This is a genomic window from Hymenobacter mucosus (genome assembly GCF_900188255.1).
Lineage (GTDB): Bacteria > Bacteroidota > Bacteroidia > Cytophagales > Hymenobacteraceae > Hymenobacter > Hymenobacter mucosus.
In genome coordinates, this window is the sequence record NZ_FZNS01000009.1 from 57,672 (window position 1) to 115,342 (window position 57,671).

At 53.7% G+C, this 57,671-nt stretch carries 50 protein-coding genes (2 of these 50 cut by a window edge); 24 read left to right on the forward strand and 26 right to left on the reverse strand.

What is annotated here, in order from left to right:
• Nucleotides 1-202, reverse strand: the 5' portion of a protein-coding gene (locus CHB83_RS18025; protein WP_055562199.1) for a hypothetical protein. 251 nt of this gene lie to the left of the window's left edge; only the first 202 of its 453 coding nucleotides appear in the window; the start codon lies at nucleotides 200-202; its stop codon lies off the left edge, out of view.
• A 325-nt stretch (nucleotides 203-527) separates the two neighbouring features.
• On the opposite strand from CHB83_RS18025, the gene aspS reads away from it, so the two are divergent.
• Complete coding sequence (gene aspS, locus CHB83_RS18030) at nucleotides 528-2,291, forward strand: aspartate--tRNA ligase (RefSeq protein ID WP_089333676.1); 1,764 nt, start codon at nucleotides 528-530, stop codon at nucleotides 2,289-2,291.
• Between the two features lie 82 nt (nucleotides 2,292-2,373).
• On the opposite strand, the gene CHB83_RS18035 is transcribed toward aspS, so the two are convergent.
• Nucleotides 2,374-3,399, reverse strand: coding sequence for a LacI family DNA-binding transcriptional regulator (locus CHB83_RS18035; RefSeq protein ID WP_089333621.1), 1,026 nt, complete (start codon nucleotides 3,397-3,399; stop codon nucleotides 2,374-2,376).
• Between the two features lie 268 nt (nucleotides 3,400-3,667).
• On the opposite strand from CHB83_RS18035, the gene CHB83_RS18040 reads away from it, so the two are divergent.
• The 6 genes from CHB83_RS18040 (at nucleotide 3,668) to CHB83_RS18065 (ending at nucleotide 9,058) form a co-directional block, all read left to right on the forward strand.
• Nucleotides 3,668-4,600 carry an aldo/keto reductase gene (locus CHB83_RS18040; RefSeq protein WP_089333622.1) on the forward strand — a complete coding sequence of 311 codons (933 nt, stop codon included), beginning with the start codon at nucleotides 3,668-3,670 and terminating at the stop codon, nucleotides 4,598-4,600.
• Between the two features lie 146 nt (nucleotides 4,601-4,746).
• Nucleotides 4,747-5,997 (forward strand): L-fucose:H+ symporter permease, encoded by a 1,251-nt coding sequence (fucP, locus tag CHB83_RS18045; RefSeq protein WP_089333623.1) that lies wholly within the window; start codon nucleotides 4,747-4,749, stop codon nucleotides 5,995-5,997.
• A gap of 3 nt (nucleotides 5,998-6,000) precedes the next feature.
• A complete protein-coding gene (locus tag CHB83_RS18050) occupies nucleotides 6,001-6,852 on the forward strand; it encodes an amidohydrolase family protein (protein ID WP_245855383.1) in 852 nt (283 codons plus the stop codon).
• 13 nt (nucleotides 6,853-6,865) lie between these two features.
• Nucleotides 6,866-7,876 (forward strand): zinc-binding alcohol dehydrogenase family protein, encoded by a 1,011-nt coding sequence (locus CHB83_RS18055; protein WP_055562198.1) that lies wholly within the window; start codon nucleotides 6,866-6,868, stop codon nucleotides 7,874-7,876.
• Nucleotides 7,877-8,120: 244 nt separating this feature from the next.
• Nucleotides 8,121-8,393, forward strand: coding sequence for an autorepressor SdpR family transcription factor (locus tag CHB83_RS18060; RefSeq protein ID WP_045687926.1), 273 nt, complete (start codon nucleotides 8,121-8,123; stop codon nucleotides 8,391-8,393).
• Nucleotides 8,390-9,058, forward strand: a complete 669-nt coding sequence (locus CHB83_RS18065) for an SdpI family protein (protein ID WP_089333624.1) — start codon at nucleotides 8,390-8,392, stop codon at nucleotides 9,056-9,058. Before CHB83_RS18060 ends, CHB83_RS18065 begins: the two co-directional genes overlap by 4 nt.
• An 89-nt stretch (nucleotides 9,059-9,147) precedes the next feature.
• Here the strand turns inward: CHB83_RS18065 and CHB83_RS18070 are convergent, their stop codons facing one another.
• From CHB83_RS18070 to nuoK, 5 genes are all read right to left on the reverse strand, one after another.
• Nucleotides 9,148-10,557 (reverse strand): NADH-quinone oxidoreductase subunit N, encoded by a 1,410-nt coding sequence (locus tag CHB83_RS18070; RefSeq protein ID WP_089333625.1) that lies wholly within the window; start codon nucleotides 10,555-10,557, stop codon nucleotides 9,148-9,150.
• Nucleotides 10,558-10,606: 49 nt separating this feature from the next.
• Complete coding sequence (locus tag CHB83_RS18075; protein ID WP_089333626.1) at nucleotides 10,607-12,076, reverse strand: complex I subunit 4 family protein; 1,470 nt, start codon at nucleotides 12,074-12,076, stop codon at nucleotides 10,607-10,609.
• The gene (locus CHB83_RS18080) at nucleotides 12,076-12,342 is read right to left on the reverse strand and encodes a superinfection immunity protein (RefSeq protein WP_052695099.1); all 267 of its coding nucleotides are present in this window, start codon (nucleotides 12,340-12,342) and stop codon (nucleotides 12,076-12,078) included. Before CHB83_RS18080 ends, CHB83_RS18075 begins: the two co-directional genes overlap by 1 nt.
• Before the next feature lie 3 nt (nucleotides 12,343-12,345).
• Nucleotides 12,346-14,304 (reverse strand): NADH-quinone oxidoreductase subunit L, encoded by a 1,959-nt coding sequence (gene nuoL, locus CHB83_RS18085; RefSeq protein WP_089333627.1) that lies wholly within the window; start codon nucleotides 14,302-14,304, stop codon nucleotides 12,346-12,348.
• Between the two features lie 104 nt (nucleotides 14,305-14,408).
• Nucleotides 14,409-14,741: an NADH-quinone oxidoreductase subunit NuoK gene (gene nuoK, locus CHB83_RS18090; RefSeq protein WP_045687923.1), complete on the reverse strand. Its 333-nt coding sequence runs from the start codon at nucleotides 14,739-14,741 to the stop codon at nucleotides 14,409-14,411.
• 297 nt (nucleotides 14,742-15,038) lie between these two features.
• On the opposite strand from nuoK, the gene CHB83_RS18095 reads away from it, so the two are divergent.
• From CHB83_RS18095 to CHB83_RS18105, 3 genes are all read left to right on the forward strand, one after another.
• The gene (locus CHB83_RS18095) at nucleotides 15,039-15,500 is read left to right on the forward strand and encodes a MaoC family dehydratase (RefSeq protein ID WP_089333628.1); all 462 of its coding nucleotides are present in this window, start codon (nucleotides 15,039-15,041) and stop codon (nucleotides 15,498-15,500) included.
• A 192-nt stretch (nucleotides 15,501-15,692) separates the two neighbouring features.
• The gene (locus CHB83_RS18100) at nucleotides 15,693-16,301 is read left to right on the forward strand and encodes an RNA polymerase sigma factor (RefSeq protein ID WP_218823195.1); all 609 of its coding nucleotides are present in this window, start codon (nucleotides 15,693-15,695) and stop codon (nucleotides 16,299-16,301) included.
• Between the two features lie 64 nt (nucleotides 16,302-16,365).
• Nucleotides 16,366-16,743, forward strand: coding sequence for a hypothetical protein (locus tag CHB83_RS18105; protein WP_045687921.1), 378 nt, complete (start codon nucleotides 16,366-16,368; stop codon nucleotides 16,741-16,743).
• Nucleotides 16,744-16,799: 56 nt separating this feature from the next.
• On the opposite strand, the gene CHB83_RS18110 is transcribed toward CHB83_RS18105, so the two are convergent.
• The 12 genes from CHB83_RS18110 to pruA form a co-directional block, all read right to left on the reverse strand.
• Nucleotides 16,800-18,548: a serine hydrolase domain-containing protein gene (locus CHB83_RS18110; RefSeq protein ID WP_262490737.1), complete on the reverse strand. Its 1,749-nt coding sequence runs from the start codon at nucleotides 18,546-18,548 to the stop codon at nucleotides 16,800-16,802.
• Nucleotides 18,549-18,830: 282 nt separating this feature from the next.
• The gene (locus CHB83_RS18115) at nucleotides 18,831-19,343 is read right to left on the reverse strand and encodes an NADH-quinone oxidoreductase subunit J family protein (protein WP_045687920.1); all 513 of its coding nucleotides are present in this window, start codon (nucleotides 19,341-19,343) and stop codon (nucleotides 18,831-18,833) included.
• Nucleotides 19,344-19,396: 53 nt separating this feature from the next.
• Entirely contained in the window at nucleotides 19,397-19,972 is a 576-nt protein-coding gene (locus tag CHB83_RS18120; RefSeq protein ID WP_045687919.1) for a NuoI/complex I 23 kDa subunit family protein, read from the reverse strand.
• A 58-nt stretch (nucleotides 19,973-20,030) separates the two neighbouring features.
• The gene (gene nuoH, locus CHB83_RS18125) at nucleotides 20,031-21,110 is read right to left on the reverse strand and encodes an NADH-quinone oxidoreductase subunit NuoH (protein ID WP_045687945.1); all 1,080 of its coding nucleotides are present in this window, start codon (nucleotides 21,108-21,110) and stop codon (nucleotides 20,031-20,033) included.
• Nucleotides 21,111-21,237: 127 nt separating this feature from the next.
• Nucleotides 21,238-22,239: a 2Fe-2S iron-sulfur cluster-binding protein gene (locus tag CHB83_RS18130; RefSeq protein ID WP_089333630.1), complete on the reverse strand. Its 1,002-nt coding sequence runs from the start codon at nucleotides 22,237-22,239 to the stop codon at nucleotides 21,238-21,240.
• 46 nt (nucleotides 22,240-22,285) lie between these two features.
• Nucleotides 22,286-23,626, reverse strand: coding sequence for an NADH-quinone oxidoreductase subunit NuoF (nuoF, locus tag CHB83_RS18135; RefSeq protein ID WP_045687917.1), 1,341 nt, complete (start codon nucleotides 23,624-23,626; stop codon nucleotides 22,286-22,288).
• Nucleotides 23,627-23,653: 27 nt separating this feature from the next.
• Nucleotides 23,654-24,223: an NADH-quinone oxidoreductase subunit NuoE family protein gene (locus CHB83_RS18140; RefSeq protein ID WP_045687916.1), complete on the reverse strand. Its 570-nt coding sequence runs from the start codon at nucleotides 24,221-24,223 to the stop codon at nucleotides 23,654-23,656.
• 22 nt (nucleotides 24,224-24,245) lie between these two features.
• Entirely contained in the window at nucleotides 24,246-25,505 is a 1,260-nt protein-coding gene (locus CHB83_RS18145) for an NADH-quinone oxidoreductase subunit D (protein WP_089333631.1), read from the reverse strand.
• A 17-nt stretch (nucleotides 25,506-25,522) separates the two neighbouring features.
• Nucleotides 25,523-26,089 (reverse strand): NADH-quinone oxidoreductase subunit C, encoded by a 567-nt coding sequence (locus CHB83_RS18150; RefSeq protein ID WP_089333632.1) that lies wholly within the window; start codon nucleotides 26,087-26,089, stop codon nucleotides 25,523-25,525.
• An 89-nt stretch (nucleotides 26,090-26,178) separates the two neighbouring features.
• Entirely contained in the window at nucleotides 26,179-26,733 is a 555-nt protein-coding gene (locus tag CHB83_RS18155; protein ID WP_045687915.1) for an NADH-quinone oxidoreductase subunit B, read from the reverse strand.
• A 70-nt stretch (nucleotides 26,734-26,803) separates the two neighbouring features.
• A complete protein-coding gene (locus CHB83_RS18160) occupies nucleotides 26,804-27,196 on the reverse strand; it encodes an NADH-quinone oxidoreductase subunit A (protein WP_089333633.1) in 393 nt (130 codons plus the stop codon).
• 370 nt (nucleotides 27,197-27,566) lie between these two features.
• Complete coding sequence (pruA, locus tag CHB83_RS18165; RefSeq protein WP_089333634.1) at nucleotides 27,567-29,237, reverse strand: L-glutamate gamma-semialdehyde dehydrogenase; 1,671 nt, start codon at nucleotides 29,235-29,237, stop codon at nucleotides 27,567-27,569.
• Between the two features lie 277 nt (nucleotides 29,238-29,514).
• Here pruA and CHB83_RS18170 point away from each other — a divergent pair, with 277 nt between their 5' ends.
• Nucleotides 29,515-30,516 carry a glycoside hydrolase family 43 protein gene (locus CHB83_RS18170; RefSeq protein WP_045687914.1) on the forward strand — a complete coding sequence of 334 codons (1,002 nt, stop codon included), beginning with the start codon at nucleotides 29,515-29,517 and terminating at the stop codon, nucleotides 30,514-30,516.
• Nucleotides 30,517-30,551: 35 nt separating this feature from the next.
• Here CHB83_RS18170 and CHB83_RS18175 read toward each other — a convergent pair whose 3' ends face one another.
• From CHB83_RS18175 to CHB83_RS18190, 4 genes are all read right to left on the reverse strand, one after another.
• Nucleotides 30,552-31,160, reverse strand: coding sequence for a hypothetical protein (locus CHB83_RS18175; RefSeq protein ID WP_089333635.1), 609 nt, complete (start codon nucleotides 31,158-31,160; stop codon nucleotides 30,552-30,554).
• A 52-nt stretch (nucleotides 31,161-31,212) separates the two neighbouring features.
• Nucleotides 31,213-31,911 (reverse strand): YjjG family noncanonical pyrimidine nucleotidase, encoded by a 699-nt coding sequence (locus tag CHB83_RS18180; RefSeq protein ID WP_089333679.1) that lies wholly within the window; start codon nucleotides 31,909-31,911, stop codon nucleotides 31,213-31,215.
• A 98-nt stretch (nucleotides 31,912-32,009) separates the two neighbouring features.
• Nucleotides 32,010-32,336, reverse strand: coding sequence for a (2Fe-2S) ferredoxin domain-containing protein (locus tag CHB83_RS18185; protein WP_089333636.1), 327 nt, complete (start codon nucleotides 32,334-32,336; stop codon nucleotides 32,010-32,012).
• Between the two features lie 50 nt (nucleotides 32,337-32,386).
• Nucleotides 32,387-32,782 carry an ArsR/SmtB family transcription factor gene (locus tag CHB83_RS18190; protein WP_045687913.1) on the reverse strand — a complete coding sequence of 132 codons (396 nt, stop codon included), beginning with the start codon at nucleotides 32,780-32,782 and terminating at the stop codon, nucleotides 32,387-32,389.
• A gap of 112 nt (nucleotides 32,783-32,894) precedes the next feature.
• On the opposite strand from CHB83_RS18190, the gene CHB83_RS18195 reads away from it, so the two are divergent.
• The 13 genes from CHB83_RS18195 to CHB83_RS18255 all read left to right on the forward strand — a co-directional run bounded on the left by CHB83_RS18195 (nucleotide 32,895) and on the right by CHB83_RS18255 (nucleotide 53,637).
• Nucleotides 32,895-33,584: a carboxypeptidase-like regulatory domain-containing protein gene (locus tag CHB83_RS18195; protein WP_045687912.1), complete on the forward strand. Its 690-nt coding sequence runs from the start codon at nucleotides 32,895-32,897 to the stop codon at nucleotides 33,582-33,584.
• 399 nt (nucleotides 33,585-33,983) lie between these two features.
• Nucleotides 33,984-37,151 (forward strand): SusC/RagA family TonB-linked outer membrane protein, encoded by a 3,168-nt coding sequence (locus tag CHB83_RS18200; RefSeq protein ID WP_089333637.1) that lies wholly within the window; start codon nucleotides 33,984-33,986, stop codon nucleotides 37,149-37,151.
• 61 nt (nucleotides 37,152-37,212) lie between these two features.
• Complete coding sequence (locus tag CHB83_RS18205) at nucleotides 37,213-38,739, forward strand: RagB/SusD family nutrient uptake outer membrane protein (protein ID WP_089333638.1); 1,527 nt, start codon at nucleotides 37,213-37,215, stop codon at nucleotides 38,737-38,739.
• Between the two features lie 117 nt (nucleotides 38,740-38,856).
• Nucleotides 38,857-39,933, forward strand: a complete 1,077-nt coding sequence (locus CHB83_RS18210; RefSeq protein ID WP_089333639.1) for a glycoside hydrolase family 43 protein — start codon at nucleotides 38,857-38,859, stop codon at nucleotides 39,931-39,933.
• Between the two features lie 49 nt (nucleotides 39,934-39,982).
• A complete protein-coding gene (locus CHB83_RS18215; RefSeq protein WP_089333640.1) occupies nucleotides 39,983-41,671 on the forward strand; it encodes a family 43 glycosylhydrolase in 1,689 nt (562 codons plus the stop codon).
• A gap of 307 nt (nucleotides 41,672-41,978) precedes the next feature.
• Nucleotides 41,979-43,187, forward strand: a complete 1,209-nt coding sequence (locus tag CHB83_RS18220; RefSeq protein ID WP_089333641.1) for an aldose epimerase family protein — start codon at nucleotides 41,979-41,981, stop codon at nucleotides 43,185-43,187.
• 144 nt (nucleotides 43,188-43,331) lie between these two features.
• Complete coding sequence (locus tag CHB83_RS18225; protein ID WP_089333642.1) at nucleotides 43,332-45,065, forward strand: ribulokinase; 1,734 nt, start codon at nucleotides 43,332-43,334, stop codon at nucleotides 45,063-45,065.
• A complete protein-coding gene (locus CHB83_RS18230) occupies nucleotides 45,062-45,763 on the forward strand; it encodes an L-ribulose-5-phosphate 4-epimerase (RefSeq protein WP_089333643.1) in 702 nt (233 codons plus the stop codon). Before CHB83_RS18225 ends, CHB83_RS18230 begins: the two co-directional genes overlap by 4 nt.
• A 113-nt stretch (nucleotides 45,764-45,876) precedes the next feature.
• On the forward strand, nucleotides 45,877-47,367 hold the full coding sequence (araA, locus tag CHB83_RS18235; protein WP_089333644.1) for an L-arabinose isomerase: 1,491 nt from the start codon (nucleotides 45,877-45,879) through the stop codon (nucleotides 47,365-47,367).
• Between the two features lie 158 nt (nucleotides 47,368-47,525).
• Nucleotides 47,526-49,226, forward strand: a complete 1,701-nt coding sequence (locus tag CHB83_RS18240) for a sodium:solute symporter family transporter (RefSeq protein WP_045687905.1) — start codon at nucleotides 47,526-47,528, stop codon at nucleotides 49,224-49,226.
• Between the two features lie 178 nt (nucleotides 49,227-49,404).
• Nucleotides 49,405-51,177, forward strand: a complete 1,773-nt coding sequence (locus CHB83_RS18245) for a family 43 glycosylhydrolase (RefSeq protein WP_052695092.1) — start codon at nucleotides 49,405-49,407, stop codon at nucleotides 51,175-51,177.
• Nucleotides 51,178-51,243: 66 nt separating this feature from the next.
• A complete protein-coding gene (locus CHB83_RS18250) occupies nucleotides 51,244-53,094 on the forward strand; it encodes an NPCBM/NEW2 domain-containing protein (protein ID WP_082455350.1) in 1,851 nt (616 codons plus the stop codon).
• 54 nt (nucleotides 53,095-53,148) lie between these two features.
• Complete coding sequence (locus tag CHB83_RS18255) at nucleotides 53,149-53,637, forward strand: glycoside hydrolase family 127 protein (RefSeq protein WP_262489902.1); 489 nt, start codon at nucleotides 53,149-53,151, stop codon at nucleotides 53,635-53,637.
• Nucleotides 53,638-53,733: 96 nt separating this feature from the next.
• Here the strand turns inward: CHB83_RS18255 and CHB83_RS18260 are convergent, their stop codons facing one another.
• The 3 genes from CHB83_RS18260 to tkt form a co-directional block, all read right to left on the reverse strand.
• The gene (locus CHB83_RS18260; RefSeq protein WP_089333645.1) at nucleotides 53,734-54,897 is read right to left on the reverse strand and encodes an MFS transporter; all 1,164 of its coding nucleotides are present in this window, start codon (nucleotides 54,895-54,897) and stop codon (nucleotides 53,734-53,736) included.
• Between the two features lie 128 nt (nucleotides 54,898-55,025).
• Complete coding sequence (gene tal, locus CHB83_RS18265) at nucleotides 55,026-56,156, reverse strand: transaldolase (RefSeq protein ID WP_045687903.1); 1,131 nt, start codon at nucleotides 56,154-56,156, stop codon at nucleotides 55,026-55,028.
• Nucleotides 56,157-56,282: 126 nt separating this feature from the next.
• Nucleotides 56,283-57,671, reverse strand: the 3' portion of a protein-coding gene (gene tkt / locus CHB83_RS18270; protein WP_045687902.1) for a transketolase. The gene runs 663 nt beyond the window's last position; only the last 1,389 of its 2,052 coding nucleotides appear in the window; the start codon falls outside the window, past its right edge — the gene reads right to left on this strand; it ends in the stop codon at nucleotides 56,283-56,285.

The following is a 57,671-nucleotide window of genomic DNA, read 5'->3' on the forward strand; positions in this document are numbered from 1 at the left end:
CGGAAGTAGGAAATACATCAATGCCCGACAGGGTTTCGATGCGCTTGATAGGACCGTTCAGGGTTACTGGCTCTGCCTCCGATTTGGTTTTGACTTCGGTGCCGTCGCTAGTTTTAGTTTTGGTTTTAACCTTGGTCTGGGCCTGGGCGGCCGAAAACGTGAGGAACGAGGCGGCCAAGGCGAGCAGAACGGGGCGTTTCATATCTTGAAAAAAAGGAGTGTGGCGCGTAGAAAACGGTTTCGGGGAGGCAGTTTGCATACTCCGTACCAATTTTATGTGTGGCATACGGGAAAGGCCCATATTCTGCCGAAATAGAGATTTTCTCAACAAAGCATCTGGCATTAGGTGCGGCGAAAGGACAGTTTTTTTGCCAGCCCACTTATTTTTCCTGCCTACCTTCGCTCTGTATTTAGAAGGAAAAGGTGATAAGCAATGCACTTGCCTCCGCCGAACCAGGTAGGCTGGGTTGGAAGGCGCAGCGCCTTTGCTTGTCATGGCTTTTCCTCCTTTTCACTTGTTAACAGCCATGCTCCGGACTCATACTTGCGGCGAACTTCGCCCCGAACACGTTGGTCAAACCGTTACGCTCTGCGGCTGGGTACAGCGTACCCGCGATAAAGGCGGCATTTTGTGGGTAGACTTGCGCGACCGGTACGGCCTGACCCAGCTGGCTTTGGAGGAAGGCGTAGAAACGGCCGAAGTACGGGAGCAAGCCCGCCAACTGGGCCGCGAGTTTGTGCTCTGCGTAACGGGCCGCGTAGCCGAGCGCCACTCCAAAAACGATAAGATGCCCACCGGAGCCATCGAAATCCGCGTGGAGAAACTAGAGGTGCTCAACCCCGCCAAGCTGCCGCCCTTCCTCATTGAAGACGAAACTGACGGTGGCGACGACCTGCGGATGAAGTACCGCTACCTCGACCTACGTCGTAACACAGTGCGCCAAAACCTCATGCTGCGTCACCGCGTGGCTCAGGCTACCCGGCGCTACCTCGACGGACAGGAATTTATTGAAGTAGAAACTCCCGTTCTCATCAAGAGTACGCCCGAAGGTGCCCGCGACTTTGTGGTGCCCTCCCGCATGAATCCGGGCGAGTTTTACGCCCTGCCCCAGAGCCCCCAAACCTTCAAACAACTGCTGATGGTATCGGGCTTCGACCGGTACTTTCAGATTGTGAAGTGCTTCCGCGACGAGGACTTGCGCGCTGACCGCCAGCCAGAATTCACGCAAATTGACTGCGAAATGTCGTTTGTGGAGCAGGAAGACATTCTTAACACGTTCGAGGGCTTAGTGCAGTACTTGTTCCGGGAAGTGAAAAACCTGGAAATCGGTACGCTGCCCCGCATGACGTATGCCGATGCCATGCGTTACTACGGCAACGATAAGCCAGACACGCGTTTTGAAATGCGTTTCGTGGAGCTGAATGACATTGTGAAAGGCCACAACTTTCCCGTGTTCGACAATGCCGGCCTAGTAGTGGGTATTAATGCTAGCAATTCGGCCAGCTACACGCGCAAGCAGCTCGACGAACTGACGGAGTTTGTGAAGCGTCCGCAACTGGGTGCTACGGGCTTGGTGTACGCCCGCGTAGAAGCGGACGGCACGGTGAAATCGTCGGTTGATAAGTTTTACTCCCAGGAAGTACTGCAGCAGTGGAAAGCAGCTTTCAATGCCCAGCCCGGCGACTTGCTGCTAGTACTGGCCGGCGAGCCAAACAAAACTCGCAAGGCCCTCTCGGAGCTACGCCTGGAAATGGGACAGCGCCTGGGCCTGCGCGACAAGGATACCTTCTCGGCACTGTGGGTTGTTGACTTTCCCTTGCTCGAATACATTGAAGAGGAAGGCCGCTACTTTGCTATGCACCACCCCTTCACCTCCCCCAAGCCCGAGGACGTGCCGCTGCTGGATAACCCTGATACCATTGGGGAAGTACGCGCCAATGCCTATGATATGGTAATCAACGGGGTGGAAGTAGGTGGGGGCTCTATTCGCATCCACGACCGCGCCGTGCAGGCCCGGATGTTTGGGCTGCTTGGCTTTAGCCCCGAGGAGGCGCAGGCTCAGTTTGGCTTTCTGCTCGACGCCTTCGAGTACGGCGCGCCACCCCACGGCGGCATTGCTTTTGGTTTCGACCGTCTCTGCAGCCTCTTCGGCGGAGCCGACTCCATTCGGGACTTCATTGCCTTTCCAAAAAACAACTCCGGCCGCGACGTGATGATCGACTCACCCTCGCAGATTTCGGGTGCTCAGCTCAAAGAATTGAGCATTAAAACAGATGTGGTAGCGAAGTAAGATAGTACTAGATTATTTCTACTATGAGTAGCGGCGCCCGAGTATTCGGACGCCGCTACGCGTTTTACGCCCGCCTATCCGGTTAGGCAGGCTTAGGCGCCGAAGAGTCCCGAACGACTAGTTGGGTAGTGAGGATGGTTTGGCGCGGGGCTGGGTGAGTGGCTGCTCGGGCTTGCTCCAAGAAAAGCAGGGCGGCTTCTTGGCCGATTTCTACTGTGGGGTGCATTACCGAAGTAAGGGTAGGCTCGACTACGGTAGCATGAAACTCATCGGTAAACCCAACCAGGGCTACATCCTGCGGGATACGCAGGCCTTGGCGCTTAAGCTCCTTCATGGCGGCAAAGGCCGTGGTGTCATTCACACCAAATATGGCATCGGGACGGTTAGGCAGGGCCAGGAGGCGTTGGGTGGCGGCGGTGGCACTGGCAATACTAAGGTCGCAGTGCACCAGGAGGCTTTCCTCGAAGGGCAAGCCACACGCAGCCAAGGCCTGTTGGTAGCCTTCAATACGCTCCTGGGTGATGTTGAGAGAAGCTGGCCCGGCAATGTGCGCAATGCGCCGGTAACCGCCTTCAAAAAAATGACGTGTGATGCGCCGCGCCGCTTCTTGATTGTCGACCACTACCGTGGCTACCTCCGTAGCGCGGCACACCCGGTCGAAAAATACTAGGGGCACTTCCGCGTCTAGCAACGCGTCAAAATGCGCGTACTCTTGGGTTTCTTGTGCCAGGCACATAATGATGCCATCTACCCGCAGCTTGAGCAGATCGGCCAAGCATTCCTTTTCCTTCTGGTAGCTTTCATAGCTGCTCCGAATTACAATGTGGTAGCCGTGTTCATTGGCTACGCGCTCGATACCACTGATAATGGAGGCGAAGAAGTGCGTAACCAAGTCGGGCACGATGACGCCGATAGTATAGGTTTGACTACGCAGCAACCCCATAGCTAGCGGATTGGGGCTGTACTGTAGCTCCTGGGCCAGCAGCTGCACCTTGCGGGTAAGCTCAGGGCTGATATCGGGGTGGTTGCGCAAGGCCCGCGAAACCGTTGACATGGACACGCTCAGGGCTTGGGCTAGAGTTTTTAAGGAAACGGGCCGTTTGCGCATGCGCGGAGTGGAGGTAAGGTGCTACCAGAAGGCGGTAGACAAAGTGGAAATGCAAGGTCGTAACACTTCTTAACACTTCCGCACGGGTGCGGAATAGCTCGGGGGCAACAACGCAAAGCTTTGCGCAAAGCTTTGCGGAATTATATACCTGCCAAGCACTTGCGAAGCTCCGGGAAGCCCTTCATCTTGCTTGCAAGCCTACGCTGGAAACGGCCCCTATAGCCAGGCAAGCTACCCCGCACTTTCCTCCCACCCACTTTTTCTACCCATGGATTACCGACCCCTCGGCACTACTGGCCTGCACGTTTCCGCCCTAAGCTTGGGTGCTTCCTCCCTGGGTGGCGTCTTCCACAACATCGACGAGAATAAAGGTATTGATACGGTATGCACGGCCGTGGAACAGGGTATCAACTTCATTGATGTATCGCCCTACTATGGTTTTCTGAAAGCCGAACAAGTACTGGGACGAGCCCTGCGCCAAATTCCTCGGGAGCAGTATTACCTGTCTACTAAGGTGGGCCGCTACGGCCAAGACGGCGTAAAAAGCTGGGACTATAGCGGCTCCCGCGCCATCCGTAGCGTGGAAGAAAGCCTGGCCCGTCTGCACGTTGACTACATCGACCTGATTAACGTGCACGATATTGAGTTTAGTGACCTACAGCAGGTAATCAACGAAACCCTCCCGGCCCTCCATTCCTTAAAGGAGGCAGGAGTAGTAAAGCACGTGGGCATCACGGGGTTGCCACTGGCGTTATTTCAGCAGGTAATTGACCAGACGCCCGCCGGTACGGTAGAAACGGTGCTGTCTTTCTGCCACTACTGCCTTAATGATACTACCCTGGCCGACTACGTAGAGTACTTGAAGGCGCACAACGTAGGTATTATCAACGCGTCGCCCCTGGCTATGGGCATGCTTTCGGAGCGAGGAGCGCCGGAGTGGCACCCCGCATCGGTCGAACTGAAGCAGTACGCGCGGCAAGCGGCAGCTTTCTGCATGAGCCAAGGGTACCCCATCGAGAAACTGGCTATTCAGTTTGCTGTGAGTCACCCAAGTATTGCTACCACATTGGTGAGTACAGCGCGGCCCGAGGCTATTCGGCAAAATATTGCCTGGGCCACCGAACCCATAGATACCGAACTGCTGGAGCGGGTGCAACAAATTCTGCAACCTGTGATGAGCGAAACTTGGGAAAACTCCTGAGAACTGCCCCCAAGCTGTGGTGGCTTTGCAAAGAGTCCGCCAAGCTCTACGGCAAACCTGCTGCTCCTTACCTACCCTAGAACAAGGCCGGTAGCCAGCTTGGTACTGTTACTACGCACTTTCCGCTCCCCCTACACCTCCCGCCCATGAGTACCCGCAAAAGCGTCTTTGCCGTTGGCCTGATTACGTCCCTGTTCTTTCTTTGGGGCTTTGCGCTCAACCTGAACCCCATTCTTATTCCTCACCTCAAGAAAGCCTGTCAGCTGACGGATGCACAGTCGGCGTTTATTGACTCGGCTTCCTACGTCGCCTATTTTCTGCTGGCTCTTCCAGCCGGGCAGTTTATGAAGCGCTACGGCTACAAGGGTGGTATTTTGGTAGGGCTACTGTTATTCGCGTTGGGAGCTTTTCTGTTTTACCCCGCGGCAGCGGCTCGCTCCTACGTGTTCTTCCTGAGTGCCCTGTTCGTTATTGCCTGTGGCCTCACGTTCCTGGAAACGGCTGCTAATCCCTACATCACCGTGCTAGGCGACCCGAGCGGTGCCACCCAGCGCATCAACTTCGCGCAGTCTTTCAACGGGCTGGCCTCCACGCTGGCGCCGTTTCTGGGTGGGTTGTTCATCTTATCGGGCAAGACCCTGACGGCCCAGCAGGAAGCCAGCATGACGGCCCCCCAGCTGACCGCATATCTAGATGCGGAAGCCGCCACGGTGCAGGTGCCTTACCTACTCATTGGAGGGGTAGTGTTGCTGGTAGCCGTGCTGCTCTACTTCACCCGCCTGCCCGACATCATTGAAACCGACACAGCCGGGGAGGAGGGGCGCTCTATTCTCCAGGAGAAAAACCTGCTGCTAGGGGTGATGGCGCAGTTTTTCTACGTGGGCGCGCAAGTGTGCGTGAGTAGCTTCTTTATCCGGTTTGCGGGCCGCGTAGCCGGCATTGGGGAGAAACAGGCCGCCTTGTATCTGGCCGGCGCGCTGCTAGGCTTCATGGTAGGGCGCTTCATTGGCACTCTGCTGATGCGCTACGTGGCCGCGTCGCGGCTGCTGGCCTTGTATAGCTTGCTCAACTTTTTTCTGGTGCTGTTGGCCGTAGTTCTGCCTGGCAAGCTGTCGGTGTATGCGCTGCTGGCGGTAGAGTTTTTCATGTCCATCATGTTTCCTACCATCTTCTCACTGAGCATACGTGGGCTGGGCGCCAAAACTAAGGAAGGCTCATCCTTGGTGATTATGGCTATTGTAGGTGGGGCAGTATTCCCCGTCATTATGGGCCGCGTGTCTGATATGACCAGTATTCAGGTGGCCTACATCGTGCCGGCCCTCTGCTTTCTGGTCGTGTTCTACTTTGCCCTTAAAAACAGCAGCGTAAAGAAAATTACGCTGGTAGCCGCGCACTAAGCCATGACCCACGAACCATCAGCACTGCTGAAAATTGATGCCCACCAGCACTTCTGGCAGTATAACCCGGTACGCGACGCTTGGATTGACGAGCCCATGGCCGCTATTCAGCGCGACTTTCTCCCGCCCGACCTAGCACCCTTGCTCCGTCAGCATGGCTTTGCCGGAAGCGTGGTGGTGCAATCCGATCAGTCGGAAGCTGAAAATGACTTTCAGCTACGCCAAGCCGATCAGTATGAATTCATTAAAGGCGTAGTAGGTTGGGTAGATTTGCAGGCCGCTGCTGTGGCGGAGCGGTTGGCCTACTACCAGCAGTTTCCAAAGCTGAAAGGCTTCCGCCACGTGCTGCAAGGCGAGGCCGACCGCGCCCTTATGCTTACGCCAGCCTTTCGGCGGGGCATTGCTGCGCTGGAACGCCACGGCTACACCTACGATTTACTGGTTTTTCCCGACCAACTCCGGTACGCAACGGAGTTGGTAGCCGCTTTCCCCCAGCAACGCTTTGTGCTCGACCACATTGCCAAACCGCCTATTAAAGCGGGGGAGGTAGGCACCTGGGCCGCTGATCTGCGGGCCTTGGCCCAACACGATAACGTGAGCTGTAAAGTGTCAGGTATGGTGACGGAGGCCGACTGGCAGCAGTGGCAGCCCCAGGATTTTCGGCCCTACCTCGACGTCGTATTCGAAGCCTTTGGGCCTCGTCGTCTTCTGTTTGGCTCCGACTGGCCAGTGTGCCAGGTGGCAGGTGGCTACGGAGCCGTGGTGGAGCTAGCGCAGCACCACCTCACTACCTTTTCTGCGGCCGAGCAGGCGCTTTTTTGGGGCGGCAACGCTACGGCATTCTATCAGCTTTAAGAAGTCTTTTCCTATGAATACGTTGGTATGTGTTGAGCCCGGCCAGTTCCGCTACGAGCATCGCACGCCGCCCGTGCCGGCCCAAGGGCAAGCCTTGTTGCGCATTCGGCGTATTGGTATCTGCGGCACCGATTTGCACGCCTACGAAGGTACCCAGCCCTTTTTTGCGTACCCGCGCGTACTTGGCCACGAGTTGGCGGGAGAGCTTGTAACGCCGGTGTCCGGCTTTCCTGTGGGGGAGGCCGTTACTTTTATTCCCTATTTCAGCTGTGGCACTTGCGTAGCTTGCCGGGCCGGCCGCCCCAACTGCTGCACCCACATCAACGTGTGTGGCGTGCACAGCGACGGCGGCATGGGCGAGTATCTGGTAGTGCCGACCAGCGCCCTGGTAGCTGGCCAAGGCCTGAGCCCCGACGAACTGGCCTTAGTAGAACCATTGGCCATTGGCGCGCACGGCGTACGCCGCGCGGGTGTGCAACCCGGTGAGTTTGTGCTGGTAGTAGGGGCTGGGCCTATTGGGCTGGGCATTATGGAGTTTGCGCGCATTGCGGGGGGCCAGGTCATTGCCCTCGATATTAACGAACAGCGCCTCGCCTTCTGCCGGGAGCATCTGCACGTGGCGCATACCGTGCAAGCCACCGCCCCCGATGTAGCCGAGCAGCTGCGGGCCATAACTGGCGGCGACATGCCTACCGTGGTTATTGATGCTACTGGCAGCTTAAAGGCCATCAACCAAGGATTTCACTACCTGGCGCATGGTGGCCGCTACGTGCTAGTAGGCTTGCAAAAAGGCGAGCTGAATTTCTCGCATCCAGAATTTCATAAGCGCGAAGCTACACTGATGAGCAGTCGCAATGCCACGCGCGAAGATTTCGAGCACGTTATTACCTCCATGAAAGCCGGCTTGGTAAGACCCACCACATACATCACTCATCGCGTGCCGTTTGAACAGGTACAGTCGGAATTCAGCAGTTGGCTCAACCCTGCTACTGGCGTTATTAAAGCCATGATTGAGGTAAATTAAAGCCCCCGAACGTCTTGCTGAACTAAGCTGCGGCCCGCTGTCATTGGAGCGTAAGGCACTAGACACTGCCCTTGCCAAAATAGCAGTAAGGGTAGGTGAAGGAGAAAATAATTCACAACGGCCTGCGTAGTTTGACTGCGCAGGCCGTTGTGCTTTTCGAGCCGCAACAACCCAAAATATATTGGAAGCTGAATGTTGACAATGGGAAAGTTATTTAGATATTTGTCTAAATAACTAATCAGTCTTGAACGCTCTATTTAAAGCACTAAATGACCCCACGCGCCGAGCTATTCTAGAATTGCTGCGGGAACAGCCACGCACTGCCGGGGAAATAGCCGACTACTTCCAGTTTTCTAGGCCTACGATCAGCCACCACCTCGACCTGCTCCGGCAAGCTGAGCTGGTGACCAGCGACAAGCAGGGACAATTTGTAACCTATACACTGAATATGACGGTGGTGGACGAGCTACTAAGCTGGTTACTACAGTTTAAACCCACTAATGAATCCAAGCCATGAAACCGAAACTCACTATCTGGAATGTACTCACTTTGCTGGCCGTAGTACTACCAACTGTGTATTTAGCGTGTACGTGGTCGGCGTTGCCCGCTCAGATTCCTACTCATTTCGGCATCGATGGGGAGGCTGATGGTTTCACGGCAAAGAAGAACATGTGGGTGCTCTGCCTTGCATTACCGCTGGGTACCTACTTGCTGATGCGCTTCTTACCCCAACTGGACCCCAAGCAGCAACTGAATGATGGCACCGTCAACTACCAGAAGTTACAGCTGGCATTGGTTGCGCTAATGAGTTGCATAAGCCTATTTAGCCTATATACGGCTTTGCACCCCGGTGTGCAGTTTAGCCGGGCCTTGCTGGTGCTGGTGGGCCTGTTCATTGCCGCCCTGGGCAACTACCTGACCACTGTGCAACCTAACTACTTTGTGGGCTTCAAGACGCCATGGGCACTGGAGTTTCCGCGTATCTGGGCCCGTACGCACCGGCTAGGTGGGTGGCTATTTTTTACTATCGGCATGCTGAGCGCCTTGTTAGCACTGGTATGGTCTGCGCCTGTAGCTACAACTGTGCTGACTGTGGGTTTACTGGGTGCCACCGTAGTTATATATGGGTATTCATACCGATTGTATCGGCGGGAAGTGAAAGCCGCCGCGGCCGGGCACTAGGAGAGTACGAGTACAGTCAAATGCCAAAACAAACAGCGCGGCCCCTAAAAGGCCGCGCTGTTTGTTTTGGCGCTGATATATGGTGCGGGCTATAGAATACCGCTTACCAAGCCGGGTAGTACACCTAGCACTACCGTTAGCAGAGCCAACAGTAGAAGTGCGCCCGACTGGAAGCTTGATACAGGCACTAAGGCAGCAGTGGTTTCATCCGTGTCGTGCATATACATAGCAATGATGGGGCGGAGGTAGTAGTAGATGCTTACCATTGACATGACTACTGCAAACACTACTAAGCCAATGTAGCCATTCTCTACCGCTGCTGAGAACACAAAGAACTTACCAAAGAACCCACCCGTGAGGGGAATGCCGGCCAACGAGAGCATGGCTATCGTCAGCACAAAAGCCAGCAAGGGATTTGTTTTCGCTAAGCCATTCAGCCCATTGTAGTCTTCGCGCATGCGGGCGTTGGCTACCAACTGCAGCACCCCAAATGCGGCCACAGTAGCAATTGAATAAGCTAAGGAGTAGAAGAAAATGCCGTTAGCTGACGCGCCCTCCAACTGCCCATTGAACGCCACTAGGCCAATTAGCAAATAGCCCGCGTGCGATACGCTAGAGTATGCCAGCATCCGCTTGAGGCTGGTTTGGGCTACTGCTCCCACGTTGCCAATAAGTAAGGTAAGCACGCACATGGCCGTAAGTGTAGGTAGCCACAATCCCTGAGCCGAAGCCGCAGGAAATGCTTGTACCAACAGCTTGAGAAAGGCCGCAAAACCGGCGGTTTTTACCACCGTGCTCATAAACGCAGTAAAGAAGGTAGGGGTACCCTCGTACACGTCAGGAGTCCAGAAATGGAAAGGAGCAGCCGATACTTTAAACCCAATGCCAATCAGCATCATCAGCATGCCGATGTAGAGCATGGGCCTCAGAGAGTCGTTCACAGGATTCTGCACGGCAAAGCTGATGTCGCGCAGTACGAAGGTGCCGGTAGCACCGTACACTAGGGCCATGCCAAAGAGTAGGATGCCAGTGGCAAATGCGCCCATTAGGAAGTATTTGAGGGCCGCCTCGTTGGAGCGCAAGTTGCGCTTATCGGACCCCGCCAGCACATACATGGCAATGCTCAGCGTCTCGATACCCAAGAACAGCATCAGCAGGTGGTTATAGCTCACCAGCATAATGGCTCCAACCAAGGAAAACAGCAGCAGCGAATAGTATTCGGCTAGGCTTGCTTCGCCGTCGAGGACGTATTTTTCTGAGAAGGGAATGAGTAGCAAGGCCGTCAGTAGCACAATGCCAGTGAAGGCAATGGAGAAGTTATCGACGACCAGCATATCGTTGAAAAACGACTGTGGGCCCTGGTTCCAGTCAATAAAATTCACCGTGAGCACTAGGCCGAGGATGAGCATGGCCGCGGGCAGCAGGAGCCGGTTGGAGCGGCGGAATCCTAGAAATAGATTGCCGAGGCCCAGAACGGAAAGTAGAATGATTGAATTCATTAGCGTAGGATGTAGCTGCCGCGGCTCAAGGCCATGGACTACTATCAGTTTAGCGGATTACTACTTCGTTCAGAATGTTCAACACGCTGTCTTTCGACAAGTGCAAGAAGGTATTCGGAAACAGCCCAATCCAGAACACCAGCACAATAAGCGGTACCAGCAAGGCTAGTTCACTTCCCGTCAGGTCGGTGAAGGTAGCGGTGAATGACGAGTCGGGGCCCAGCATCACGCGCTGGAACATGCGCAATAAGTACACGGCGCTCAGAATGATGGTGATGCCAGCTACGGCACCCATCCAAGCATTGTACTTATACACACCGGCGAGCAAGAGGAACTCGCCCACGAAACCATTGGTAAGGGGCAGCGCAACAGTGCCCAGTAGCAGTACTAGAAAGCACACCGTCAGCACAGGGGCCTGGCGGGTAAGGCCTCCTAAGTCGTCAATCTGGCGGGTGCCCGTCCGGCGCTCAATGGCATCGGCAATGAAGAACATGCCTACTACGTTTACGCCGTGGGCCAACATCTGAATGCTGGCGCCCTGCATCCCCATCTCCGTGAAGGAAAAAATGCCGGCTATCATTAGTCCCACGTGAGACAAGGAGGAGTAGGCAATAAGCCGCTTCACGTCCTGCTGGCGAATGGCGATGATGGCACCATAGATAATCCCAATGATGGCCAGAATCAGCACTAGGTTTTGCCAGTATGCCGTGCCTTGGGGCACTACCGGCAGCAGCCAACGCAAGCAGCCGTAAATGCCCATTTTCAGCATGATGCCCGAGAGAAGCATAGTAGCCGGGGCCGGTGCTTCGGTGTAGGTATCCGGCTGCCAGGTATGGAAGGGGAAGATGGGCATCTTCACGGCGAAGGCTGCGAAAATCAGCCAAAACAGCCACACTTGCGTCGCAATCGGCAGATTTAGATTATAGAAGGAAAGCAGTTCGGAATTGTGTGCCGAAAGGCCATTCGCCGTGGGACCAGTTTGGAAGTAGAGGTACACAAAGCCGGCCAGCATAAATAGCGAACCAACGATAGTGTAGAGGAAGAATTTAAATGTGACTTTGGCGCGGTTGGCACCGCCCCATACGCCGGCCAGAAAGTAAATTGGAATCAGTGCTACCTCCCAGAAGAAGTAAAAGAGAAAAGCATCCTGAGCCGTGAATACGCCTACCAGTCCGGTCTCCATAAACAACACCAGTGCATAAAACACCGACTCGTTTTCGAAGTTGCGGCGAAAGGCGCTCAGCAAGATAATGGGCACCAGAAAAGCCGTCAACAACACCAGCGACAAACTTAGCCCGTCCATTCCCACGTGGAAGTTGATACCAGCAGAGCTAATCCACGGTAGGTTTAGCGAGAATTGCCCGGTAGCGTCAGCGCTGAATGAAATAGCCGCGTAGGCTGCTAGCGCAAATTCAACTAAAGCCGCGCCCAGCGCTGGAATCCGGGCCGCACGGCCTTTGAAGAAGTGCAGCAGCAGGGCGGCCGCCACGGGCCAGAGTAGGAGAAGGACAGTCAGCATTAGCTAATCAGGTTATTCCGATGACGCCGTAATTGATGCGAGGCAATAGCTTCTTTATCAGTAGGCGACAATTTGAGCGCAAAATGAAGGGCAATAAGCCATCCAATGATAGTCCAGCCCAAAAGCAGGTTTATGAAAAATATAGCCCGGGCATTTTGTTGGTCGCGGCCGAAGATAGCAGGCATCAGATAGCCAGTGAGGATAACCAAGACCCCAAAAAGGGAGAAACTTGTTTCAACATCGGCTAAAAATAAGACGCCAAGCATATGCTAAAACTTCACAAAGTTCAGCGCCATCACCAACACGATGCCCACAACCATTAAGATGAGGTAGGTTTCCACGGAACCAGTCTGTACATAGCGCAGAAGTTGGCCGCCACCCATGGTCAGGCGACCAAAGCCGTTCACAATGGGGTCAATGATGCCGTTCTCCACGAAGCGGTACAGTCCTTTCGAGAGGCCCATAATGGGACGCACAAATAAGGTGTTGTACAGCTCATCAATGTAGTACTTGTGGTAAAGCAGGTTTTCCAGGAAGCCGCGCGACTCACCGTCTTCTGCTGGGCGTACGCCGCGGCTTACATACTGCACGTAAGCTAGGATAATGCCTAGCACGCCAGCTCCTACCGAAAGACCAATGAGCATAAACTCGGTGGCGTGGTCAACCTCAGCCCCGAAAGCAGTCGGGTTAATCTTCTGGGAGTAAGTGAATAAAGGGGCGAGAAAGTCAGCGAGGTAGCCGCGCCCCAACACTAGCGGAGCATTTAGGAAGCCTCCTACAGCAGCCAGAATGGCCAGCACAATAAGTGGCAGTGTCATGGAAGCCGGCGACTCGTGCAGATGGTGTTTCTGCTCCTCCGTACCCCGGAACTCGCCGAAGAACGTCAGGAACAGCAGGCGGAACATGTAAAATGCCGTCAGGAAAGCCGTGAACAAGCCTACTGCATACAGCACTTTGCTATGCTCATAGGCATGCAGCAGAATTTCATCTTTAGAGAAGAAGCCTGAGAAGGGCGGAATACCCGCAATGGCCAAGCAGCCAATCAAGAAGGTGATAAAGGTGATGGGCAGTGCCTTGCGCAGGCCGCCCATGCGGCGCATATCCTGCTCGTTGCTCATGGCGTGAATCACGGAGCCTGCACCCAGGAACATCAGCGCCTTGAAGAAGGCGTGAGTCAAAACATGGAACAAGCTGGTGCTGTAGCCCATCACGCCCAAGGCCAGGAACATGTAGCCCAACTGCGAAACGGTGGAGTAAGCCAGAACCTTCTTGATATCGTTTTGGGCCAAACCAATGGTAGCAGCAAACAGGGCCGTAGCTGCGCCGATGATGGCAATAACTTCGAGCGTTTCAGGGGCTAAGGTAAACAGCACATTGGCCCGCAGAATCATATAGATGCCTGCCGTAACCATGGTGGCAGCGTGAATCAGAGCCGAAACCGGAGTAGGACCGGCCATGGCGTCGGGCAGCCAGGTGTAGAGTGGCAACTGAGCCGATTTACCGGTAGCACCCACAAATAGCAGCAACGTAATGATCGTGACTACGCTCACAGAATACGGCCCGAATTGGCCTAGTGCCGCCTTTTGAAATACCTCACCAAACTGCACCGAGTTGAAGGTGAGGTAGATCAGGAAAATGCCGAGCAGGAAGCCTAAGTCCCCAACGCGGTTGATGATGAATGCTTTCTTAGCAGCGTTGTTATAGTTGGTGTTCTTGTTCCAGAAGCCGATAAGCAGGTACGAACAGAGTCCCACGCCTTCCCAGCCAATAAACAGAATAACGAAGTTGGCACCCAGTACCAGTACCAGCATGCTGAACACAAACAGGTTCAAGAAGCTGAAAAACTTGCCCACATTCTCGTCGTGGTGCATGTAGCCGATACTGTACACGTGAATCAGGAAACCCACGCCCGTCACCAGCAGCAGCATAATCAGGCTCAGCTGATCAATCTGGTAGGAGAAGGGGATTTGCATGGAGTCCACCGAAATCCAGTCGAACAGCGTAACCACGTAGGGCGCCTGGAAGTTGGCAAACAGCATAACCGAAATCAGGAAGGAGCCCAGCACCGCCGCACTCCCAATCAGACCGGCTACCGTGCCCGACAAGCGTCGGTTCAGCAACCCATTAATAAGAAAGCCCAAAAACGGCAGCAGCGGAATAAGCACGTACAAAAAGGTGGAGTACGGGGCGCCGGCAGCGGGAATTACTTGCGTTACTTGTTCTTGCATATGATGGGGCCTAGGGAGCTTAGGGCCAAGGGCAACTGTCGGGTTCTGTACTAGTGATACGCACCAATACAACTCTTCTGCGCCCGAGGCCTTCCAAACCTAACTCAGAACTTCAGTCGATTTAGCAGGTTGACATCGGTATTCTGAAGGTTGCGGTATATCATCACGATAATAGCTAGGCCTACTGCTACTTCGGCGGCAGCCACAGCCATGATGAAAAACACAAATATTTGTCCGTTGGCATCAGCGCGATACGCCGAAAAAGCCGTCAGCAGCACGTTCACAGCGTTAAGCATTAGCTCTACGCACATAAAGATGATAATTGCATTACGTCGGGTGAGCACGCCTAGCACACCAATGGAGAACAATGCGGTGGCGAAAAAAACGTAATACTGAAGAGGAACCGTTTGGATGACCTGCGGTATGTTCTGGTCCATGCGGGAAGGCTGACGGCGAAAGGACGTCCTCACTCACGGGGGAGTGAGGAACTACTAGCTGGCAAAGCTAGCTGAAATTCGGAAACACCGGCCCTAATTCTACCCCCTTTCTGGGCGAAATCGAGATGGGGCTTTTTTCGCAGTAGTAAGCTCGGCTAAATGATTCTTATCTGATTAAAAATCACCGCCTATCTAGAGCATTCAAAGCTCGGCTACTAATCCGCAAAAAAGCCCTGATTTGCGTCCCAAACGGGTATCTGCCGTACATTCGTCCCCTCACACCCAACCCACTCTCGAATGAGCCTTACCATTAGCAGCTTAGCTGAACTACAACAGTACGAAGAACAGGAGCTCGGCGTATCGCCCTATCATACCATTACTCAGGAGCAAATCAACCAGTTTGCAGCGGCTACGCTCGACTTCCAATGGATTCACCTGGACGCAGAACGTGCCCGGACGGAGTCGCCTTTTGGAGCTACTATTGCGCACGGCTACCTCACAGTAGCACTGCTGCCCTACCTCTGGAATCAGATTGTTACGATTGAGAATCTGAAGATGCAGGTGAACTACGAAATAGAGAGCCTGCGCTTCAACCAAGCCGTCGTAGTAGGTAGCCAAGTTCGCCTGCGAGCTAAGTTGATGTCGGTAAAAGATCTGCGGGGTATTGCCAAAGCGCGCATTGAAGTAACCCTGGAGGTGGAAGGTAGCCGCAAACCAGCTTACGCTGGTATCATCACCTTCCTCTACCACTTCAGCTAAAACGCAGAAGATAGTTTGCTGTTATTTGTTAGTTGAAGTACGTAGCCTTGGTAGGCTGCTTATGAACTAGTGCCCCGTTCCGCGCTATATAGCCTGGTTAGCAGCTACTAACCGAGGCTCTGCACTTGCCTTTGGTAAGAATTTGTGAAGCGCGTAAAGTATTTCTTACGCTTTACCGTCTGCCTATGCAGAATGGAAACGCTACCCCTCACGCTTCACGCCCCGCACCCCATGACGGCTGGCTATCAGGATCAGCAGATACAAGAGGCTGTACGTGCGCAGCGCGGCCGCTTGCTGCAATTTATCCGTCGCCGCATCCCCGATCCGGCAGAAGCGGAAGATGTGCTGCAGGATGTATTTGCCGAGTTAGTGGAAAGCTACCGGGTGTTGAAGCCCGTGGAACAGGCTGCGGCCTGGCTGTTCCGCGTGGCTCGCAATAAAATCACGGACCTGTACCGCCGTAAAAAAACGGTGTCTTTGGAAAATGAAATGGCTGCCTATGCGGCTGACGGGGACGAAAACGCCTTATTGCTGGCCGACATTTTGCCCGCCCCAGATGATGCTCCTGAGAATCGCCTGCTGCGCGAAACCCTGATGGAAGCGCTAGCCGATGCCTTAGCTGAGTTGCCCACCGCCCAGCGCGAAGTGTTTATCTGGCACGAGTTGGAAGAAAAAACCTTCCGCGAAATGGAGGAAGAAACGGGTGTTCCGCTTAAGACTCTGATTTCGCGCAAACACTACGCTGTGCAGCATCTACGCAAGCGCTTGCAGATTCTGTACAACGAGCTGTTCACGGATTAGGCGCGGCTGTGCTACCCAGCCCCCTCGCGCGCATCCGGTTTACCACCTTCAGCAATTCAACAGCATGAAATCTTCCTTTTGGCTGCTACGCGGCCTGAAATTTATACTCTTTGCCGTCCTATTCGTGGTGGCCATCGGCTACCTTACCATGAACCTGTGGAATTGGCTTGTACCCGCCTTATTTCAAGGGCCGCAGATCACTTTCTGGCAGACTATAGGCTTGCTCGTACTGTCCCGTATTCTATTTGGAGGGTGGGGGCGCGGGGGGCGCAGCAGCGCTTGGGCTCGGCACCGCCGTCAGTGGAAGCAAAAAATGGAATCTCGAATGGCTTCTCTTACACCAGAAGAGCAAGAGAAGTTTCGCCAGAAAATGGCGGGTGCCTGCAGCCCTTCGTGGATGCGACGCAAGGCTCCGGAAGAATCTTCTAATGCCTCGTTCTAACTGATGTAACTGAAAAAAGCCTTGGTTCTATCAAGGCTTTTTATTTTCCACTGAGCTTACTGTTTTGGCCAGGCTAATAGGGCTCGAATGCGGCCTAAGTAGGATGCTTGGGAACCTGCGGCTGGTGTTGAGGTAGGGGAGACTTTAGGTAACCCTGCGGGTTTCTTGGTTCGAATTTTACCAGCTGTAATTTTATTACGGGTACCCAAACGGGGCTTACTCCGCGCAAGTGGTGCCGCGGCGGGCAACTGGAAGCGCAAAACGGGGTTCCCATCAAATGTGTAAACCGGAGCCATACCTACCTGTTCATCAAATCGATATTCCATCACTCGGGCATAGTACGTATGGCCAGCTTGCAATCCAGTTACTTGCACTACGCTATCAGGGCCGGCGGCTACTACGTATGTGCCTTCTCCCAGAGAAGCCCCGTGGCCGAAAGTGCGGCCGCCAGCGTAAGCACGCCCTTCAATGGGAAAACGAGTTACTGGTGCTCCCTCGCTTACTACTACCAAGCGGTGGGTGCCATTTCCGTTTTTCCATGTGAGCGTAGCTGATCTTGGAGTGTCGTGCGTGAGCCGCAAGAGAGAAGCATTTTGCTCCGGCGGCAGTAGGTTGTAGGTGGGCCATGTGGCCGTGCTATTAAGACAATCCCATCCTAAGCCCTCCACGTCGTTCCAGAAACGGTTTGTGTTAGGGCAGGAGTTGAGCAAAATAGCCCACGTATACCCATCGGCAGTGCGCGCCACAATGCTAGTAGAGCCGTTGAGGCACCCCGTATGCCACCACACACCGCGTTTATTGACCATCCATCCCTTAGCATAGCGCTTTGTTGCCTCCGAGGGAGTTGTCATGGTGTCAAGGGTAGCAGGTAGCAGCAGGTCGGGGGTAGTAGCAAGTCCATCGACAGCTAGTAAAAAGCGCACCAAATCGCGGGCGGTAAATAGCCAGCCACCATGGGCATTCATTGCCTCTAAGTTGGCTCCGCCATAGGCATATGGTACCCGTTTACCCGTACCGTAGCACGATTCCCCCGTGAGCGGGCACGAATATTCCGCTTCGTTCTCCCGTTTGTCGGCTAGCAAATTGCGGCCTAAGTGTGCTTCCAGAATACCGACTGGCTCTAAGATGTGGCTGCGCACCCACGTTTCATAGCGCTGACCAGTTACTTTCTCGATAACCTTCCCTAGGATCAAATAGCCAATGTTGGAATAAGCGAAACGGCTACCAGGCGCAAAGTTCAACTCCTTACTTAGTAAATAACGAATTAAGGTAGAGTCGCCCACGGGGTTTGGGGCCTGCATTACCTGGGCTACGTGCAGCGGAAAGTCAATGGGGTCAGAGTTAGAGAAACCATCCACGCCAGCATCCCGATTCCACCCTGCGGTGTGTTCTAGCAATTGGCGCACCGTGATGGTGTAGATGCGCTGATCAGTAATAAGATCTGTGTAGTACGGTTCCTGCAGATAGCCTGTTGGCCCAAATACGTTATGTTGTAAAGTAAGCTGCCCATCTTCTACTAGCTTCATAATAGCCACGGAGGTCACCGGTTTTGAAACGCTAGCGACCCGCATCAGGGTAGCTGGCGTCATGGCTTGGCTTCGGGCTAGGTCGGAGTAGCCGAAGCCCCGGGCATATACTAGCTTTCCTTGCTTGCTAATAGCCACCGAAGCGCCAGGTATTTTCCAGCGCTTCATTAATTTTTGGACTGCAGCATCACATGATGCAGTTTTTGATGACCAAACTCCCGTTTGGGCCCATGCTGGGAAGGTGAGCAAGCTCAATAGCAGAGCAAGCAGAATTTTCACAAAAACATACGATATATGAGCTGTTATTCATAGTTAAATGCAACTATGATTGTCTAATAGCAGACCTACAATTTTACCGGATATTGCTGATAAACTGGTAATTACAATTATAGATAATTTTGTATTATTCAAATAAAATAAAAATAAGCAATAGTACAGATAACTAGCCGAGGGCAAACAAGCGCTCAGGTAGTCTAGCTGCCAGAGAATGTGATACATAAAAACAAGAGCGGCAACTGATAGCTCAGTTGCCGCTCCGTGCGTTGGTAGTAAGGGTATTCTTTAGAAGTTCCGCTCTCCTGCTTCGCGCTTGCCCAACATTACCGCACCAACCATGGCCACGAGGAACAGTACAGAAGCCAACTCGAAAGGCAGTAGGTAGTCCTGATAAAGCACTAGGCCCAAGCGGTCCACCATACCAATCTGAGAATCGAAAGTGGCATCTTGAGGAGCACCCGTGGGTGCAATATCTTTGAGTGCGGCTACCAGAATGAGTAGTAGCGATCCGCCAGCCACGGCCGCCGCAATCTTGGCGAGGGCTGGTTTATGTGGCTCCGTATCCACGTTCAGGTTCAGGAACATAATCACGAACAGGAACAACACCATAATGGCCCCGGCATACACGATAATGTTCACGGCCGCCAAGAACTGCGCATTGAGCAGCAGGTAGTGTCCTGATAAGGCAAAGAATGTCAGAATCAAAAACAGTACGCTGTGCACTGGATTCTTAGCGAAGACAACACCTAGCGCACTTAGCAGCGCTACAAAAGCCAAAAAGAGAAAGATAGGAGACATACGGAATGGTTTTGTCGTGCTAAGTGAAGCACTCAAGACGGCAGATGCTGTGGCTATACAGGTTGCTGCGCTAAGTTGCTGCGTAAAGAGTCGGCCTGTTCAGGTGTCAGTTGGATACCACGAATGGAGCGGGCATCGGGCGATACGGGCTCAACTAGGCGGTCTTTGCCGTAAATGAACTCGTCTCGCTCGTAGCGTGGCGGCGCAATCTTGTCGGCTTGCAGGTACACCGCAGCTTTGGGGCAAGCTTCTTCGCAAAGCCCACAGAAGATGCAGCGCAGCATGTTGATCTCGTAGCTGATAGCGTACTTCTCCTCCCGGTACAAGCTTTCTTCACCTTTCTTCCGTTCGCCAGCAACCATGGTAATGGCTTCGGCTGGGCAGGCAACAGCGCATAGACCGCAAGCCGTGCACCGCTCCCGGCCTTGCTCGTCGCGCTTCAGGACGTGTAGTCCACGGAAAATGGGGGAGAATGGACGTACTTCCTCGGGGTATCGCACGGTAGCCTTCTTCATGAAGAAGTGGCGCATCGTGATGCTCAGGCCCTGGAAAATCGCCGGCAGGTAGGCCCGCTCGGCCAAGGTCATCGGCTTCTTTTCTAGTTTCTTAGCTCTATTTGTGAGTTGCATATCGTCAGACCAGGTGCCTTTGCGCTATATGGCCGGAAAGGCGAGGTAGGAGGGATGGTTACTTGATTACCCCAAGTAGGATGAGGCCGCCGGTGATTAGGATATTCACAACCGCAAGAGGAATGAGAATAGTCCAGCCCAGACGCATGAGTTGATCGTAGCGGAAACGTGGCAAGGTCCAGCGCACCCACATGAAGAAGAAAATGAAGGCAAAAATCTTCAGAAATAGGCCTACCGTGCCCAGCACTGTAATCAGGTTCTGGGCGGCTGCTAAGGTCCAGTCGTGGTTTTCTACCAACCAGCTTCGCAGCTCGTACTGGAAAGGAAAGTTAAAGCCACCGAAGTACAGCACGCTCATCACGGCCGAAGCCACGAAAATATTGATGTACTCCGCGAATAGGTACAGCCCCAGCTTCATGGATGAGTACTCGGTGTGGTAGCCGCCCACTAGTTCGGTTTCGCACTCTGGCAAGTCGAAGGGCGTGCGGTTGGTTTCAGCAAAGGCGCACACGCAGAAGATTATAAAGCCAAGAGGCTGCTTTACAATATTCCAGAAATGCCACTCGCCAGCTACAGACTGCTGTAGGGTGATAGTGCGTAAGCTCAGGGTTTCCGATATCATCAGCACGGCAATCAGGGACATGCCCATGGCTAGTTCGTAGCTGATGTTTTGGGAGGCAGCTCGGATAGCGCCCAGCAAGGAGAACTTATTGTTTGACGCCCAGCCCCCGATCATTACGCCGTATACGCCCAATGACACTACGCCGAATACCCACAGCATCCCAACGTTCACCTCAATTCCTTGCAGGAAGAAGGCATTATTGCCAAAGCTCAGGTTATTACCAAATGGAATTACGGCCGACGACATAAGGGCCGTAATCATAGCTAAGCAAGGCCCAAAGATGAACAAGGCCTTGTTGGCGCCACCGGGAAAGAACTCTTCCTTGGTGAACATCTTAACAGCATCGGCCAGAGGCTGTAATAAACCGAAAGGTCCGGCCCGGTCGGGGCCTACACGGTCTTGCAGGAAGGCAGCAATTACACGTTCAGCGTACGTGCAGTATGTCGCAATTAGCAACGACAGTGCGAAGACAACGAAGATGACGATGGATTGCCAGCCTAGTGCGGGTAGTTCAATCATTGGGTGGTTGATAGCTAGGGTACGTCTGTTGGGTAGAACTACTCAAAGCAGCGTACTTACTGACGATGAATGACTGTTGCGTATGACGCTAGGCTAGATAGCAAGCTCCGCCTAGCACTAAGGATTAGCTACCGAGTTTCAAGGGAGGGTTCTGGGCCAACTCACGCTGGGTGCTTTCTGGCAAATCTGCCACAACCGACTGGTTTAGCACTGGTAGCTCGTAGTGGTTGGCCGAGATAACCGAAGAACGCTCAATATGCGCTGGCCCCTCAATGGTCCAGTCTGAGGTATCCTTCTTCTCAAAGCGGCACTCGTTGCAAATCCACTCTTTCACCTCGCCGTATTGGTCTTTACGAGCTGTAGTGCGTAGAACTTCCTTGCCTTTATACCACAGCACAACGTTGCCAGAGCACTTAGGACAGTCGCGGTGGGCATTTACCGGCTTGGTAAACCACACCCGCGACTTGAACCGGAACGTTTTATCGGTAAGAGCACCCACGGGGCACACGTCAATGACATTACCAGAGAAGTCATTATCAATAATGTTCTCGATGTACGTGCCAATTTCGGCTGCGTCGCCGCGGCCCAGCACGCCATGCACGCGGTTATCCGTAATCTGGTTGGCCGTATATACGCAACGGTAGCATAAGATACAGCGCGTCATATGCAGCTGAATCAGGGGGCCAATGTCGATTTTCTCGAAGGTACGCCGCTCCTCCTGATAGCGTGTGGTGCTTACTCCATGCTCGAACGCAAAGTTCTGAAGGTCACACTCGCCTGCCTGGTCGCACACTGGGCAGTCTAGGGGGTGGTTGATGAGTAGCATCTCCACGATGCCCTTGCGCACGTTTAGTACCTGCTCAGACGTAGTATTTTCTACTATCATTCCGTCTTGCACCGGGGTTACGCACGAGGCTACCAGCTTTGGCATGGGGCGCGGGTCCTTGGCCGAGCCAGCGGCTACGCGCACCAAGCAGGCCCGGCACTTGCCACCTGAGCCCTTCAGCGGGGTGTAATAGCACATGGCTGGGGGCACAATGCTGCCACCGATTTGGCGGGCTGCATTGAGGATGGTAGTTCCGTCCGGAACTTCTACCTCGACGCCATCAAAAGTTATTTTAGCCATTATTCAAAGCTTCCGGAAAGGAAGAAGAAAGTCAAGTGTCAGATGATTAAACCAGTACCCCATTGGCCCGGTACACCGCACCGGGTTGCGCGGCTTCCTTGGCGTTGGTCACGTGCCACTCAAACTCGTGGCGGAAGTGGCGCACGGCCGCCGCAACGGGCCACGCAGCTGCTTCTCCAAGTGGGCAGATGGTATTTCCCTCTATTTGTTTGGCTACACTCACGAGTAAGTCAATGTCTTCCATATGACCGTGACCATGCTCCAAACGGTGCAGCACCTTTTCAAGCCAGCCGGTGCCTTCACGGCAGGGCGAACATTGGCCGCAGGACTCGTGATGGTAGAAGCGGCTGAAATTCCATGTGTTGCGCACAATGCAAGTGGTTTCGTCCATAGCAATGAAGCCACCTGAACCCAGCATAGTACCCGTTACGAAACCTCCATCAGAAAGCGACTCATACGTCATGAGACGGTTTTCACCGGCTGCCGTTTTCAGAATCAGTTCTTTCGGCAGTATGGGTACTGACGATCCCCCGGCTACTACCGCTTTCAGTTCCCGGCCCTTCCAGATGCCGCCGCAGTACTCATCAGAATAGATGAATTCTTCTACGGGCACCCCTAGCTCAATTTCGTAGATGCCAGGCTTGTTGAGGTGGCCGCAAGCAGAAATAAGCTTGGTACCTGTGCTCTTGCCCACTCCAAGCTTCGCGTATTCGTCGCCGCCCTCGTTGATAATGGGCACAACAGCCGCAATAGACTCAACATTGTTGACTACTGTAGGACGGGCGTATAGCCCTTGCACCGCCGGAAATGGAGGCTTGTTGCGCGGGTTTCCTCGCTTGCCTTCTAACGATTCTAGCAGGGCTGTTTCTTCGCCACAGATATAGGCACCACCACCAGGATGCACATGCAAATCGAGGTCGTAGCCGGAGCCTAGGATGTTTTTACCCAGGAAGCCGTTTGCATAAGCTTCTGCAATGGCCTTCTCCAAGATACGCAGCACATACAAAAGCTCACCTCGAATGTAGATGTACGAGGTGTTAGCACCCAAAGCATACGAACTCGTAATCATACCTTCTACGAGTAAGTGTGGGAGCTTTGACATCAGCTGTCGGTCCTTGAAGGTGCCTGGCTCTGACTCATCTGCATTGCAGACGAGGTAGCGTGGTACTCCTTCGGGCTTAGCCAAGAAGCTCCACTTCATGCCAGTAGGGAAGCCAGCACCCCCTCGGCCCCGCAGGCCCGATTTCTTTACTTCCTCCACCACCTCATCGGGGGTCATTGTTTTCAGCGCTTTCTCTACCGAGCGGTAACCACCATGTTTGCGGTACACCTCAAAGGTATTAATGCCTTCAACGTTAATATGTTCGGTCAGCAGTTTGCGTCCCATAGGTTCAGAGCGGTAAGCTGAAAGACGTTAGTTGTTGGCCAGTGCGTTTGGGAGGCCAGTTTCTTCCCAGGGCAAAGCTGGGCGGTGCACTTGGTTGCGTAGCTCCGTGAGCATTGCATCTACTGCCTCAGGCGTATCAAGCCGCTCGTAGTACTTCTCGCGCACCTGCACGATGGGAGCAAAACCACAGGCTGCTAGGCACTCTACCTCTTTTAGGGTAAATAACCCATCGGCAGAAGCAGGGCCACCTACTTTAGCGCCCGTAATGCGCTCCAGATGCGCTGTCAATTCGTCGGAGCCACGCAGCATGCATGGGCCAGTACGACAAATTTCCAGTACGTGCTTGCCCACCGGCTTCAGGTTGAACATGGTGTAGAAGGAAGAAACCTCGTACACTTCAATGGGCTTCAATCCGAGCGTTTCCGCTACTAAATCTTGCACCTCGGGACTTACCCAGCCACCAAACTCAGCTTGAGCAATGTGTAGCACGGGCAACAGCGCAGACTTGCGACGGTCGTCGGGGTAGTGAGTGAGCAGACGTTTGATTTCAGCTTGGGCAGCTTCGGAAAATTGCGGCTTGACAGTAATCGTCTCCATATCGGTCAAATTCAGCAAAAAACTACGCGTCTAGCTCACCGGCAATTACGTTCATTGACGACAGCGTCACAATGGCGTCGGAGAGCGTTTGGCCAGTTACCATTTCGGTGTAGGCCTGGTAGTAGATAAAGCAGGGGCGACGGAAGTGCAGGCGGTACGGGGTGCGTCCGCCGTCCGACACTAAGTAAAACCCTAGCTCACCGTTGCCACCTTCCACGGAGTGGTATACTTCGCCCACAGGAGCCTCTATTTCTCCCATCACTATCTTGAAGTGATAGATAAGAGCTTCCATGTTTTTGTACACGGCTTGCTTGGGCGGCAAGTAGTAGTGGGGGGCATCGGCGTGGTAGGGGCCCTGCGGTAGGTTTTCGAGTGCTTGGTTGATAATGCGCAAGCTCTGCCAGATTTCCTCATTCCGCACCATGAACCGATCGTACGTGTCGCCCTTAGTGCCAATAGGAATTTCAAACTCGAAGTCCTGGTAGCTAGAATACGGATTCATTACTCGCACATCGTAATCGACGCCCGCGGCCCGCAGGTTGGGGCCCGTGAAGCCGTAGTTCAACGCCCGCTCTGCCGAAATGCCTCCTACGTCAACCACCCGGTCCATAAAGATGCGGTTGCGGTTGAACATCTTCTCGAACTCGGTCATAACCGCCGGAAACTCCTTTAGCCACTTGCGCAGCTTCTGAATAGCTACGTCGGTAAAGTCGCGCTCCATACCACCCACGCGGCCCATATTGGTGGTGAGGCGGGCACCGCTTACTTCCTCGTAGATTTCATAGATCTTTTCCCGCTCATCCATCAGGTAGAGGAAGCCAGTGAAGGCTCCCGTGTCTACCCCCAAGATACCGTTGCAAATCAGGTGGTCCGAAATGCGAGCTAGCTCCATTAGAATCACGCGCATATACTGAGCGCGTTTGGGTACTTCTACCCCGAGCAGTTTCTCCACCGTCATATGCCAGCCCATGTTGTTGATGGGCGACGAACAATAGTTCATCCGGTCAGTGAGAGGCGTAATCTGATAGAAGGGGCGCCGCTCCGCAATCTTCTCGAAGGCCCGGTGGATATAACCGATAGTAGGCACCCCCGAGATAATCCGCTCCCCGTCCATCTGCAGAATGTTCTGGAAGATGCCGTGAGTAGCGGGGTGGGTAGGACCCAGGTTAAGAGTTGTCAGCTCTTGATTGAAGTCGTTTACGGAAGGCGCAAGAGGGTTCTGCTGTTCCCGGGCTTCTTCAATAATTTTATGAGTGCCTTCCAGCGTGTCGTTTACTGCCATGATAAGGTATCAGGGGCCTAGCGGCCGAAGAATAAATCAGTTTTGTCTTCGCGGGTACCATCTTCCAATGCGTACTCCTTGCGCATGGGGTGATAGTCCAGGTCTTCCACATTAAGAATGCGGATGAGATTGGGGTGGCCGGGGAAGATGATGCCGTAGAAATCATAGGCTTCGCGCTCCATCCAGTTGGCTGTAGCGTACAAGTCCGTCATAGTGGGCACAACGGGATCAGCCAGCGGGAAGAAAATCTTTAACCGCAGCCGCACATTGTGTACTAAACTGTGCAGGTGATACACTATCCCTAGCTCCTGGCCTTCCTTGTCGGGGAAGTGTATTCCGCACATGGTGGTCAGGAAGTTTACTTGTAACTCTTGGTCTTGCTGCAGACCAGCAAGGATATCGTGAATTCGCTCCCGGGTAGTAGTGGCCGTAAGCAAGCCGTAGGGCTCTTCAACATCAGTGAAGGCATCCTCACCGAACAAACGATGCAGCAAAGACAGGAGCTGCGCATTTTTCTGCGTCGCGGGGTCTTGAGCAGCGGCGGTTTCTTGAGCAGCCGGGGATTCTTCGTTTTGGTCAGCCATTCTTTCAGGGAGAAGCGAGAAGACAGAAGCAGGAAGCTAGCTGCCGGGAAGCAACCAAGGGTAGCTTCCCGGCAGCTAGCTTCTGGTCCTTACTTGATGTTATAAGAAGCCAGCAAGGCTTGATACTCGGGTGAATTGCGTCGGCGGAACGACTCGTTTTTTGCTAGATCCTGAATGCGCATCAAACCGTCGAGCACTTGCTCGGGGCGGGGAGGACAGCCCGGGATATACACGTCTACAGGAATGATGCGGTCAATGCCCTGGAGCACAGAGTACGTATCGAAGATGCCACCCGAACAGGCGCAGGCACCCATGGCGAGCACCCAGCGGGGTTCAGCCATTTGCTCATACACTTGCTTTACAATGGGAGCCATTTTCTTGGCAATGGTGCCCATTACCATCAGCAGGTCGGCCTGCCGGGGCGAGAACGAAGGCCGCTCTGAGCCAAAGCGGGAGATATCGTAGCGGGCGCCCATGGTAGCCATGAACTCGATGCCGCAGCAGGAAGTAGCAAAGGGTAGGGGCCAGAGTGAGTTGGCGCGGGCAATGCCTACTACTTTCTCCAGGGAGGTAGCGAAAAAGCCAGCGCCTTCCATACCCTCCGGGGCGTCTACCATTTTGATTTCAGGAGCTCTATTTTCCATGATGGTCAGTCAGTTGAGAAGAAGCTAAGGGCTTCATAGGGGCAACACAAGCTGCGTTGCAAAGGTTGCCCTAGCGTGCCTCGTTCCAGCGTAAAACTCCCTTCTTGATGACGTAGGCAAAACCCGCCATTAGCAGGGCCAGAAACACAATCATCTGAATAAAGCCAGTGGAGCCCAGGGCCCGGAAGTTTACCGCCCACGGATACATGAAGATAACCTCCACGTCAAAAAGCACAAATAGAATGGCGGTGAGGAAGTACTTAACCGAAATAGGTGTGCGCGCATTGCCCACCGATTCGATACCGCACTCAAAGGCCTCATCCTTCACGCGGCTCTTGCGGCGCGGGCCCAGCAAGTGCGATGCTACCATGGAAAAAGCAACGAAGGCAACGGCTAAGATAAACTGCACTACAATAGGCAGAAAATCAGCAGGTTGATATTGGGTTGGGACAGCAAGAAGCATACGTGTCGGTAGGAATGAGCTATTTAAAAACAGCGTGCCTAGCAAAGGTATCACGAAATGTGGGCTGAACAAATGGGAAATCAAGGTCAACGCCGTGCCCTGCAACGGAAGGTTAACTATGGGCCAGTATAGAATAAGTACTATCTCTATAGTCACTGAAAGCCAGTGTGAAGTGTCTATCTACAGCAGCTAGCAAAGTTTCTGAGTAACCATTGTTTTCTATGGCGTGCGCAAGAATCACTTGCGGGCCGTAACGCACCGCTCTGAACCCTCATGCAATACTGGTTTTGAGCTACCATTGACAGAAAAACAAAGGCCCTTTCAGCATCTGAAAGGGCCTTTGTTTTTCTGTCAATGGTAGCAAGCTAGGCTAGAATCCTCCCTGGCCAGTCACGTTCAAGTTTTCACCAGTTTCTACGCCCATAAAAGGGTAGCGGTAATCTACGGGTGGCACGAAGGTTTCCTTAATAGCCCGCGGAGATACCCAACGCAACAGATTCAGCAAAGAGCCAGCCTTGTCGTTGGTGCCAGAAGCGCGCGCACCACCGAAGGGCTGCTGACCTACTACCGCACCGGTAGGCTTGTCGTTGATGTAGAAGTTACCTGCGGCCTGCACCAACTTCTTTGAGGCCAACTCAACGGCGTAGCGGTCCTGCGAGAAGATAGCACCGGTGAGAGCGTAGGGCGAAGTAGAGTCTACTACCTCCAGGGTCTGCTCAAACTGAGCTTCGTCGTAGATGTACACCGTTACCACCGGGCCAAACAGCTCGTCGCACATGGTAGTGTACTTGGGGTCCTTGGTTACAATAACCGTGGGTTCAATGAAGTAACCTTTCGACTTATCGTAGCCACCGCCCGCTACAATTTCAGCATTGTTGTCGGCCTTGGCACCGTCGATGTACTTGGCCAGCTTGTCGAAAGACGTTTCGCTGATAACAGCGTTGACGAAGTTCGAGAAGTCTTCCACGTCACCCATTTTGAAGGTAGCGAGGTCTTGCTTCACGTACCCCAGAATTTCGTCGGCCAAGTTAGAGGGCAGGTAGATGCGAGAGGCTGCCGAGCACTTCTGACCCTGATACTCAAATGCTCCCCGAGTAATAGCGGTAGCTACTGCTTTGGCATGGGCCGAAGGGTGAGCCAGAATAAAGTCTTTGCCGCCCGTCTCACCTACGATGCGCGGGTAGCTCTTGTAGCGCTTGATGTTCTGCCCAATGGTCTGCCAGATGTTCTGGAACACTCCCGTAGAGCCAGTAAAGTGAATCCCGGCGAAGTCGCGGTGCTGGAAGATAACCTCGCCCGCTACCGGACCATCCACATAAATCAGGTTGATGACGCCGTCGGGCAAGCCAGCTTCCTTGAAAAGCTCCATCAGCACCTGGGCTGAGTAAATTTGCGTGTACGCCGGCTTCCACACAACTACGTTGCCCATCATAGCCACGGCAGTAGGCAGGTTGCCAGCAATGGAAGTGAAGTTGAAGGGCGTAAGGGCAAACACGAAGCCTTCCAGGGGGCGGTGCTCCAGGCGGTTCCACATGCCGGGCTGGCTCTGGGGCTGCTGGTGATACAGCTCCTGCATGAAGTGCACGTTAAAACGGAAGAAGTCAATCAGCTCGCAAGCCGCATCGATTTCTGCCTGAAAAGCGTTTTTGCTCTGGCCCAGCATAGTAGCCGCATTCAGGCGGGCCCGGTAAGGGCCGGCCAGCAGCTCGGCAGCTTTCAGAAAAATAGCGGCGCGCTGCTCCCACGGTAGCTCAGCCCATGCCGGGCGAGCCGCCAAGGCTGCGTCAATGGCTTGGTGCACGTGCGAGGCGTCGCCTTCGTGGAAGAAGCCCAGCGTGTGCTGGTGGTCGTGGGGTGGGAAGATACGGTGGGTGGTGCCGGTACGTACTTCCTGGCCCCCAATGTGCATGGGAATATCGCGTTCCTGCTGCTTCAGCTCCTTTAGCGTCTTGAGCAATTCAGTGCGCTCAGGCGAATTAGGAGCATACCCCTTTACAGGTTCGTTGATAGGGGTAGGTACGTTAAAAAAGCCGTTGGCCATAGTGGTTGCTGGTTTTGTGAGTGCATGGATGGTGGAAGGAGGAAGAGCAAAGGTAGGAGGAAAGCTGAAGCCGTATGTTCTTGGCCCTACTAACAGGCTAGCGGCAGATCGGAGCTTCATTGCCTGATGAGCTGACCGGAAAGCAGTAAAGCAAGCCGGATGCTATAGATGAGTACAGTGTACTATTCATAGTCATGACACAACCGCCGGAAACTGCATCCAACTCGCTCAAGATACGTTTGCTTACGAGTTGCTCGCCCACTAGCCTAGCCTTCCAATGCTTACTGAAACTGCTCCTACCTATCAGAATCCCATCTGGGACTTCGATTTCCCGGACCCCACTATTATCCGGGCTGCGGATGGGTATTACTACGCTTATGGTACGCAAACCAAACGACCCGGCAACCTCATCATCAACTTGCAGGTAGCACGCTCCCTAGATTTGGTCCGTTGGGAATATGTGGGTGAGGGATTGCCACAAAAGCCATTATGGGCTCATACCACGCAAAAGTTCTGGGCACCCCATGTAAGCGAGCACAACGGCCTCTACTACCTCTACTACTCGGCTAAACCCGATAAAGGCGAGGGCCTGTGTTTAGCGGTGGCTACTTCGGCCGCTCCCCAAGGACCCTTCCTAGATGTAGGTGCCCCGCTACTATGCGGCACTGGCTTCCTCGAAATCGACCCGATGGCGTTCGATGACCCAGCTACTGGCAAGCGGTGGCTGTACTGGGGCTCGGGCTTTGGGCCGTTACGGGTGCGGGAGCTAGCCGAAGACCGTCTGTCCTTCGCGCCTGATAGCCAGGAAATAACGCTGGTGCAACCCGCCGGAGCTGGCGACCCACGCCGCTATGATCAACTTTTAGAGGGTAGCTGGGTGGTACTGCGTGGTGGGTGGTACTACTTGTTTTACTCCGGTAATAACTGCTGCGGCCCCGATGCCCACTATGGCGTACTCGTAGCCCGTTCTCGCACTGCCACGGGCCCTTTCGAAACCCTGGCCGAAGCCTCCGGCGACCCGTACGCAATGCTGCTGGAAGGTAATGAACACTGGGGCGCACCGGGCCACAATTGTGTGGTGACGGATGCTGCCGGGCAAGACTGGCTAGCCTATCACGCCATCGACGCTCGGCAACCTACCTTCGACGCTATTGACGATGAGCAAGGTTTCTCCCGCCGCGTGATGCTCCTAGACCGCCTAGAGTACGTGGGCGGCTGGCCGCGGTTAGTCACGACGGGTGGCACGCCGTCATCTGAGTTACAGCCGGGGCCTCAGTAACCTTAGCGGAATATAGCGCCCTACTGTAAACGGGCCTACAGCCGCTCCATTAGCTCCCGTACCTGCCGCTCCAAGTCAGTCAAGGATCCGGAGTTGTGGATGGTAAGGTCGAAGTGAGGGTAGCCGTCGAGGGCAGTTTCACTGGGGTGGTTATCGTCGCGGGTGCCGTCGCCGCGCTGGCGGAGTGGGTCGCCTTCCACGCGCAGCATCAGGCCGCCCCGGCTACGGATAAGATCGGCTTCATTAGGGAAGCGTACGTCTGGAATTAAGGTAAACTGCTCCTTTGGTAACTTGGAGAAGAATGCTTGCACCCAAATATTGGGCTCCCATTGGCGTAACGCGAGGCCTACCTGCTGGAGCATCTCCCCACGCGTACGACCAAAATTAGGTAGCAGCTCCGCCTTGCCGCGCTGAGAATAATAGGGGGTAGTGCCCTCACCCGCTAGCGCGGCACATACTGCTTTAATTGGCTCGCCCACTGAGCGGATATGCCACTGTCGTTGTGGTTGGAACTGCTGCATAAGGCGGGCAATGGTATCCTTGCCGCTTCCCCGGCGTCCCGAAAACCCAATTAGTCGAATCATGGAGGCAAAGGTACGGCCAGCAAAGCGGAGACCATACTTCACCAGCCAATAGTGAGCCATTACACAACACGCTGAGCAGCTAGTTTGCTAGGCCGCTAATAGGTAGCGGAACTTAGAGAATATCCTTCAATTCGCTTAAACAGCTAATTTCATAGGTGGTCTGGGCGAAATGACGTCGCTTCTCCGGGTTAAAATACACTTGGTCTAGCCCTGCATTGCAAGCACCTAATACATCGCATTCCAGATTATCACCTACCATTAAGCTCTCTGAAGCGCGGGCACCGCTACGTTCCAAGGCGTGCTGGTAAATGCGGGCATCGGGCTTGAGGTGTCCGCAACATTCCGACGTCACAACTTCCTGGAAATAATTGATGAGGTTGGACGCGTTGAGCTTGATGTGCTGAATGTCCTTAAAGCCATTCGTAATCAAGTGCAGCGTGTATCCTTTCTCCCGTAGGTAGTCGAGCACCTCGTAGGTATAAGGAAATACCGCCGTTTTATGGGGCAGAATATCCGTAAACTCCTTAGAAATAGTAGTTGGCACCTCCAACTCAGGCACCCCTAGTTTGCTTAGTGTACGCACAAAGCGTACCTCGCGCAGCTGCCGCTGGTCAATTTTGCCCCCTTGGTATAGGCGCCACAGCGCATGATTAATGTCGGAGTACACCCGAATGAACTCTTCCACGGTGAAAGTGCCATACCGTCCTAGGTCGTGCAGTACATACAGGTGACGCAGGGTTTCATCGGCATTAGCCTCAAAATCCCAAAGCGTATGATCAAGGTCGAAGAAAAGGTGACGGTAGGTTTTCAAGAAGTGCAAAGCAATGAGAAAGGAGACGATACTATATACTACGTAGTGAGATGAAGCCGGGGTATGAGCAATCAATGACGCGCTGGTGAGTAGCAGCCCTACGCTAACCGCAGCCGTTCTACAACGCGGCCTTCACCTACGTGTTCACGCACGATGTCTGCTGCGTCCTTCGGTTTCACGTCGCCGTAGACGGTACCTTCGGGATAAACAATTAGCGCCGCACCAGGTCCCTTCTTGCAGTGCTTACATAGGTCTAGGCAGTTACAGGTTTGCACCTGTACTTTGCGCTTGTGGCCTCCCGTAAGCAAGCTTTTCAGGCCCTGTTTCTTTAACTCGACTTTGATGGACTTGGCAACGTCCTTTCCCACATCGTCTTTTTGAGCCGTACAAACAAAGAGGCGAATAGAGGAAGTAGCTGATTTCACGAGAGGTACGTACGTTGAGCAGTAAATAAGCCGGGTAGGGCGTGTCGGACTTACAGGTCCGGCACGCCGGTCCAGCGACGATTTTGCAGCTTATACGCGGCTAGCTCGCGGTTCGACCATAACGTTTGGTAGATCTTCTGATCATGAACCAGTTGCTGGTCTCGTTCCATGTAGCCGAGTAGCTGATGAACGAAGTCTTGCGCTTCTTCCTTTATGTAATAGAACACCCAATTGTCGAGGCGTCGAAAGTTCACTAGGCCCGCATTTTTCAGGTAAGATAATTGCCGAGATGTTTTGGTCTGCGTGAAATCCAGCACCTGTTCTAAGTCAGAAATGCACATTTCCTGATTTCGCCACAGCAAATGGAGGATACGCACCCGACTTTCGTCGCCGAAGGCTTTGAATAGTTGCTGACCAAATGCAACGGTAAAGTGTTTCAGGCGCATCTTTAGAGGGAGGAGTTGGGAAAACGGCCTAGCTGCACGGTGGGCCGAATTTACACCAAACCCGTGAGCGCCCCCTGAAAGTGCCGTATACTTGTAGTCTGTAATGCTTTGTATGTCTGTTGTGGTTCGTTTTCGTTTCTTCTTACTGTCGATCCTACTGGTAGGGGTAGTAGTAGCATTGCTACAACCAACGGCAGCTCATGCCCAAGGACAACGCCGCGTGGTGCAGTTCTCTGGTATTGTAGCCACCGGCGACTCCCTGCTGGGCGTACCAGGCGCCGCCGTATTCGTGCCCAAGGCTGGGCGTGGTACTGCTACCAATGCGTATGGATATTTCTCCTTACCCGTGCTAGCCGGCGACAGTATTGTGATACGCAGTCTTGGCTACCGCAACCAATATGTGATTGTGCCGGAGGATTATCAGCGTCAGAGCTACTCCGTTATCGTATCACTGCGTGAGGATGCCACCGTGTTGCCCGAAGTACGCATTTTTCCTTACGCCACCGAAAAGCAGTTCAAAGAAGCATTTTTAGCCTTAAAGCTGCCGACGGAACGAGGCTCTGCCGCTGCCGAGAATTTGAATGAGCAGGTGATGCGCCGTATGTTCAACAACTTGCCGGTAACTAGCATGGGTAATTACCGCCAAACCATGCAAAATCAGCAGTATGATCAGTCTCGACGTATGGGTATGGGCCCCAGCCCTCGCACGAGCAATCCTCTGCTAAACCCATTCAGTTGGTTGCAGCTAATTAACCAAGTGAAGAAAGGAGAGTTCAAGAAGAAAGAGGGGGAGGATTACTAGAATCCAACTGCTAAGTAAGCATCCTAGTGAAGGAGTAGTAAGTATATCTTACTACTCCTTTTGTGTTTACGGGCAGTGCGGAAAACGAGGGCTATCTGTAAAAAAGTTATGCGTAGTAGCCAGTACCGATGAGCAAGTACTCTCTTACTGGAAATGCTAAAAGTGAGTGGAGTTGTAATAATCTGTTGGTTATTTGTTACGATTTCACTAACCTTACTCACGAATTCAAGAAATAGCTTCCTGTTGTCCCTTAGGATTACGCCAAAAAAGGCGTATAGGCCCTAAAAAGCCAGCTTTTTAAATTCTACTTTTTTTTGTTCCCTTACACAATCGTTTGTGAAGTGAGGTAAACACAAACGATTGTGCAGTATCCCTAAATTAATTCCCACACTCACTTTCATGAAAAAGCCTGTACCTAGAATACGCCGGGTAACCCTGCCGGCTTTGATGTGCTGCCTACCCTTGCAGCCGTTACTGGCAGCTACTGGAACTGCGGTAAGCATTCCCAATACAATAACCTCCTTTCAAGCTGATATCAGCGTTTCGGGAAAGGTATTAGATGAAAAAGGCGCTGGTCTGCCTGGCGTAAATGTGGTCGTAAAGGGTAGCAGTGTTGGTACCCAAACCGACATTGACGGCCGCTTTACGCTAACCGCTCCCGACAACGGAACGCTGGTGTTTTCCTTCGTAGGATATACTGCGCAAGAGGTGGCTATCAATAGCCAGACGTCGCTCAATGTAGCCCTAGCTCCTGATAACCGCGCGTTGTCTGAAGTAGTAGTAGTAGGTTACCTAACAGAAGACCGTCAGAACGTAACCAGCGCCGTGAGTAGCTTGAATGTGTCTGAGGCTCAGAAGGCTCCAGTTGCTACCGCTACTCAGGCTTTACAGGGACGGGTATCAGGTGTACAAGTGACTGGTTCCGGCGGACCAGGTGACGCTCCTATCGTAAACATTCGAGGTATTGGCACATTAGGTAATGCCGGTAGTGGCCCCCTTTACGTTATCGATGGTTTGTGGACAGATAACATCCGCGACCTAAATCCGAATGACATTGAAACTCTGAATATTCTGAAGGATGCTTCCTCTACAGCCGTATATGGCTCCCGGGGGGCCAACGGGGTAGTTCAGATTACTACGAAAAAAGGCCGCGCTGGTGCTCCTTCTATTAGTTTTAATGGCTATCGGGGTGTTGACCAAGTTTATAAGCGTTATAATCTCACGAATGCCAGCGAATGGGCTGACCGAGCAGTAACGGCATATACAAACGCGGGTCTTGACCCGCTTAACAATGGACAGAATAGCTTAGCGGGTGCTGTAAAGGGGCCAGGTGGTGCTTTCAATCCCAATGTAGATACGGATTGGCAAAAGGAATTTTTCCAAACCGGTACCATTGAAGACTATAACCTATCCTTCTCAGGAGGAAGTGTTGGCGAAAAGACAGCGACAAACTTCTTGGTATCGGGCGAATACTTCCATCAGTCAGGTATCGTAAAAGGCCCAGACTTCAAGCGTTATAGCTTGCGCTTAAACTCTGGGTTAACTCGTGGTCGGCTCAAATTTCAGGAGAATGCGCAGTTCACTCACTTAGATGTGACACTGCTTAATGGAGCACCTTTCATAGATGTGCTAACCATTATTCCTAGCATCCCAGTATATGATCCAGCCAATGAAGGTGGTTTTGGCACAGGTTCTCCCACGCTCAATAGCTTCGCTACTAACCCTATTGGAGCGCAGCAGTTATTGCGTCGTACGCAATCAGATAACCGCGTAGCTGGTAACATCAGCGCTGATTTCTCCATCTTCGACTTCCTGACGTATCGTTTGAACGTGGCTATGGATGGCCATACGTACAGCAATGCAGATGCGCAGCAAGCGGGTATTCTTCGCCAAAACAGCAGAATTAATACGTCTTCGCTCAATGAATTTCTAGGGTATGACCTATTTATGCTGGGCGAAAATATGCTGACCTTCAATAAGCGTTTTGGTGATCATAGCATCAATGCCGTAGCGGGTTATTCAGAGCAGAGCTTCCGTCAGCATAATGTGCAGGCTGGTGCACAAGGGTTCACTAGCTCACCTCAGTATTATTTCGAGCTAAGTGCTGGTCCAGAGAAGGGGGTAATTGGTGGCAGTTCGTTCAAGTATACCAAGCGTTCATTCTTTGCACAGGCTACATACGACTTCAAAAATCGTTATCTGTTGTCAGTAAGCGGACGTCGAGATGGTTCGTCGCGTTTTACACCGGACAACCGTTGGGGTAATTTTGGTGCTGCGTCGCTGGGCTGGCGTGTTAGTGAAGAGGATTTCTTCAAGAGTGCTGTTCCGGCCGTCAACAATTTGAAATTGCGTGCCAGCTATGGCTCTAACGGTAACGATGCTCTCAATGGGCTCTACGGCGGAAGCTATTTGCCGTATCCAATCGTTGGCCAAAACGTGAATTACGTTATAGGTACTGGTCAAACTATTGTGAATGGTTCTTCCCAACTGGCTTTGCCTAGCCCAGATATTCGCTGGGAAGATCGATATACGAAGAACATTGGTCTGGATTTGGGCGTGCTTGATGATCGGCTCACCCTCTCTACAGATTACTATGTTTCACAAACGCGCAATGCCCTAGCACCGGTACAGGTGCTAACCTACTTAGGGCACTTCGGACAAGCACTTTATCAGAACGCAGGTGACATAGAGAACCGCGGTTTAGAACTGGCCTTGGGGTACCATGACAGTAGACGTGCTTTCACCTATGGTGCCGACTTCACCCTAACTACTATAAAAAACGAGATAACGTCAGTACCGGTAGAAGGACAGGTATTTGAAGGAGGTGAGTTGTTGACTCGTTCGGCACTAGGTACTTCTTTAGGTGAGTTTTATCTGATTCCGTTCGATGGTATCTTCCAATCAAACGATGAAGTAGCTAACTATAAGAATGCTAGTGGTACTGTAATTCAGCCCTACGCTTCAGCTGGTGACGTGCGCTATAAGGACACTAACGGCGACGGAACAATTAGCAACAGTGACGCTGTCTATTCAGGTAAGTCCATTCCAAACCTGATAATGGGGCTTAACCTCACAGCTGCTTACAAAGGTTTTGATTTGTCGGTGTTCTTTAACTCATCAAGCGGCAATAAAATCTATAACGTAGCACGCCGTGATTTGGAGAGTTATGTTGGTCCTAACAACTATAACGCTGATGTGCAGCCGTGGACGGCAGAAAACCCCTCCACTACCACGCCACGTCTGTTGCAAGGTGGAGGTCTAGGCAATCTTGGTCTAGCAGCTTCTTCTAACTCTCTATTTAATACAACGCGTTGGTTAGAAGACGGCTCTTATATCCGTCTGCGCAACATTCAACTCGGCTACACTTTCCCTAAGACATTGACGAGCAAAATGCCAAGCTTAGGTAGCGTACGAGTGTATGTAACGGGGCGTAACGTGTTCACCATTACTGATTACACAGGATTTGATCCAGAGATTACGGGCACCGGTTTCTTTAGCCGTGGTATTGACGCAAGTTCCTACCCTAATGTGCGCAGCTTCACCGGCGGCATTCAGGTAAACTTCTAATTCATGCTAGGACAACAAATAATTGTCCAAGACCCCAATCCAACCTGTTTTTCCTACTTAGATGAAAATCAATAAAATAGCTGCCTTAATACTTGCGGGTGGCCTGTTCATAACAACTGCCTGCGAGAAGGACTTGCTGGACCAAGCTAACCCCAACGCACCAACTACAGACCAGTTCTGGAAAACTGAAAGTGATGCTGTCAAGGGAGTATATGCTTGCTATTCTGGTCTGCAGCAGTTTGCCTGCTACTACCGTAGCTGGCACTTTATGGCCCATCGTTCTGATGAGTCATATAGCCAAAGCCCTTTTGTTGCCTTAGCAGACTTTACACGCTTCATCCAGCCCGACGTAGATTTCTTCATTTCATCATTTGCGTGGAATGACTACTACCGCACCATCTATCGCACCAATCAGGTAGTAGCTCACGTGCCTGATATTCAGATGGATGAGACGCTCAGAAATCGTTTAGTGGCTGAAGCACGGTTTGTGCGGGCCCTCTCGTATTTCGACTTGGCTTACTTTTTCGGCAACATACCTCTTATTACGGTAGAACCTACTGTAGCAACGCGGGCGCCTCAAGCAACGCAAGCCCAAACAGAGGAATTCCTTATTTCGGAGCTGACCGCTATTATCCCGAATCTGCCATTATCCTACGGCGACGCCGATAAAGGTCGTGCAACACGAGGTTCTGCCCAAGCTTTGCTAGCAAAGGTGTATATGCAGCAACGAAAGTGGAGCGAAGCCGCTGCGCTGTTCGCACAAATTGCTACTGACAATCAGTACACTTTGGTGCCCAATTACCTCGACAATTTTACCGAGGCTAATGAGAACAACAGAGAGTCAGTTTTCGAGGTTCAGTTTACTGGAGCTGTGCTAGAAGTTGGTCAGGGCCAGGACAATGCTTCTGCCTCAGAAAGCCATGACCGGCCGAACTTCTTCGGCCCTCCCGGTCCTACCTATGCCGACGTGCAGCCTCGGCGCTGGCTCTTAGATGAGTACAAAGATTCCACAGTGACTTTTGCCTCTGGTAGCACTACTAGGCACCTGATTGATCCTCGCCGTGATATTAGCATCGTTCACGCGGGTAACCCAGACCGTTTCTACGGCAGAACGTTTGCTCAATGGAACTGGAATCCGAATCAGCAGTACTGGCGCAAATACCTCAATGACCGTACCCGTACCGACGAAAACTTCTCCTCTGGTATTAACCACCGTGTGATTCGCTACGCAGACGTGCTATTGATGCATGCAGAGGCTATGACTGAACTGGGGCAAATGAGTAATGCTCTACCCTTAGTAAACCGGGTGCGCACGCGGGTAGGACTAGCCCCACTAACGGGTACATTCACTCAGAGCGCTATGCGTCAGATTATCCGCAGTGAAAGAGCGAAGGAACTTGCTGGTGAAGGAACTCGCTGGTTTGATATCCTACGCTGGGGCTTAATGGACAATCAAGCAGGTATTGATGAATTAAAGACTCGCGATTCTGATTTCACCAACTTCCGTTTGGGAGTTTCGAAACTGTTGCCAATTCCGCGGCGCGACTTGGCCATCGACCCCAACCTCAAGCAGAATCCTGGGTACTAATACCAGCACTAGAGGATGAGTTTACACAGCCGTTCCAGGGCTTGCCTTGGAACGGCTGTGGTATTCCTAGGGTAGATGTGAATACGGTGTTTTTTTGATATAAAAGTTTGACAGATAATGAGTTATTATTGTAAATTGAATGGCAAGTATTTGCTGGCTGTAGCCTTGTTGGGTTTGCTCAGTTGCCAGGATGGAGGGGAACCAAGCGTTACTCCCACGCCGCCTGCCCCACCTCCAACTGCCGGAACCACCTTTACTAATCCGCTGCTGGCCTCCGGGCCTGACCCCTGGGTATATCAAAAGGATGGGTTCTATTACTACATGCATACCACCAATACCAACTTGCGAATCTGGAAGACTGCCCGGATGTCGGATTTAGGGTCGACTTCTAGTGTAGTGGCTTGGACACCTCCTATTGCCGGAAATGCTTCGGGTAACCTATGGGCACCAGAACTGTACTTTCTGGACGGCAAGTGGTACATCTATTATTCCGCTGGTCCTGCTGGTTCAGATCTAGGTCGGCAGCGGACATGGGTACTAGAAAACTCGTCTGCTGACCCTACTACTGGAGTGTGGGTAGATAAGGGGCAGCTGGTAAGCCCGGGGGCAGACTTTTGGGCTATTGACGGCACCGTACTTGAGCAAAATAATAAGCGCTATTTTATCTGGTCGGGTCACAATGGGCTTGACGCTGTGCAGCGTCTTTATATCTCGCAGATGAGTAACCCGTGGACGCTAACTGGTCCTCGAGTAGAACTGTCACACCCAGAGTATACTTGGGAGGTAAGCGGTTTTGGAGTCAACGAAGGTCCTGAAATCCTCAAGCACGGCACTAAAACCTTCTTAGTGTATTCGGCCAGCTTCTGCGGTACCGATCAGTATGCACTGGGCATGCTCACGGCTTCGTCAACCGCAGATCCATTGCTACCTGCATCCTGGGCCAAGTCAGCCCAGCCCGTTTTCTCGCAAAGTCCAGCCAATCGCGCGTACGCAACGGGGCACAATTCCTTTTTCACCTCCAAGGATGGACAAGAGAACTGGATTTTATATCACGCCAATTCTAACCCGAATGAAGGATGCGTTGAAAAACGTAATCCCCGCATGCAGAAGTTTACTTGGAACGCTGACGGTACTCCAAATTTTGGTGTGCCAGCAGCCATCAATGCTCGGCTAACTAAACCTAGTGGCGAGTAATAGCACTATAGATTGTCCTTGCTTTCTCTTACTTCATTTCCCACCACATATGTCCACACATTTACTTTCGGTACGGCGCCATTTGTGTCGCCTGACCTTAGTGCTGTTCGTCCTTACCTGGTTTGGTTCCGAAGCCTATGCCTTGCAGGGTCTACAAGGCGTACATGATCCTTCTACAATTGTAAAGGAGGGCAACAAGTACTGGATTTTCGCTACAGGTCAGGGCATCTACAGTATGTACTCCACGGACCTCGTAAACTGGACCCCAGGGCCTCGGGCGGTATTTGTCAACAACGCCTACCCAGCTTGGATTAACACAAAAGTGCCCGGCTTCGCAGGCAATTTCTGGGCTCCCGAGTGTATTTACATGAATGGTAAGTACTACCTGTACTATTCATGCTCATCCTTCGGTTCTAAAGTGTCGGCTATTGGATTGGCAACCAACGTTACCTTAGACCCTGCTAGCCCCAACTACAGATGGGAAGACCAGGGCGAGGTAATTTCTACCAATAGCAACAGTGCCGTCAATGCTATTGATCCGGCTGTTTTCAAGGATACCAATGGAGACGTATGGTTCAGCTACGGGTCCTTTTTCGGTGGTCTTCGCATCACGCAATTGAACGCAACTACCGGCAAAACCCTAGGCGGTACCAGCTATGCCGTAGCTAACGGTGATGTAGAGGCCGCGTTCTTAACCAAGCACGATAACTATTACTACTTATTTATCAACCGTGGCAGGTGCTGTGCCGGGTTGAACAGCACGTATCATATCCTAGTAGGACGCTCTACAGTTCCTACTGGTCCATTTTTGGATCAAAATGGGGTGGACCTGAATGCTAATGGTGGTACCATGTTCTTGAGCAGTGCTGGCCGCTACATTGGGCCAGGTCATGCAGGCATTTTTGAAGAGGGTGGAGTAAGCTACTTTTCTCACCATTATTATGATGGGGAGGATAATGGAGTTCCAAAGCTAGGACTAGCTAAACTCACGTGGGGTGCTACGGGCTGGCCTTCTGTAACCCGGGACTGGGTTACCACTGGGCGTTACGAAATCAAGAATCAAAATAGCAACTTGATTTGGGATGCGTGGGGCTGTACTGGGGCATCAGGGCAGATGATTGCGCAAGGCACGCCAGCAGGGTTGGACTGTCAGCGCTGGGACGTTACGGCGTTAGGAAACGGAGAATATAAAATCACGAATGCCCTGGGCGGCTTAGCTGCCGATGTAGCCGGCTGCTCGCCGGATCTAGGAGCTAAGTTGCAGTTGTTTGCCTACAACGGCTTAAACTGCCAACGCTTCCGGATTGACCGTGCCAGTGATGGTACCCTGGTTTTTGCATCTGCCAATGGTAATCGAGTAGTTGAAGTGCCCAACGCTTCGACTACCGCAGGGCAGCAACTCGGCCTGTGGGATTATAATGGTTGTGCTTGTCAGCGCTGGACCTTGACGCCCGCCAGCGCAACTCTCGCTGCCAATGGCAGCCAGAAGCTACAGGGTGTGCGGGTGTACCCAATTCCGGCTAGTGGGGGCAACTTCACTATTGATGTGAGTAACCAGCCAGTAGCACAGGCTACGCACGTGGAGGTGTACGATATGCGTGGTCATTTAGCCTACCGTCATGAGTTTGCTAAGCAGCAACAAACACTACATATAGCGGCTGGCTTGCGGCCTGGTGTATATATGGTGCAGGTACGTCGGGGCAGCAGCCTCATGACGCAGAAGGTATCGGTACTATAGTAAGTACACGCTAGTGTATTAAGAAGGATTCCGCAGACAAAGCACTGCGGAATCCTTCTTTTTTATAAGGGAAATACACAAACGATTGTGTAAAGTGAAAACGTTTTTCTACTTTACCCCTCGATTAGGAGGTGTCCTAGTTTGTGACCAGCAACTTACCTTGGTGAGGAAGTGGTTAATGACTTCAACAACAAGGATATGTGATTGTGAAGAACGCGGAATTATGTATTCTGCCCTTCATTTCACAGGACGCCAGCCTCCTATACGATGTGCTTAGTCCTCCCAAATTCCCATACTCCATTTGTTCATGACAAATTTTAATCGTGCCGGATTGTTGACCAAGGGCGTAGCCGGACTAGCTGGCTTCTTATCCGTGGCAAGTTGCAATCAGTCGGCGCCTGCTACTGAACAAGCAGCTGGCACTTCCCAAACCATGACCGATACTACCCAAACCGCTTCTGGAGCTGCTACGGCTCCTACCTCCGCCTCCTTCGGCAAGACACAAGATGGCACTGAGGTGCAGCTATACACGCTCACCAACGCCCATGGAATGAAGGTGAGCATCACCAACTTCGGGGGCACTATTACCAGCCTCATGGTGCCAGATAAGGCGGGTAAACTGGGCGACGTAGTATTGGGCTTCGACAACGTAAATGGCTATCAAAGCCCCGAGTTTAAAAAGTCGAACCCCTACTTTGGCGCCCTAATTGGCCGCTACGGCAACCGCATCGGCAAGGGCAAGTTCACACTGGATGGGAAGGAGTATTCACTACCCCTAAACAACAACGGCAATACCTTGCACGGCGGCGAAAAAGGCTTTGACGAGAAGGTGTGGCAAGCCGAGCCCGGCACATCTGCCGATGGCCAAACGCTGAAACTCACCTACCTGAGCAAGGATGGGGAAGAAGGTTTCCCTGGCAACCTCAACGTGACGGTTGTATATACCCTTACTAACGACGACGCGCTCAAAATCGACTACTCGGCTTCTACCGATAAAGCTACCCCGGTTAACCTCACGAACCACGCCTACTTCAACCTCAGCGGCGGTAAGGACGTGCTAGGCCACGAAGTGACCATGCCAGCTGACCGCTACACGGTAGTAGATGCCGGCTTGATTCCTACGGGTGAACTGCGCCCCGTAAAAGGCACGCCCTTCGACTTTACATCGGCCCACACTATTGGTGAGCGAATTGGTCAGGTACCCGGTGGCTACGACCACAACTGGGTGCTCAACCAGGCTAGCGGCAGCCATGCCGCCGCTACCGTGTACGAGCCTACTACTGGCCGTACCATGGAAGTAACCACCACCGAGCCCGGCTTGCAGTTCTATACCGGCAACTTCCTCGATGGTACTCTTAAAGGCAAAGGCAATACATATGGCAAGCACGCGGGCTTCTGCATGGAAACTCAGCACTTCCCCGACTCGCCTAACCAGCCGAAGTTCCCGAGCACCATCTTGAAGCCCGGTGAGACCTTGCAGTCTACCACAACCTATAAGTTTGGCGTGCGCCAATAGGCGCCACTGCTTTCTACTGGCTAGCCAAGTAGTTGTGGTGTCCTCTCTGGTAGCATGATGATGCGAAACCAAGAGTTGTAGCTCTAATAAGCCGGCGGCACTCTTCTCAAGTTTTCAAGTAACAATTTCATCCATTCACCTCTCGTGGAAACCTCCTCTTCAGCATCTTCCCAAGCGGAAGCTTTCGTTATCGGTATCGATTACGGCTCCGATTCCGTGCGGGCCGTGCTGGTAAATGCGCATACTGGCGTAGAAGTTGCCCAGGCTGTACACCCGTACGCCCGCTGGAAAGAACAGCGCTACTGCAACGCAACCAAGAATCAATTCCGCCAGCACCCGCTCGACCACATTGAGGGCCTAGAGGCCACGGTGCGCCGCGTAGCTCAGAACGTACCCGCCGAGCAAATCGTGGGCCTGGCTGTTGACACTACTGGCTCTACGCCCGGCCCGGTTGACGAGCACGGAGTAGCGCTAGCCTTGAAGCCTGGCTTCGAGGAAAACCCGAACGCCATGTTCGTGTTGTGGAAGGACCACACGGCCCTGCCCGAAGCTGCCGAAATCAACCAGAAAGCCCGTACGTGGGGTGGCGAGGACTTCACCCAGTTTGAGGGAGGTATCTACTCTTCGGAGTGGTTCTGGGCCAAGATTGCGCACGTGGTGCGCGAAGACGAGGCCGTAGCTACGGCTGCTTACTCCTGGATGGAACACTGCGACTGGCTCACGCTGCTACTCACCGGCGGCGAGCTAGCCACTTTCAAGCGCAGCCGGTGCGCCGCTGGTCACAAAGCCATGTGGCACGAGAACTGGGGCGGTTTGCCTTCCGAGGAGTTCCTAACGCTGCTAGAGCCCAAGCTGGCTGGCTTGCGCGAGCGGTTGTTCGAGGAAACCTATACTGCCGACCAAGTAGCGGGTACACTCTCCGAGGAGTGGGCACAGCGCTTAGGCCTGACTACCAAAACAGTGGTAGCCGTGGGCTCATTTGATGCCCACGCCGGTGCCGTAGCAGGCGAAATCGAAGCCTACTCTATGGTAAAAGTGATGGGCACCTCTACCTGCGACATCGTGGTAGCTCCCATGGATGAAGTAGGAGGGAAGCTTGTTCCCGGCATCTGCGGTCAGGTAGATGGCTCCGTAATTCCCGGTATGCTGGGCCTAGAGGCTGGTCAATCGGCCGTCGGCGACTTGCTAGCTTGGTTCCGTGGAGTAATAGAGTGGCCCCTGCGTACCTTGCTGCCCCAATCGTCGGCACTCACCAAAGAGCAGCAGGATGCTTTGCGAGAAGAGATGAGCGATAAGCTGTTCATTGAACTTACCAAGGCAGCCGAAGCCGTGAATCCCGAGGAATCGGCGGTATTGGCCCTCGACTGGGTGAATGGTCGTCGCACGCCAGATGCCAACCAGGCGCTGAAAGGTGCTATCATGAACCTCACCATGGGTACTTCCGCTCCTCAGATCTTCCGGGCGCTGGTAGAATCCATTTGCTACGGCTCCAAGCAAATTGTGGAGCGCTTTGAGCAGGAAGGCATTGCCATCAAGCAGGTGATTGGCCTGGGTGGGGTAGCCAAGAAGTCGGGCTTCATGATGCAGACCCTGGCCGACGTGCTGAACCGCCCTATCAAGGTAGCCGAGTCGGACCAAGCACCTGCGCTGGGTTCGGCTATGTACGCCGCCGTAGCCGCTGGCATTCATCCTGATGTAGTAACGGCTCAGAAGGCCATGGGTAACGGCTTTGCCGAAACCTATACTCCCAACCCCGAGCGAGTAGCTGACTACCAGCGCCGTTACGAGCAGTACCAAGCCTTCGGGCAGTATGTTGAACAAGCTACCCAGCAGCACGCTGGCGAAGTTGCCGAAACCGAGCTGGTTGACCAAGCATGAGCCAATACCAAGATTTAAAGCAGGCCTGCTACGAGGCTAACATGCAGCTACCCGCCCTTGGGTTGGTGCTCTTCACATTCGGCAACGCTAGCGTAGTGGACCGGGAGCGGCAGGTATTTGCCATCAAGCCCAGTGGTGTACCTTACGCTACCCTCAAGCCCGAGGATATTGTAGTGTTGGATTTCTCTAACAACATTATTGAAGGTACCAAGCGCCCCTCGTCGGATACCAAAACCCACGCAGTGCTGTATAGCCACTGGGAACATATTGGTGGTATCGTGCACACGCACTCCACCTATGCTACAGCTTGGGCCCAAGCTCAGTTAGACATCCCGATTCTGGGTACCACCCACGCCGACCACCTCACGGCCGATATTCCCTGCGCGCCGCCCATGGAAGACGCCATGATTGCCGGCGACTATGAGCACCAAACTGGCTGGCAGATCATCAACGAGTTCCAGCGCCGTGGCCTCTCTGCCGAAGAAGTAGAAATGGTACTCTTGAGTAACCACGCACCCTTTACTTGGGGCAAGACCGTGGAAAAGGCAGTGTACCACAGTGCCGTGCTAGAAGAAGTAGCCCGCATGGCCTACCTCAGCTGCACCCTGCGCCCTGATGTGCCCCGCCTGAAAGACTCCCTAATTAAGAAGCACTACGAGCGTAAGCACGGGGTACACTCTTACTACGGGCAGAACTAAGCGCCAATAAGTAAGCGCCCTCCTGGGTAAGGAGGGCGCTGTGCGCTACTACGAGGCTCCGGCCAATTTAAACGATCAACCAAACCCACCCGCGGTTTTCTTCTTTCCTTCTCATGATTAACATTTCCCAATACGAAGCCTGGTTCATCACCGGCAGCCAACACCTATACGGCCCCGAAACTCTGGAGCAAGTAGCGCAACACTCCCAGCAGATTTCGGAAGCTCTCGGCCAAGCACTGCCAATCAAAATTGTGTACAAGCCGGTGCTCACGGGCCCCGACGCTATTACGAAGCTGGTGCAGGAAGCCAACACGACTCCCAACTGCGTGGGGCTGATTGCGTGGATGCACACCTTCTCGCCGGCCAAAATGTGGATCAACGGCCTGAAGATTCTGCAGAAGCCATTGGCTCACCTGCACACCCAGTTCAACCGCGACATTCCGTGGGGCGACATTGATATGGACTTCATGAACACCAACCAATCGGCGCACGGCGACCGGGAGTTTGGGTTCATCGGTGCCCGCTTAGGCATAAAGCGCAAAGTAGTGGTAGGGCATTGGGAAAGCCAAGACGTGCACGAGCGTCTCAGCATTTGGTCGCGCGCAGCTTGCGCCTGGGCCGACTGGCAGGGTGCCCGCATCATCCGCTTCGGCGACAACATGCGCTACGTAGCCGTAACCGAAGGCGACAAGGTAGAAGCCGAGCTAAAGTTTGGCTATTCAGTAAATACCTATGGCATCGGTGACTTGGTAGCCGTTATCAACCAGGTAAGCGACGAGCAGGTAAACGAGCTGCTAGCTACCTACGAACAGGAGTACGAACTGGCCGCCGATCTTAAGGATGGTGGCAGCCAGCGCGATTCCCTGCGCGAAGCCGCGAAAATTGAAGTAGGCATGCGCACGTTCCTGCAAGACAACAAGGCCATCGGCTTCACCGATACCTTCGAGGATTTGCACGGCATGGCTCAGCTGCCCGGCATTGCTACTCAGCGTCTGATGGCCGAAGGGTACGGCTTTGGGGGCGAGGGTGACTGGAAAACGTCGGCCCTGGTGCGGGCTATGAAGGTGATGGGTGCTGGCCTGCCCGGCGGCAACTCCTTCATGGAAGACTACACCTACCACTTCCAGCCCGGTAACGAGCAAGTGCTCGGCTCGCACATGCTGGAAATCTGCCCCACGATTGCCGAAGGCAAAGTGAAAGTAGAAGTACACCCCCTTGGCATCGGTGGTAAGGCTGATCCGGCTCGTTTGGTATTCAACTGCCCCGCTGGTCAGGCGCTCAATGCTACTATCGTAGACCTGGGCCACCGCTTCCGCATGATTGTAAATGAAGTGGAGGCAGTAGCTCCTGAGCAAGATTTGCCCAAACTGCCCGTAGCTCGCGTGCTGTGGAAAGTAAAGCCTAGCCTAAGCGTAGGCGCGGCCGCCTGGATTTATGCTGGTGGTGCTCACCACACTGGCTACAGCCAGAACCTGACGGCTGAGTATCTGGAGGATTTTGCAGAAATGGCTGGCATCGAGTACGTTATCATCGACGATGAAACCAAGCTGCGGACGTTCAAGAATGAGTTGCGCTACAACGACGTGGCGTTTGGCCGGCGCTAGAGCAGTAGGAGCAGAGTAATAAAGCGTCATGTTGCACCAATAGCAGCATGGCGCTTTACTACCCTCTGGGTGTTGACTCATTTAGATGTCAATAAAAAATGTTGTAAAATCAAGCCCTCAAATACTCTCATAACTTCCCACGTTCCCGGATTTACCTCATGCGTAACAATCTTACGACGCTTGACATCTTTGTCTTCTTGTTCTACCTAATCGGCGTTTCGGCCTATGGGTATTACGTTTACAAGAGCAAGCAAAAGGCTGAGCAAAGCACCAAAGACTATTTTCTCGCTGAAGGCTCGCTCACCTGGTGGGCCATTGGCGCGTCCATGATTGCCTCGAACATCTCCGCCGAACAGTTCATCGGTATGTCGGGGTCCGGATTTACCGTGGGGGTAGCAGTAGCTGCCTACGAGTGGGTGGCCGCTATTGTACTCATCATTGTGGCGGTGTTCTTCATGCCGGTTTTCCTGAAGGAGAAGATCTTCACGATGCCTCAGTTCCTGGAACAGCGCTACAATTCCACGCTCAGCCTAATCATGAGTATTTTCTGGCTGTTCCTCTACGTACTGGTTAACCTAACTTCCATTCTGTACCTAGGTGCGCTGGCCATCAGTAATTTGATTGGTGGCGGTAGCTTCCACCTGATTATGGTGGCGCTGGCCGTATTTGCCCTGCTGATTTCACTGGGCGGTATGAAAGTAGTAGGCTATACCGACGTAATTCAGGTAGTAGTGCTGGTAATTGGTGGCTTGGTTACAACATACGTAGCCTTGTCGGTTGTAAGCACCAAGTTTGGCTTGGGTGGCGGTGCCATCTCGGGCTTCATGGCCCTCATGGACAACGCCGGCGACCACTTCAAGATGATTTTCCCGAAACCGGGGCCCACAACACCGCAGGAGGAAATAAATAAATACATCACCCTACCCGGCATTGCTATGTACTTCGCCGGCATGTGGATTGTGAACCTGAACTACTGGGGTTGCAACCAGTACATCACCCAGCGCGCCCTCGGTGCCGACTTGCAGACTGCCCGTACGGGTATCCTGTTTGCCGGTATGCTGAAGCTGATGATGCCCGTTATCGTAATGCTGCCCGGTATTGCGGCCTACGTGCTGTACAAGAACGGTGAGTTGCAGCAGGAAATGGCTTCAACGGGTGCTTTCAACTCCGACAACGCGTACTCGGCTGTGTTGACTTTCCTACCCAACGGCTTGAAAGGCTTGTCGATGGCTGCTTTGACGGCTGCTATTGTAGCTTCTTTAGCTGGTAAAGTAAACTCGATTTCGACCATCTTCACGCTCGACATCTACAAGCGTTACATCAACCAAGACGCCACTGAGAAGAAGCAGGTATGGGTAGGTCGCCTGACCATCCTTATTTCGGTGATTCTGGGCGTAGCCCTGACGTGGGAAGATTTGCTGGGCATTGGTGGCGAGGGTGGCTTCCAGTTTATTCAGAAGTACACGGGCTTCATCTCGCCCGGTATCGTAGCCATCTTCGTGCTGGGTATGTTCTGGAAGCGTACCACGGCGGCTGCCGCCATTACGGGTATCCTAGCAGGTTTTGCTTTGTCGGTACTGTTTAATAACTACGCTCCTTCGCTGTTCGGCAACGAGACGATCCTGTACACGGCCTACCCCAATGGCCACGGCAGCTACGAGATTCCTTTCCTAATTTGCATGGGCTTGTCGTTTGCTTTCACCCTGCTTATTATGGTGGCCATGAGCTTGGCTGGGCCGGTAGTTAGCGCCCGCGCTATCAACCTCACGCCAGGTATGTTCAAGGTAAGCTCTCAGACCATGACGCTGATTGTTATCACGCTGCTGCTGATAACAGCTCTTTATGCCAAGTTCTGGTAACCAACCAGCCTAGCCGCAGCCAACCAGTACTGGCTGAGCTTCCATTACCATATTGTTGCGCAGATTATCCCATTTTCCGCGCGTAAGCACCAGGACGGGGACGTGAATACTAATTCGCGTCCCCGTTGTGCTTCCTATTGCCCTGCTCTAATGCCGTTCCAACCAAATTCCTACACCCATGACCCCTACTTCTACCTTGCCCCGCCCGGGCAAAAGCATCCTCCTGCGCCCTTGGGCCACCCCCTTTGCTAAAGTACTGCGCCTGCTGGCGCTGATGCTCGGGTTTGCTACTAGTCTGAGCTTTCCGGCCCGCGCCCTGCAAGGCAACGACAATTGCCACGACCCTTCCAGCATTGTGAAGGATGGTAACAAGTACTGGATTTTTACCACTGGTACCGGCATCTATGGTATGTACTCCACCGACTTGGTGAGGTGGGAATCTGGGTCGCGGCCCGTGTTTCAGGCTGGCGCCTATCCTAGCTGGATTCAAAGCAAAGTGCCCGGCTTCTCCGGCGACTTCTGGGCGCCGGAGTGCGTGTACCGCAACGGTAAGTTTTACCTCTACTACTCCGTATCTACGTTCGGGTCCAACACCTCCACTATTGGCTTAGCTACCAACGTAACACTGGACCCAGCCAACCCGAACTACCAGTGGGTGGACCAGGGCGAGGTAGTATCTACAACAAGCAGCAGTGCTGCTAATGCAATTGACCCCGCCGTTGTAACGGACGCTAGTGGTGGGCTATGGATGAGCTACGGCTCCTTTTTTAAAGGTATTGGCTTGATTAAGCTGGATGCTACCACTGGTAAGCGCTCCGGCACTAGCTTCTACTGGCTGGCGGGCAACGTGGCCGCCGATGGCGTAACGCGCAACAATAGCGGTAGCGAGGCGCCGTACATTGTGCGCAACGGCAGCTACTATTACCTCTTCATCAACAAAGGAGCTTGCTGCAAGGGCTCCAGCAGCACCTACTACATTCAGGTGGGCCGCTCTACCAGCATCACCGGCCCCTACCTTGATAAGAATGGAGTAGACCTGAACAAGAACGGCGGTACTACCCTCATTGCTACTAGCGGCAATTACGTAGGACCCGGACACGTGGGCCTGTTCATCGAGAACGGTGCCAACTACCTCACCCATCACTACTACGACAGCAGCCAGGATGGCCGCGCCCGCTTGAGCGTGGGTAACATGGGCTGGGATGGTGCCGCGTGGCCCTTCATCACCCGCGACTGGATTGCTAGTGGCCGCTACACCCTCACCAACCAGAATAGTGGTAAAGTGTGGGATGCTTGGGGCTGCACTGGCGCCCAAGGTCAGGCCATTGCCCAGGGTACACTGAGCCCCGGCCTCGCCTGCCAGCAGTGGAATTTGACTCCCGTGGGCAACGGGGAATACAAAATCACGGCCAACGTAGGTAGCGGTCTGGCGGCCGACGTCGTGAATAATAGCTCCGCAAACGGCGCCAAGCTGCAACTATACCCTTACAGCGGCGTTGCTGGTCAGCGCTTCAAGATTGAACGAACCAACTCAGGTGGGTACGTGCTCTCATCAGTGAATGGTAATAGGGTAGTAGAAGTGCCTGCCTGTTCTACTACGGCGGGGGTACAACTGGCCCTGTACGATTACTTGGCCAACAACTGCCAGCAGTGGGCTATTGCGCCTACTGCCAGTGCCCGGGTGCTAGCTACCCAGCCGGCCCAAACCGCTCAGTTTAGCGTGTACCCTAACCCCACGGAGCACGGCCGCTTTACGCTGACGCTAGGAGAGGAGTTAGCGGGGAGCAACGTAACGGTGACCCTCTCAGACTTGCAGGGGCGGCGGGTATATAGCCGTATTGCTACGGGTAGTACCTCGTTGCCTGTGGAGGTTGCCGTGCGCGCCGGCTTGTACGTGCTGCAAGTCAGCAGCGCCCGAGGTTCCTACACGCAGAAACTACAAGTACAGTAAAAAATTGCACCGCGGTGCCTCTAATGCACGGGGCACCGCGGCTGGCAGCCATTAACCTACAGCCCCATGAACAACCACACCTTGGCCCGGCTAGCAACCAGCCTCCTGCTAGGCAGTGCAGCCACCATCGGTCCGGCAGCATCACAGAAAGCCACCTCCCCTGACTTTCATCAGTGGGCCCTTACTCCACCCATGGGTTGGAATAGTTGGGACTGCTACGGCCCCACGGTAGTAGAAGCGGAGGTGAAAGCCAACGCCGACTACATGGCCAAAAACTTGAAAAGCAGTGGCTGGGACTATGTGGTAGTGGATATTCGCTGGTACGTAGGCAACGACACTGCCCACGGTTACAACGAGAAGAACCCTGATTTTGCCATTGATGCCTATGGGCGCTTTGTGCCCGCCGTAAACCGGTTTCCCTCAGCGGCAGGCGGTAAAGGATTTAAGCCCTTGGCTGATTACATGCACGCAAAGGGCCTGAAGTTTGGCATCCATATTATGCGCGGGGTGCCAGTAGTAGCTGTGCAGCGCAAGCTGCCTATTCTCGGTAGCAAAGCCACCGCCGCCGACATTTACTCCAAAGAAGGACAAGCGGGCTGGCTGCACGATATGTACACTGTAGTAGCCGGTCGGCCGGGCGCCCAAGAGTACTACAATTCCCTCTTTAAACTGTATGCGAGTTGGGGCGTTGATTTTGTGAAGGTGGACGATTTATCGTCGCCTTACCACAAGCCGGAAGTGGAGATGATTCGGAAGGCCATTGATTTGTCGGGCCGCAAAATAGTGCTCAGCACTTCGCCCGGCGAAACGCCTATTGCGGAAGCAAAGCACGTCGCGGCCCATGCCAATATGTGGCGTACCGTTGGCGACTTCTGGGACAGTTGGGAGCAGCTTAAAGAGCATTTCGACGTGTGCAACCGCTGGTCGGCCTACATCCAACCTGGCGCTTTTCCCGATGCCGACATGCTGCCGTTGGGCCGCCTAGGCATACGGGCGGAGCGCGGCGACGACCGTATGACCCGCTTCACCCGTGACGAGCAGTATACGCTTATGAGCCTGTGGAGTATCTTCCGCTCGCCGCTTATGTTTGGTGGCGACCTGCCCAGCAACGACGCCTTCACGTTGTCGTTGCTTACCAATAAAGACGTGCTGGCCATGCACCACAGCAGCACCAGCAACCGCCAGCTGTTTCGCAAAGACAACTTGATTGCCTGGACCGCCGACGACCCCAAAACGGGCGACAAATTCCTGGCACTCTTCAATGCCCAGGACCAAGAGTTGGCGCCAGTCAACGAGGCTGCTTGGTCTAGCTCGGTTATCACCCGCCAAACGCCCGGCCAAAGCCAGGCAGTGAACGTGGACATTACGGGCGCAACCAAGCTCTATCTTAACGTGCGCGAAGGTGGCGACGACATTGCTTGGGACCACGCCGATTGGCTAAATCCCGTGCTCAGCAACGGTAGTAAATCGGTGTTCCTGAGTTCGATGCCTTGGAAGACGGCAACTGCCGGCTGGGGTACTGTAACGGCCAACCGTAGCGTATCGGGTGCTGATCTAATAGTTGCAGGCAAGAAATACGACCAAGGCATTGGTACGCACTCGAACTCCATGATTGAGTACGATCTGCCCGCTGGCTTTACCCGGTTCCAGGCCACCGCTGGCCTCGACAATGCCGGTGCCGCCCAAAATACGGGGGGAACCATGCAATTTTTGGTTTTCACCAAGAACCCGTTCCGCCCTCTACCTGCCGACTCCGTGAAGGTCCCCGTAACCCTGGCTCAACTCGGGCTGACGGGCTCCTGCACCGTCCGCGACATGTGGACTGGCAAAACGACTAGTGGCGTGGCAGGTGAGTTTGCCCCCTATGTGCGCCGCCACGGTGCGCGCCTGTTTAGAATCTCCAAAGGCAAGAAATAATGATGCTGAGCCAGTCCTCTATTTCTGAGAACTGAAACGGGCACTGGCCATTCTATCCAGGTCACGCCGGACTTTTCTTACTGGCAAGACGACAAGCCCGTAGCAGACCAGCGCGAGGCCGTGGGCCATGCCGTGCGTGCGGAGTACCTCTACTCGGCTATGGCCGACGTGGCCGCTCTTACGGGCGACCAGCAGCTGCTGGCGTCGGTAGACAGCATCTGGCACAACATGGTCTCGAAGAAGCTCTACGTAACGGGAGGGACGGGCGCCGTGCCGGGGGGCGAGCGGTTCGGGGGCAACTACGAACTGCCCAACACCACGGCCTACAACGAAACCTGCGCCTCGGTGGCTAACGTGTACTGGAACCAGCGCATGTTTCAGCTCCACGGCGACTCGAAGTACGTGGACATGCTGGAGAAGGTGCTCTACAATGGGTTGATTTCCGGGGTAGGACTGGATGGCAAATCCTTCTTCTACTCCAACGCCATGCAAATCAAGAACAGCGTGAGCTTCGCGCAGAGCGAGCCTCAGCGTGCGGGGTAAACCCTGCTGCCAGCACCGACCGCTCTGATGTGCAGTGCTAGCGCAAACCAAAGCGACTCGTAGATATCAGTTAGTAGATGCTGGTACTTACTCCACTTATGTAGCCTGTTGAGCGGGTGTGGGGGTAGGAGCCGGGCGGGCGGCAAGAATGCCAATGGCGGCGCCTAAGCCAGCAACCAATGCAAAGGAAACGCGCAGGCTAGAAACCTCCGCCACCAGCCCAATCAGTGGCGGCCCCAGTAGAAATCCAAGGTAGCCAATGGTAGAAACCATAGCCAGCGCCACCCCCGGCGACACCGTAGTGGCCCGCCCCGCGGCGCTGTAGGCCAGAGGCGTTACTGAGGCAATACCGAACCCGACCAGCAGAAATCCTACTACCGATGGAATAAACGCAGGCCAAAGCACCGCCAGCAGTAAGCCCGCGGTGATTAGGGCACTGCTGATTTGCAGCATGCGGTTCGTCCCGTAGCGGTGAGTGAAGAAGTCGGAGATAAAGCGGCCTAGGGCCATGGTGCTCATGCAGGCCACGTAGCCGGCCGTTACCAGAGTAGCATCGGGCCGCACTACCTTCTGAAAATATACTCCGCTCCAATCGAACATGCAGCCCTCGCAGAGCATTCCGCAGAAGGCAATAAGGCCGATGCGCAGCAAGTAGGGCTCGGGGCGGCGCAAGCCTGGGCCACCAGCTTCGGCGCCTGTATCCTGGGGCAACGTGCGCTGGTGCGCTAGTATAGTAAGCACCAGCCCAATGCCCATCACGAGTAGGAAGTGCCAAAGCGGGGTTTGCTGCCAACGAATCAGCAAGGTGCCTAACGCGCCACCTAGGAAGCCAGCCAAGCTCCACAGCCCGTGGAAGCTTCCCATAATGGGCTTGCCGTAGGCCGCCTGCACTCCAATAGCCTGAGTATTGACGGAAATATTGAGCAGGTTACCCGCAAAACCAAACAATACTAGGCTACCCGCCAAGCTCCAGAAGCCAGATGCCCAACCTAGTAGGGGTAGGAATCCTGCGTACATGCAGGTAGCAGCCAGCACTACCACCCGGCTGCCGTAGGTATGCACCATCCAGCCGGCTACTGGCAAAGCCAGCATGGAGCCTACGGGAAGGGCCAGCAATAATTGTCCTAGCTCCCCTTCACTCAGCCCCAGCTTGAGGCCGATATCAGGAATGCGAGAAGCCCAGGAAGCAAAGCATAACCCCGCCACAAAAAACAAGGCGCTAACAGCCACGCGGCGATGGGTAGGCGTAAATTCAGCCATACAGGAAGTTGGTAAAACAAAGCGGGGAGCTACCTAGGTAGCTCCCCGCTGATGGTATTTATCCTGAGCAAGTGAGAACCCCAAAGGCTCACTTACCAAAGAAGGATATGGCTTATGCAGCAGACAACTTATGCCGTGGCACCGGCCAGTGCTTCCTGGCGCTTCTGCTCAAGCACGTTCATCAGCTTACCGAAGGGCTCGGTGAACTTCTGGGCGCCTTCCTGCTCCAATTGGTTGGTCAGGGCCTCCAAATCAATGCCCAACTCAGGCAGACGGTCCAGCACGGCTATTTCCTGCTTATCGGCCAGGCGGTTGGCGGGCTTGCCTTTCGCGCGGTAGAAGTCCAGGGTTTCTACTGGAATGGTGTTTACCGTATTTGGGCCGATAAGGGCTTCTACGTACTTCAGGTCGTCGTACTTGGGGTTTTTGTTGCCGGTGCTGGCCCACAGCAGGCGCTGTGGCTGAGCACCCTGTGCCTTCAGGGCTTCCCAACGTGGGCCCGCAAAGATTTCTTCAAATACCTCGTAGGCACGCTTGGCGCTAGCAATGGCTACCTCACCTACCAACGACTGCGCCAACTCGCCCTTCTCGCCGCCTTCGGCTGCTAGTTGCTCAAGCTTGGGGTCAATCAGTACGTCGATACGAGAGAGGAAGAAGCTTGCTACCGAATCCAGACGCTTCACCGAACCACCAGCTTTTACGCGGTCTTCCAGACCAGCAATGTAGGCTTCGGCTACGGCGCGGTACCGATCTACGCTGAAAATCAGGGTTACGTTTACGTTCACGCCAGCCGCAATCAACTGACGAATGGCGGGTAGGCCAGCTAGGGTAGCGGGCACCTTAATCATCACGTTGGGGCGATCCACCTGCTTCCAGAAGTGCAAACCTTCGGCTACGGTTCCTTCCGTGTCGTGCACCAACTCGGGCGATACTTCCAGGCTCACGTAGCCATCACCACCATTTTCGGGGTGGTCATAAAGGGGACGGAGCAGGTCGCACGCCTGCTGCACGTCAGCAACGGCTAGTTTGGCGTAGATCTCATCGGCCGAAAGACCCTCCTGGGCAAATTTGCGAATGTCGTCGGCGTAGTCATCGGAGCCAGCAATGGCTTTCTCGAAGATGGCTGGGTTCGACGTTACACCGCGCAGACCGTCTTCTGTAATCAGGCGCTGCAGTTCACCGTTGTGCAGGATGTTGCGGCGAATATAGTCTAGCCAAATGCTTTGGCCGAAGTCGTGAATGGCAACTAATGGGTTCATATCGAGTGGGGCTTTATCGGTTCAAAGAATACTTTCGGGAGAAAGTGGAAGCTGCTACCTAGCACACCTTGGCTACCTTTTTCCTAGAAGAAAGGTAGCCAAGGTGTGCTAGGTAGTAAACAACGATTACGACAGAACTTCTTTCTGCTCGATTTCGGAGGGCTGACCTTGAAGTACCTGCTGGGCCTGCTTCACTACGTTCTCAACAGAGAAGCCGAAGTACTCCAATACTGCCTCGCCAGGGCCCGATTCGCCGAAGCGGTTCATGGCAATGACGGTGCCTTCGTCGGTTACATACTTATGCCAGCCCATAGGCGAGCCAGCCTCAATACCTACGCGCTTGCGCACCGTGGGGGGCAGCACCTGCTGCTGATAGGCTTTGTCCTGCTTCTCAAACAACTCCCAAGACGGCATGCTTACTACGCGGGTGGGCACACCTTGTTGCTCCAAAGCTTCCTGCGCCTGCAGGGCCAATGAAACTTCCGAGCCCGTAGCCAGCAGTAGCAGCTGGGGCTGGCCGTCTTTGGCCTCGCGCAGGATGTAGGCCCCTTTGGCCACGCCCTCGCGGGCCGAGCCAAACTGGCCTTGGTCCAATACGGGCAGCTTCTGGCGCGACAAAATCAGCACCACCGGCGACTTGGGTGTGGTCATGGCAATACGCCATGATTCTACGGTTTCATTGGCGTCGGCTGGGCGTAGCACCACAATATTGGGGATGGTACGCAGGGCCGCTACTTGCTCTACTGGCTGGTGAGTAGGGCCATCTTCGCCCAGGCCAATGCTGTCGTGGGTGAACACGAAAGTAGCGGCCGACTCGGCCAGGGCCGTGAGGCGGATGGCACCGCGCATGTAGTCGGAGAAGGTGAGGAAGGTACCGCCGTACGTGCGTACCCCGCCGTGGTGAGCCATACCGTTCATGGCCGCACCCATGGCGTGCTCGCGCACCCCAAACCAAATGTTAGACTTCTCGTAGGAGCCGGGCTGGAAGCTGATGTCGCCGCTGGTGGGCATCTCGTTGGAGCTAGCCAAGTCGGCCGAGCCACCAAACAAGAAGGGCACCGACTGCTTCAGGGCATTCAGGGCTTTGCCGGATGCCTGGCGGGTAGCCAGGGCGCCGTCGGCGGCGGTGAAAACGGGCAGCGAGGCGTCCCAACCTGCGGGGAGCTCACCCGCAAACGAAGCCTGGAACAGTTCCCACTCTGTGCCAAACTCCTGCTGGTACGCCTCTGTTTGCTGCTGCCATTCGGCCTGAAGGGCGGCGCCGCGCTGGCCAGCTTCGGCCAGGTGGGTGCGTACCTCTTCGGGCACTACAAACGTAGCCTCGGGGTCGAAGCCAAAAAACTCTTTTGCTTTCTTCAGATTATCAGCGCCCAGGGGCGAGCCGTGCACCTTGCTGGTGCCTTCCTGGGGGCTGCCGTACCCGATGATAGTTTTCACCGAAATGATGGACGGACGCTCCGTCTCCTGTTGCGCCGCCTTAATAGCCGCCTCAATACCATCGAGGTCGTTGCCATC

Bases quoted from the DNA above. Each gene is read 5' to 3' on its own strand.
- CHB83_RS18215 (WP_089333640.1), top strand. From the start codon at position 39,983: ATGTCCACACATTTACTTTCGGTACGGCGCCATTTGTGTCGCCTGACC.
- CHB83_RS18105 (WP_045687921.1), top strand. From the start codon at position 16,366: ATGAAATCTTCCTTTTGGCTGCTACGCGGCCTGAAATTTATACTCTTT.
- CHB83_RS18145 (WP_089333631.1), bottom strand. From the start codon at position 25,505: ATGGCAGTAAACGACACGCTGGAAGGCACTCATAAAATTATTGAAGAA.
- CHB83_RS18170 (WP_045687914.1), top strand. From the start codon at position 29,515: ATGCTTACTGAAACTGCTCCTACCTATCAGAATCCCATCTGGGACTTC.
- CHB83_RS18070 (WP_089333625.1), bottom strand. From the start codon at position 10,557: ATGAATTCAATCATTCTACTTTCCGTTCTGGGCCTCGGCAATCTATTT.
- CHB83_RS18120 (WP_045687919.1), bottom strand. From the start codon at position 19,972: ATGCAACTCACAAATAGAGCTAAGAAACTAGAAAAGAAGCCGATGACC.
- CHB83_RS18205 (WP_089333638.1), top strand. From the start codon at position 37,213: ATGAAAATCAATAAAATAGCTGCCTTAATACTTGCGGGTGGCCTGTTC.
- tal (WP_045687903.1), bottom strand. From the start codon at position 56,156: ATGAACCCATTAGTTGCCATTCACGACTTCGGCCAAAGCATTTGGCTA.
- araA (WP_089333644.1), top strand. From the start codon at position 45,877: ATGATTAACATTTCCCAATACGAAGCCTGGTTCATCACCGGCAGCCAA.
- CHB83_RS18035 (WP_089333621.1), bottom strand. From the start codon at position 3,399: ATGCGCAAACGGCCCGTTTCCTTAAAAACTCTAGCCCAAGCCCTGAGC.
- nuoK (WP_045687923.1), bottom strand. From the start codon at position 14,741: ATGGACCAGAACATACCGCAGGTCATCCAAACGGTTCCTCTTCAGTAT.
- CHB83_RS18190 (WP_045687913.1), bottom strand. From the start codon at position 32,782: ATGCGCCTGAAACACTTTACCGTTGCATTTGGTCAGCAACTATTCAAA.
- nuoL (WP_089333627.1), bottom strand. From the start codon at position 14,304: ATGCAAGAACAAGTAACGCAAGTAATTCCCGCTGCCGGCGCCCCGTAC.
- CHB83_RS18240 (WP_045687905.1), top strand. From the start codon at position 47,526: ATGCGTAACAATCTTACGACGCTTGACATCTTTGTCTTCTTGTTCTAC.
- CHB83_RS18200 (WP_089333637.1), top strand. From the start codon at position 33,984: ATGAAAAAGCCTGTACCTAGAATACGCCGGGTAACCCTGCCGGCTTTG.
- fucP (WP_089333623.1), top strand. From the start codon at position 4,747: ATGAGTACCCGCAAAAGCGTCTTTGCCGTTGGCCTGATTACGTCCCTG.
- CHB83_RS18075 (WP_089333626.1), bottom strand. From the start codon at position 12,076: ATGCTGACTGTCCTTCTCCTACTCTGGCCCGTGGCGGCCGCCCTGCTG.
- CHB83_RS18195 (WP_045687912.1), top strand. From the start codon at position 32,895: ATGTCTGTTGTGGTTCGTTTTCGTTTCTTCTTACTGTCGATCCTACTG.
- CHB83_RS18250 (WP_082455350.1), top strand. From the start codon at position 51,244: ATGAACAACCACACCTTGGCCCGGCTAGCAACCAGCCTCCTGCTAGGC.
- CHB83_RS18210 (WP_089333639.1), top strand. From the start codon at position 38,857: ATGAGTTATTATTGTAAATTGAATGGCAAGTATTTGCTGGCTGTAGCC.
- CHB83_RS18150 (WP_089333632.1), bottom strand. From the start codon at position 26,089: ATGGCTGACCAAAACGAAGAATCCCCGGCTGCTCAAGAAACCGCCGCT.
- CHB83_RS18065 (WP_089333624.1), top strand. From the start codon at position 8,390: ATGAAACCGAAACTCACTATCTGGAATGTACTCACTTTGCTGGCCGTA.
- CHB83_RS18130 (WP_089333630.1), bottom strand. From the start codon at position 22,239: ATGGCTAAAATAACTTTTGATGGCGTCGAGGTAGAAGTTCCGGACGGA.
- CHB83_RS18155 (WP_045687915.1), bottom strand. From the start codon at position 26,733: ATGGAAAATAGAGCTCCTGAAATCAAAATGGTAGACGCCCCGGAGGGT.
- CHB83_RS18100 (WP_218823195.1), top strand. From the start codon at position 15,693: ATGGAAACGCTACCCCTCACGCTTCACGCCCCGCACCCCATGACGGCT.
- CHB83_RS18245 (WP_052695092.1), top strand. From the start codon at position 49,405: ATGACCCCTACTTCTACCTTGCCCCGCCCGGGCAAAAGCATCCTCCTG.
- CHB83_RS18220 (WP_089333641.1), top strand. From the start codon at position 41,979: ATGACAAATTTTAATCGTGCCGGATTGTTGACCAAGGGCGTAGCCGGA.
- CHB83_RS18115 (WP_045687920.1), bottom strand. From the start codon at position 19,343: ATGTCTCCTATCTTTCTCTTTTTGGCTTTTGTAGCGCTGCTAAGTGCG.
- CHB83_RS18050 (WP_245855383.1), top strand. From the start codon at position 6,001: ATGACCCACGAACCATCAGCACTGCTGAAAATTGATGCCCACCAGCAC.
- aspS (WP_089333676.1), top strand. From the start codon at position 528: ATGCTCCGGACTCATACTTGCGGCGAACTTCGCCCCGAACACGTTGGT.
- CHB83_RS18095 (WP_089333628.1), top strand. From the start codon at position 15,039: ATGAGCCTTACCATTAGCAGCTTAGCTGAACTACAACAGTACGAAGAA.
- pruA (WP_089333634.1), bottom strand. From the start codon at position 29,237: ATGGCCAACGGCTTTTTTAACGTACCTACCCCTATCAACGAACCTGTA.
- CHB83_RS18160 (WP_089333633.1), bottom strand. From the start codon at position 27,196: ATGCTTCTTGCTGTCCCAACCCAATATCAACCTGCTGATTTTCTGCCT.
- CHB83_RS18140 (WP_045687916.1), bottom strand. From the start codon at position 24,223: ATGGAGACGATTACTGTCAAGCCGCAATTTTCCGAAGCTGCCCAAGCT.
- CHB83_RS18230 (WP_089333643.1), top strand. From the start codon at position 45,062: ATGAGCCAATACCAAGATTTAAAGCAGGCCTGCTACGAGGCTAACATG.
- CHB83_RS18260 (WP_089333645.1), bottom strand. From the start codon at position 54,897: ATGGCTGAATTTACGCCTACCCATCGCCGCGTGGCTGTTAGCGCCTTG.
- CHB83_RS18175 (WP_089333635.1), bottom strand. From the start codon at position 31,160: ATGGCTCACTATTGGCTGGTGAAGTATGGTCTCCGCTTTGCTGGCCGT.
- CHB83_RS18080 (WP_052695099.1), bottom strand. From the start codon at position 12,342: ATGCTTGGCGTCTTATTTTTAGCCGATGTTGAAACAAGTTTCTCCCTT.
- nuoF (WP_045687917.1), bottom strand. From the start codon at position 23,626: ATGGGACGCAAACTGCTGACCGAACATATTAACGTTGAAGGCATTAAT.
- CHB83_RS18040 (WP_089333622.1), top strand. From the start codon at position 3,668: ATGGATTACCGACCCCTCGGCACTACTGGCCTGCACGTTTCCGCCCTA.
- CHB83_RS18055 (WP_055562198.1), top strand. From the start codon at position 6,866: ATGAATACGTTGGTATGTGTTGAGCCCGGCCAGTTCCGCTACGAGCAT.